The organism is Mycobacterium sp. WMMD1722, assembly GCF_049315205.1.
In the GTDB taxonomy this organism is placed as follows: Bacteria; Actinomycetota; Actinomycetes; order Mycobacteriales; family Mycobacteriaceae; genus Mycobacterium.
In genome coordinates this window covers 1-56,765 of sequence record NZ_CP186056.1, presented here as the reverse complement: position 1 = coordinate 56,765, position 56,765 = coordinate 1, and the positions used below count along the sequence as shown (strand labels likewise).

General features: G+C 68.7%; 55 protein-coding genes, 1 tRNA gene and 1 pseudogene (1 of these 57 running past the window's edge). 17 read left to right on the top strand and 40 right to left on the bottom strand.

Annotated elements, in window-relative coordinates:
• The 4 genes from ACN27E_RS00285 to ACN27E_RS00270 form a co-directional block, all read left to right on the top strand.
• On the top strand, positions 1-358 hold the 3' end of the coding sequence (locus ACN27E_RS00285) for a TetR/AcrR family transcriptional regulator (RefSeq protein WP_422745977.1). The gene continues 359 nt to the left of window position 1, outside the view; only the last 358 of its 717 coding nucleotides appear in the window; the start codon falls outside the window, past its left edge; the stop codon is at positions 356-358.
• A gap of 260 nt (positions 359-618) precedes the next feature.
• Positions 619-1,455 carry a mycofactocin-coupled SDR family oxidoreductase gene (locus tag ACN27E_RS00280; RefSeq protein ID WP_422745974.1) on the top strand — a complete coding sequence of 279 codons (837 nt, stop codon included), beginning with the start codon at positions 619-621 and terminating at the stop codon, positions 1,453-1,455.
• Between the two features lie 4 nt (positions 1,456-1,459).
• Positions 1,460-2,785 carry a hypothetical protein gene (locus ACN27E_RS00275; RefSeq protein ID WP_422745972.1) on the top strand — a complete coding sequence of 442 codons (1,326 nt, stop codon included), beginning with the start codon at positions 1,460-1,462 and terminating at the stop codon, positions 2,783-2,785.
• Between the two features lie 56 nt (positions 2,786-2,841).
• Positions 2,842-4,290 (top strand): WS/DGAT/MGAT family O-acyltransferase, encoded by a 1,449-nt coding sequence (locus ACN27E_RS00270; protein ID WP_422745970.1) that lies wholly within the window; start codon positions 2,842-2,844, stop codon positions 4,288-4,290.
• Here ACN27E_RS00270 and fadD12 read toward each other — a convergent pair.
• On the bottom strand, positions 4,287-5,885 hold the full coding sequence (gene fadD12 / locus ACN27E_RS00265; protein ID WP_422745968.1) for an acyl-CoA ligase FadD12: 1,599 nt from the start codon (positions 5,883-5,885) through the stop codon (positions 4,287-4,289). The genes ACN27E_RS00270 and fadD12 overlap by 4 nt on opposite strands.
• Before the next feature lie 4 nt (positions 5,886-5,889).
• Positions 5,890-6,717 carry a lysophospholipid acyltransferase family protein gene (locus ACN27E_RS00260; protein ID WP_422745967.1) on the bottom strand — a complete coding sequence of 276 codons (828 nt, stop codon included), beginning with the start codon at positions 6,715-6,717 and terminating at the stop codon, positions 5,890-5,892.
• A gap of 111 nt (positions 6,718-6,828) precedes the next feature.
• Here ACN27E_RS00260 and ACN27E_RS00255 point away from each other — a divergent pair, with 111 nt between their 5' ends.
• On the top strand, positions 6,829-7,893 hold the full coding sequence (locus ACN27E_RS00255) for an NAD-dependent epimerase/dehydratase family protein (protein WP_422745965.1): 1,065 nt from the start codon (positions 6,829-6,831) through the stop codon (positions 7,891-7,893).
• Between the two features lies 1 nt (position 7,894).
• Here the strand turns inward: ACN27E_RS00255 and ACN27E_RS00250 are convergent.
• From ACN27E_RS00250 to ACN27E_RS00160, 19 genes and pseudogenes are all read right to left on the bottom strand, one after another.
• Positions 7,895-8,700: pseudogene (locus tag ACN27E_RS00250) on the bottom strand (SDR family NAD(P)-dependent oxidoreductase).
• Positions 8,701-8,717: 17 nt separating this feature from the next.
• A complete protein-coding gene (locus ACN27E_RS00245) occupies positions 8,718-11,105 on the bottom strand; it encodes a CaiB/BaiF CoA transferase family protein (protein ID WP_422745964.1) in 2,388 nt (795 codons plus the stop codon).
• Positions 11,102-12,040 (bottom strand): enoyl-CoA hydratase/isomerase family protein, encoded by a 939-nt coding sequence (locus tag ACN27E_RS00240; RefSeq protein WP_422745962.1) that lies wholly within the window; start codon positions 12,038-12,040, stop codon positions 11,102-11,104. Before ACN27E_RS00240 ends, ACN27E_RS00245 begins: the two co-directional genes overlap by 4 nt.
• Position 12,041: 1 nt before the next feature.
• Positions 12,042-13,172, bottom strand: coding sequence for a M24 family metallopeptidase (locus ACN27E_RS00235; protein ID WP_422745961.1), 1,131 nt, complete (start codon positions 13,170-13,172; stop codon positions 12,042-12,044).
• A 1-nt stretch (position 13,173) separates the two neighbouring features.
• Positions 13,174-14,349, bottom strand: coding sequence for a M24 family metallopeptidase (locus ACN27E_RS00230; protein WP_422750143.1), 1,176 nt, complete (start codon positions 14,347-14,349; stop codon positions 13,174-13,176).
• 71 nt (positions 14,350-14,420) lie between these two features.
• Positions 14,421-15,596: an amidohydrolase family protein gene (locus ACN27E_RS00225; RefSeq protein ID WP_422745959.1), complete on the bottom strand. Its 1,176-nt coding sequence runs from the start codon at positions 15,594-15,596 to the stop codon at positions 14,421-14,423.
• Between the two features lie 35 nt (positions 15,597-15,631).
• Positions 15,632-16,879, bottom strand: a complete 1,248-nt coding sequence (locus ACN27E_RS00220; RefSeq protein ID WP_422745957.1) for a cytochrome P450 — start codon at positions 16,877-16,879, stop codon at positions 15,632-15,634.
• Positions 16,880-16,883: 4 nt separating this feature from the next.
• On the bottom strand, positions 16,884-17,078 hold the full coding sequence (locus tag ACN27E_RS00215) for a ferredoxin (RefSeq protein WP_422745955.1): 195 nt from the start codon (positions 17,076-17,078) through the stop codon (positions 16,884-16,886).
• Positions 17,078-17,731: a TetR/AcrR family transcriptional regulator gene (locus tag ACN27E_RS00210; RefSeq protein WP_422745954.1), complete on the bottom strand. Its 654-nt coding sequence runs from the start codon at positions 17,729-17,731 to the stop codon at positions 17,078-17,080. The genes ACN27E_RS00215 and ACN27E_RS00210 overlap by 1 nt, the downstream gene beginning before the upstream one ends.
• A gap of 56 nt (positions 17,732-17,787) precedes the next feature.
• Positions 17,788-18,603 (bottom strand): SDR family NAD(P)-dependent oxidoreductase, encoded by an 816-nt coding sequence (locus tag ACN27E_RS00205; protein WP_422750141.1) that lies wholly within the window; start codon positions 18,601-18,603, stop codon positions 17,788-17,790.
• The gene (locus tag ACN27E_RS00200; RefSeq protein ID WP_422745952.1) at positions 18,600-19,442 is read right to left on the bottom strand and encodes an alpha/beta fold hydrolase; all 843 of its coding nucleotides are present in this window, start codon (positions 19,440-19,442) and stop codon (positions 18,600-18,602) included. Before ACN27E_RS00200 ends, ACN27E_RS00205 begins: the two co-directional genes overlap by 4 nt.
• Positions 19,439-20,017 (bottom strand): NADPH-dependent FMN reductase, encoded by a 579-nt coding sequence (locus ACN27E_RS00195; protein ID WP_422745950.1) that lies wholly within the window; start codon positions 20,015-20,017, stop codon positions 19,439-19,441. The genes ACN27E_RS00200 and ACN27E_RS00195 overlap by 4 nt, the downstream gene beginning before the upstream one ends.
• An 11-nt stretch (positions 20,018-20,028) precedes the next feature.
• Positions 20,029-21,018: a cyclase family protein gene (locus ACN27E_RS00190; RefSeq protein ID WP_422745949.1), complete on the bottom strand. Its 990-nt coding sequence runs from the start codon at positions 21,016-21,018 to the stop codon at positions 20,029-20,031.
• A gap of 1 nt (position 21,019) precedes the next feature.
• Positions 21,020-21,832: a coniferyl-alcohol dehydrogenase gene (locus ACN27E_RS00185; RefSeq protein WP_422745947.1), complete on the bottom strand. Its 813-nt coding sequence runs from the start codon at positions 21,830-21,832 to the stop codon at positions 21,020-21,022.
• Positions 21,833-21,839: 7 nt separating this feature from the next.
• Positions 21,840-23,150, bottom strand: coding sequence for an LLM class flavin-dependent oxidoreductase (locus ACN27E_RS00180; RefSeq protein WP_422745945.1), 1,311 nt, complete (start codon positions 23,148-23,150; stop codon positions 21,840-21,842).
• A complete protein-coding gene (locus ACN27E_RS00175) occupies positions 23,147-24,898 on the bottom strand; it encodes an FAD-binding protein (RefSeq protein ID WP_422745942.1) in 1,752 nt (583 codons plus the stop codon). Before ACN27E_RS00175 ends, ACN27E_RS00180 begins: the two co-directional genes overlap by 4 nt.
• A complete protein-coding gene (locus tag ACN27E_RS00170) occupies positions 24,895-25,836 on the bottom strand; it encodes a 3-carboxyethylcatechol 2,3-dioxygenase (protein ID WP_422745939.1) in 942 nt (313 codons plus the stop codon). Before ACN27E_RS00170 ends, ACN27E_RS00175 begins: the two co-directional genes overlap by 4 nt.
• Entirely contained in the window at positions 25,760-27,439 is a 1,680-nt protein-coding gene (locus ACN27E_RS00165) for a bifunctional 3-(3-hydroxy-phenyl)propionate/3-hydroxycinnamic acid hydroxylase (RefSeq protein ID WP_422750139.1), read from the bottom strand. Before ACN27E_RS00165 ends, ACN27E_RS00170 begins: the two co-directional genes overlap by 77 nt.
• An 8-nt stretch (positions 27,440-27,447) precedes the next feature.
• Positions 27,448-28,311, bottom strand: coding sequence for an alpha/beta fold hydrolase (locus ACN27E_RS00160; protein ID WP_422745936.1), 864 nt, complete (start codon positions 28,309-28,311; stop codon positions 27,448-27,450).
• Between the two features lie 105 nt (positions 28,312-28,416).
• On the opposite strand from ACN27E_RS00160, the gene ACN27E_RS00155 reads away from it, so the two are divergent.
• From ACN27E_RS00155 to ACN27E_RS00145, 3 genes are read left to right on the top strand one after another with little or no spacing between them, the layout of a single operon-like run.
• Positions 28,417-29,124 carry an IclR family transcriptional regulator gene (locus ACN27E_RS00155; RefSeq protein WP_422745934.1) on the top strand — a complete coding sequence of 236 codons (708 nt, stop codon included), beginning with the start codon at positions 28,417-28,419 and terminating at the stop codon, positions 29,122-29,124.
• Between the two features lie 22 nt (positions 29,125-29,146).
• On the top strand, positions 29,147-30,772 hold the full coding sequence (locus ACN27E_RS00150; protein ID WP_422745932.1) for an FAD-dependent oxidoreductase: 1,626 nt from the start codon (positions 29,147-29,149) through the stop codon (positions 30,770-30,772).
• Positions 30,773-30,801: 29 nt separating this feature from the next.
• A complete protein-coding gene (locus ACN27E_RS00145; protein ID WP_422745929.1) occupies positions 30,802-31,386 on the top strand; it encodes a TetR/AcrR family transcriptional regulator in 585 nt (194 codons plus the stop codon).
• Between the two features lie 2 nt (positions 31,387-31,388).
• Here ACN27E_RS00145 and ACN27E_RS00140 read toward each other — a convergent pair whose 3' ends face one another.
• Together ACN27E_RS00140 and ACN27E_RS00135 are read right to left on the bottom strand one after the other, a co-directional pair.
• A complete protein-coding gene (locus tag ACN27E_RS00140; RefSeq protein WP_422750137.1) occupies positions 31,389-32,261 on the bottom strand; it encodes an ArgK/MeaB family GTPase in 873 nt (290 codons plus the stop codon).
• 25 nt (positions 32,262-32,286) lie between these two features.
• Positions 32,287-33,438, bottom strand: a complete 1,152-nt coding sequence (locus ACN27E_RS00135; protein WP_422745926.1) for a thiolase family protein — start codon at positions 33,436-33,438, stop codon at positions 32,287-32,289.
• Between the two features lie 78 nt (positions 33,439-33,516).
• Here ACN27E_RS00135 and ACN27E_RS00130 point away from each other — a divergent pair, with 78 nt between their 5' ends.
• Complete coding sequence (locus tag ACN27E_RS00130) at positions 33,517-34,281, top strand: SDR family NAD(P)-dependent oxidoreductase (RefSeq protein WP_422745924.1); 765 nt, start codon at positions 33,517-33,519, stop codon at positions 34,279-34,281.
• 15 nt (positions 34,282-34,296) lie between these two features.
• Here ACN27E_RS00130 and ACN27E_RS00125 read toward each other — a convergent pair whose 3' ends face one another.
• Entirely contained in the window at positions 34,297-34,965 is a 669-nt protein-coding gene (locus ACN27E_RS00125) for a TetR/AcrR family transcriptional regulator (protein ID WP_422745921.1), read from the bottom strand.
• Between the two features lie 83 nt (positions 34,966-35,048).
• On the opposite strand from ACN27E_RS00125, the gene ACN27E_RS00120 reads away from it, so the two are divergent.
• Complete coding sequence (locus ACN27E_RS00120) at positions 35,049-36,161, top strand: FAD-dependent oxidoreductase (protein WP_422745918.1); 1,113 nt, start codon at positions 35,049-35,051, stop codon at positions 36,159-36,161.
• 43 nt (positions 36,162-36,204) lie between these two features.
• Here the strand turns inward: ACN27E_RS00120 and ACN27E_RS00115 are convergent, their stop codons facing one another.
• The 4 genes from ACN27E_RS00115 to ACN27E_RS00100 are packed head-to-tail and all read right to left on the bottom strand — an operon-like array spanning position 36,205 to position 40,294.
• Positions 36,205-36,969 carry an enoyl-CoA hydratase/isomerase family protein gene (locus tag ACN27E_RS00115; RefSeq protein ID WP_422745915.1) on the bottom strand — a complete coding sequence of 255 codons (765 nt, stop codon included), beginning with the start codon at positions 36,967-36,969 and terminating at the stop codon, positions 36,205-36,207.
• Between the two features lie 32 nt (positions 36,970-37,001).
• Positions 37,002-38,093 carry an acyl-CoA dehydrogenase family protein gene (locus ACN27E_RS00110; protein WP_422745913.1) on the bottom strand — a complete coding sequence of 364 codons (1,092 nt, stop codon included), beginning with the start codon at positions 38,091-38,093 and terminating at the stop codon, positions 37,002-37,004.
• Positions 38,080-38,895, bottom strand: coding sequence for an acyl-CoA dehydrogenase family protein (locus tag ACN27E_RS00105; RefSeq protein WP_422745910.1), 816 nt, complete (start codon positions 38,893-38,895; stop codon positions 38,080-38,082). The genes ACN27E_RS00110 and ACN27E_RS00105 overlap by 14 nt, the downstream gene beginning before the upstream one ends.
• The gene (locus tag ACN27E_RS00100) at positions 38,873-40,294 is read right to left on the bottom strand and encodes a class I adenylate-forming enzyme family protein (RefSeq protein WP_422745908.1); all 1,422 of its coding nucleotides are present in this window, start codon (positions 40,292-40,294) and stop codon (positions 38,873-38,875) included. The genes ACN27E_RS00105 and ACN27E_RS00100 overlap by 23 nt, the downstream gene beginning before the upstream one ends.
• A gap of 104 nt (positions 40,295-40,398) precedes the next feature.
• Between ACN27E_RS00100 and ACN27E_RS00095 the strand changes: the two genes are divergently transcribed.
• Positions 40,399-40,701 (top strand): 2Fe-2S iron-sulfur cluster-binding protein, encoded by a 303-nt coding sequence (locus ACN27E_RS00095; RefSeq protein ID WP_422745905.1) that lies wholly within the window; start codon positions 40,399-40,401, stop codon positions 40,699-40,701.
• Here ACN27E_RS00095 and ACN27E_RS00090 read toward each other — a convergent pair.
• The 4 genes from ACN27E_RS00090 to ACN27E_RS00075 all read right to left on the bottom strand — a co-directional run bounded on the left by ACN27E_RS00090 (position 40,689) and on the right by ACN27E_RS00075 (position 44,731).
• Positions 40,689-41,732, bottom strand: coding sequence for a CaiB/BaiF CoA transferase family protein (locus ACN27E_RS00090; protein WP_422745902.1), 1,044 nt, complete (start codon positions 41,730-41,732; stop codon positions 40,689-40,691). The two genes, ACN27E_RS00095 and ACN27E_RS00090, sit on opposite strands and share 13 nt — an antisense overlap.
• Positions 41,729-42,685, bottom strand: coding sequence for an LLM class F420-dependent oxidoreductase (locus ACN27E_RS00085; protein WP_422745900.1), 957 nt, complete (start codon positions 42,683-42,685; stop codon positions 41,729-41,731). Before ACN27E_RS00085 ends, ACN27E_RS00090 begins: the two co-directional genes overlap by 4 nt.
• Complete coding sequence (locus ACN27E_RS00080; RefSeq protein WP_422745898.1) at positions 42,682-43,086, bottom strand: cobalamin B12-binding domain-containing protein; 405 nt, start codon at positions 43,084-43,086, stop codon at positions 42,682-42,684. Before ACN27E_RS00080 ends, ACN27E_RS00085 begins: the two co-directional genes overlap by 4 nt.
• Positions 43,087-43,153: 67 nt before the next feature.
• Complete coding sequence (locus tag ACN27E_RS00075; RefSeq protein WP_422745897.1) at positions 43,154-44,731, bottom strand: methylmalonyl-CoA mutase family protein; 1,578 nt, start codon at positions 44,729-44,731, stop codon at positions 43,154-43,156.
• A 214-nt stretch (positions 44,732-44,945) separates the two neighbouring features.
• Between ACN27E_RS00075 and ACN27E_RS00070 the strand changes: the two genes are divergently transcribed.
• The 4 genes from ACN27E_RS00070 to ACN27E_RS00055 all read left to right on the top strand — a co-directional run bounded on the left by ACN27E_RS00070 (position 44,946) and on the right by ACN27E_RS00055 (position 49,041).
• On the top strand, positions 44,946-45,845 hold the full coding sequence (locus tag ACN27E_RS00070; protein ID WP_422745891.1) for an SDR family oxidoreductase: 900 nt from the start codon (positions 44,946-44,948) through the stop codon (positions 45,843-45,845).
• The gene (locus ACN27E_RS00065) at positions 45,842-47,356 is read left to right on the top strand and encodes a class I adenylate-forming enzyme family protein (protein ID WP_422745890.1); all 1,515 of its coding nucleotides are present in this window, start codon (positions 45,842-45,844) and stop codon (positions 47,354-47,356) included. The genes ACN27E_RS00070 and ACN27E_RS00065 overlap by 4 nt, the downstream gene beginning before the upstream one ends.
• A complete protein-coding gene (locus ACN27E_RS00060) occupies positions 47,353-47,655 on the top strand; it encodes a hypothetical protein (RefSeq protein ID WP_422745888.1) in 303 nt (100 codons plus the stop codon). Before ACN27E_RS00065 ends, ACN27E_RS00060 begins: the two co-directional genes overlap by 4 nt.
• 75 nt (positions 47,656-47,730) lie before the next feature.
• On the top strand, positions 47,731-49,041 hold the full coding sequence (locus ACN27E_RS00055; protein ID WP_422745887.1) for an MFS transporter: 1,311 nt from the start codon (positions 47,731-47,733) through the stop codon (positions 49,039-49,041).
• A gap of 8 nt (positions 49,042-49,049) precedes the next feature.
• Here the strand turns inward: ACN27E_RS00055 and ACN27E_RS00050 are convergent, their stop codons facing one another.
• The 7 genes from ACN27E_RS00050 to ACN27E_RS00020 form a co-directional block, all read right to left on the bottom strand.
• Positions 49,050-50,063 (bottom strand): phosphotransferase, encoded by a 1,014-nt coding sequence (locus ACN27E_RS00050; RefSeq protein WP_422750135.1) that lies wholly within the window; start codon positions 50,061-50,063, stop codon positions 49,050-49,052.
• Between the two features lie 53 nt (positions 50,064-50,116).
• Entirely contained in the window at positions 50,117-51,319 is a 1,203-nt protein-coding gene (locus tag ACN27E_RS00045; RefSeq protein ID WP_422745885.1) for a cytochrome P450, read from the bottom strand.
• A 79-nt stretch (positions 51,320-51,398) separates the two neighbouring features.
• Complete coding sequence (locus ACN27E_RS00040; protein ID WP_422745884.1) at positions 51,399-52,388, bottom strand: LacI family DNA-binding transcriptional regulator; 990 nt, start codon at positions 52,386-52,388, stop codon at positions 51,399-51,401.
• Between the two features lie 4 nt (positions 52,389-52,392).
• Positions 52,393-53,703, bottom strand: coding sequence for an MFS transporter (locus ACN27E_RS00035; RefSeq protein ID WP_422745883.1), 1,311 nt, complete (start codon positions 53,701-53,703; stop codon positions 52,393-52,395).
• Between the two features lie 54 nt (positions 53,704-53,757).
• Positions 53,758-54,240 carry a DUF309 domain-containing protein gene (locus ACN27E_RS00030; protein WP_422745882.1) on the bottom strand — a complete coding sequence of 161 codons (483 nt, stop codon included), beginning with the start codon at positions 54,238-54,240 and terminating at the stop codon, positions 53,758-53,760.
• 7 nt (positions 54,241-54,247) lie between these two features.
• A complete protein-coding gene (locus ACN27E_RS00025) occupies positions 54,248-54,634 on the bottom strand; it encodes a DoxX family protein (protein WP_422745880.1) in 387 nt (128 codons plus the stop codon).
• A 22-nt stretch (positions 54,635-54,656) separates the two neighbouring features.
• Positions 54,657-54,740, bottom strand: a tRNA-Leu gene (locus ACN27E_RS00020).
• A gap of 71 nt (positions 54,741-54,811) precedes the next feature.
• On the opposite strand from ACN27E_RS00020, the gene ACN27E_RS00015 reads away from it, so the two are divergent.
• Both ACN27E_RS00015 and ACN27E_RS00010 read left to right on the top strand, forming a co-directional pair.
• Positions 54,812-55,195: a hypothetical protein gene (locus ACN27E_RS00015; protein ID WP_422745878.1), complete on the top strand. Its 384-nt coding sequence runs from the start codon at positions 54,812-54,814 to the stop codon at positions 55,193-55,195.
• On the top strand, positions 55,192-55,539 hold the full coding sequence (locus ACN27E_RS00010) for a DUF3817 domain-containing protein (protein WP_422745876.1): 348 nt from the start codon (positions 55,192-55,194) through the stop codon (positions 55,537-55,539). The genes ACN27E_RS00015 and ACN27E_RS00010 overlap by 4 nt, the downstream gene beginning before the upstream one ends.
• Here ACN27E_RS00010 and ACN27E_RS00005 read toward each other — a convergent pair.
• Positions 55,517-56,765 (bottom strand): MFS transporter (locus ACN27E_RS00005; RefSeq protein WP_422745895.1); only part of this gene is annotated, 1,249 nt, incomplete at its 5' end. The genes ACN27E_RS00010 and ACN27E_RS00005 overlap by 23 nt on opposite strands.

Genomic DNA, 56,765 nt, shown 5'->3' with positions numbered 1-56,765 from the left:
CTCCGACCCTCTCGAACGCCTCAAAGTCGCAATTGAACTGCTGTTCGAGTCCTCCCGCCCCGATCCGGCCGCCAAGCGGCCGCTGTTCACCGACTTCGCGCCACGACTGCTCGTATCGCATCCTTCCGAAGTCAAGATCGCGCACGCGCCGCTGCTCGCGCTGCTGACCGAACTGATGGAACAGGCCCACGACGCCAAACAGTTGCGCGACGGCATCAACCCCAAGCGGATGGCCGCGATGACCATGCAGACAGTGATGTTCGTCGCCCAGTCCAGTGGCGGTTCCGACGACGGCTCCATCCACCCGATCACCGCCGACGAGGTGTGGGACTTCTGCGCGCACGGCTTCGCTCGCTGATCTCTGCGACTGAGAACACCATTCTCCGTGAGCGTCCCGTACCGTTTCGCTGACGCGCCGACCTGATCTCGCCTCCGCGTCGGAGAATGTCGTTCTACTAAGCGAAGAGTTTAATTCGCTTCGAATGCATGCGCCATTGACACCGCCCGCGTGACGATGACAGAGTGCTGAGCAATTGCCAAAACAATCGACCGGGGACCGCTGCGCGGCTTACGAGCCGAGCGGGATCAGTGCTCCGCCTGACGAATTGAGGTGCCGATATGACCGGACGCGTCGAGGGCAAGGTCGCCTTCATCACCGGAGCTGCCCGCGGACAGGGTCGTGCGCACGCCGTACGCCTGGCCCAGGAGGGCGCCGACATCATCGCCGTCGACATCTGCAAACAGATCGACAGCGTCCGGATCCCGCTGTCCACCCCAGAGGACCTCGCAGAGACCGCTGACATGGTCAAGAACCTCGACCGCCGCATCTACACCGCCGAGGTCGACACCCGCGACTTCGGCGCACTCCAGGCCGCAGTGGGCGCGGGCGTCGAGCAGCTCGGCCGGCTCGACATCATCGTCGCCAACGCCGGTATCGGCAACGGCGGTGAGACTCTGGACAAGACCGGCCAGGACGACTGGGACGACATGATCGACGTCAACCTCGGCGGCGTCTGGAAGACCGTCAAAGCCGGTGTGCCGCATATCTTGGCCGGCGGCCGCGGCGGGTCGATCATTCTGACCAGCTCGGTGGGCGGCATCAAGGCCTACCCTCATTGCGGACACTACGTAGCCGCCAAGCACGGCGTCGTCGGCCTGATGAAGACCTTCGCCGTGGAGTTGGGCGCTCAGAACGTTCGCGTCAACTCCGTGCACCCGACCAACGTCAACACCCCGCTGTTCATGAACGACGGCACCATGAAGCTGTTCCGCCCCGACCTGGAGAATCCGGGTCCCGACGACGTCAAGGTCGTCGGACAGCTCATGCACACCCTGCCGATCGGCTGGGTGGAGCCCGAGGACATCGCCAACGCGGTGCTGTTCCTCGCCTCCGACGAGGCGCGCTACATCACCGGCGTCCAGCTGCCCGTCGACGGCGGCAGCTGCCTGAAGTAGCGGCGTGCCCGGTGCCGGTGACGCCGGCTGGGTCACCGGCGGCCTGACGGGCCTGCGGTTCCCCGCGCATCCGCGCGCTCTGATCGACGGCGGGGCGGCATTCCTCACCGACGCGATGCGCGCGTGGGGTGTGCTCTCCGACGGCGCCGAAGTGATCGCCATCGGCGCGCCCGAGGAATGGGCCGGCGGCAGCACCGGCCGCAAGCTGTCGCTGTCGGTGACCTACGCACCTGCCACCACCACGCTGCCCGATCAACTGTTCGTCAAGTTCTCGCGCGATTTCGACGATCCGGTCCGCGATCACGGCCGAACCCAGATGGCCGCCGAGGTCCAGTTCGCCGCGCTGGCCCGTGCGGTGCAACTGCCGGTCACCGTGCCCAGGACGCTGTTCGCCGATCATCACGAAGGCTCCGACACGGCCATCCTCATCACCGAGCGGATTCCGTTCGGCGACAACGGTATCGAACACCATCACCCCAAGTGCCTCGACGACGAACTGCCGGACGCCGTGGGGCACTACCGGGCATTGCTGGCCGCGGTCGCGCGGTTGGCCGGCGCTGACCAGGCGGGTCGCCTACCCGCTGGCCGCACTGCCCGGTTCCCGGTCGACCTGGCAACCGCGTCGGTGGGCGAACCTCCCCGGGTCACGCCCGAGCGCACACAGCGGCAGGTGCGGCGCTACGTGGACTTCGCCCGGGCCCGGCCCGCCCTGCTGCCGGAGAACATCCGTACGTCGCGCTTCGTGCGACGGCTGGCCGACGAGGCACCGCGGGTGGCCCGCCACGAAGCCGATATCTGGCGGTTCCTCTCGGCGCGGCCGCAGCTGATCGCGCTGTGCCATTGGAACGCCAACGTGGACAACGCCTGGTTCTGGCGCGGCGCCGACGGTGCGCTGGAGTGCGGGCTGCTCGATTGGGGCTGTGCGGGCCGGCTGAATCTGGCGATGGCTCTGTGGGGGGCGCTGTCGGGCGCACGGACCGAGCTGTGGGACAGGCACTTCGACGAACTGCTCACCGGGTTCGCCGACGAATACCACCGCGCCGGCGGGCCACGGGTGGACCCGCGCGAGCTCACCGACCACGTCGTCCTCTACGTCGCGGTCATGGGGGTCACCTGGCTCCTCGGGTCGCCCGCGTTCCTGGACGGTCGGCTGCCGGCGGTGGTCCAGGGGGCGCAGGCCCCGGCCGTGCGCGACGACGAACCGGTGCGCACCCAACTGCAGATGCTCACCAACGTCCTGAACATCTGGCAGACGCGCGACGTGGCCGGCACTCTGGACCGCTGCCTGCACCAGGCCACTCCGCCGGAAACGCCCATCACACCGGGCTGAGGTGGTTGCATGGATTCCCGGCGGGGACATGGGGCGCGCGGGAGTGAGGTGGGGGCGTGAAGCGGCTCAACGGCATGGACGCGATGCTGCTGTACAGCGAAACGGACAATCTGCACACCCACACGCTCAAAGTGGCGATCGTCAACGCCGCGGACTTCGCGGAGACCCACGGCCATTCGTATTCGTTCGACGACTTCCGGCGCACGATCGCCCGGCGCATGCACCTGCTCGAGCCCCTGCGCTATCGGCTTGTCGACATCCCGCTGCGGCTGCACCATCCGATGTGGCTGGAGAACTGCGACGTCGACCTCGATTACCACGTGCGCCGGGTGCGCGTGCCGAACCCCGGTGGGCGCCGAGAGCTCGACACCGTCATCGGCGACATCGCCGGCACCCCGCTGGACCGCCGGTTTCCGCTGTGGGAGTTCTACTTCGCCGAGGGGATGGCCGATGGCCGGTTCGCCCTGATCGGCAAGGTGCACCACACGCTGGCCGACGGCGTGGCGTCGGCCAACCTGCTGGCCCGTCTGATGGATCTGGTGGGATCCGACCAGGACGACCAGGACGACTATCCGACCTGCAGCGCCCCCACCGCGGCCGAACTGCTGCGCGAGGCCGGCCGCGACCACCTGCATCAGATCGCCGGGCTGCCGAACCTGGTGTCCGACGCGGTGCGCGGGGCGATCCGGTTGCGCCGCCGCGCCCGCGAGCGCGCGGACGACATCGATCTGGCCAAGATGTTCGGCACCCCGCCGACGTTCCTGAATCACCGGGTGTCCCCCGGCCGGACGTTCGCGACCGCGTCGCTGTCGCTGGCGCAGGTCAAGGAGACGGCCAAGCACCTCGGCGTGACCTTCAACGACATCGTGCTGGCCATGGCCGCGGGTGGGCTGCGGGAGCTGCTGCTGCGCTACGACGGACGGGCCGACCGACCGATCATGGCCTCGGTGCCGGTGAGCACCGACCGATCCCCGGACCGGGTGACCGGCAACGAGATCAGCGGGCTGGCGGTGTCGCTGCCGGTGCACATCGACGATCCGCTCGAGCGGGTGCGGTTGACGGCGCTGGCCTCCGCACGCGCCAAGGAGAGCAGCGAGCTGCTCGGCCCCAGCCTGCCCGGCCGGTTGATGTCGTATCTGCCGGGTGCGTTGGCGCCCAGCGCCTTCCGGTGGCAAGCCCGGCACGCCAAACACAATCCGTTGATGAACGTCGCGGTGTCCAGCGTGTTCGGCCCGCGCGAACGCGGCCATCTCGGCGGGCCGCCCGTCACCGAGATCTATTCGGTGGGAGTGCTTTCGGCGGGCAGCGCCTTCAACATGACGGTGTGGAGCTACGTCGACCAAGTCGACATCTCGGTGCTCTCGGACGACCAGACCTTCGACGACGTGCACGAGGCCACCGACGCCATGGTGCACGGACTGGCCGAGATCCGCAGGGTGGCAGGCCTGTCCGAAGAACTCGTCGAAGTCGACAGCGCGATGGGCCCGGCGCCGGCGACCGGCTAATCCAGATGGCTGCGCAACTCGTTGCGCAACACCTTGCCGGTTCCGCCGCGCGGCAGTTCGGAGAGCACGGCGATCTCGCGCGGCACCTTGTAGTTGGCGAGGTTGTCCCGGACGTGCTGCTTGAGCTCTTCCTCACCGAGCGTGGTGTCGCCCGCCGGAACGACGAAGGCGCAGAGTCGCTGACCGTACTGTTCGTCGTCGACGCCGATGACCGCGGCCTCCGCCACACCGGGGTGCGCGGTCAGCGTCTTCTCCACCTCGATCGGATACACGTTCTCCCCACCGGAGACGATCATCTCGTCGTCGCGGCCGACCACGAACAGCCGGCCGGCATCGTCGAGGTAGCCGAGGTCGCCCGACGCCATGAAACCGTCGTGGAAGTCCTTGGTGGCGCCCGAGGTGTAGCCGTCGAACAGGGTGCCGCTGCGCACGCAGATCAGACCCACCTCGCCGGCCGGGACCGGCTGCAGATCCTCGCCCAGGATGCGGATCTCGGTGCCCGGCGCGGGCGTTCCCGCGGTGTCCGGTGCGGCCCGAAGATCGGCGGGCGTCGCGGTGGCGATCATCCCGGCCTCGGTGGCGTTGTAGTTGTTGTAGATGACGTCCCCGAACTCGTCCATGAACCGGATGACCACGTCGGGCCGCATCCGCGATCCGGACGCGGCGGCGAAACGCAGGGTCTTCCCGCTGTAGCGCGCGCGGACCTCGTCGGACAGATCCATGATGCGGTCGAACATCACCGGCACGACGATCAGCCCCGTGGCGCGGTGGCGGTCGATGAGCTGGAGTGTCGCCTCCGGGTCGAACTTGCGGCGGGTGACGATCGTGCACGCCATCAGCGCCGAGAACAGCAGCTGCGAGAAGCCCCAGGCGTGGAACATCGGCGCGACGAGGACCGTGGTCTCCTCGGCCCGCCACGGGGTCCGGTCCAGGATGGCTTTCAGATCGCCCGCGCCGCCGCCACCTTCGGCGCGACGCGCCCCCTTCGGGGTGCCGGTGGTGCCCGAGGTCAGCAGGATCATGCGGCTCTTGGTCGTCGCGGGCTTCGGGCGCCGGCCCAGATTGGCGTCGACCAGCTTCTCGACGGTCTGATCGTCGGTCGGCTCATCGGTCCAGCCGAGGATGCGAGTGGCGCCGGGCGTACTCGACAGCGCGGTGTCGACGACAGCGGTGAACTCCTCGTCGTAGATCACCACATCGGCGCCTTCACGGTCGACCACCTCGGCCAGGGCCGGACCCGCGAACGAGGTGTTCAACAGCAGGATGTCGGCGCCGATCCGGTTGGTCGCCACCAGCGCCTCGACGAATCCGCGGTGGTTGCGGCACATGATCGCCACGCTGCCCGGCGCCAGCTCCTGCAGCGCGGCGGCCAGGGCGTCGCACCGGTCGTCGAGTTCGCGCCAGGTCAGCGTCCCGATCTCGTCCACCAGACCGGGCCGGTCCGGACATCGGGCGGCCGCGGCCGCGACTCCCATGGTGGCGGTCATCCCGACGCGTCGCCCGGCCAGACCCATCCGCAGATACCGATCGGGGCGCATCGGGGCGATCAACCGCGCGCGCCAGAGGGTGGTGAGCAGTCCAGGGATGTCGGCCATCTCGTCAGCCCAGCACAGGGAAGCGGCGTTCGCGGGCGAGTTGGTCGAGTGCGTCCTGCATGACGCGTCGGACGTAGGCGTCGACCTCGGCGACGTCGGCATCCTCGCCGAACTGTTCGGCGACGTCGATCGGTGCGAGGACCCGCGTGACGATCTTCGACGGCAGGGGCAGGTTCGGCGGGAAGATCACCGACAGTCCGAAGGGGAATCCGAAGGAGACGGGCAGGATCTCCATGCGCGCGCGTTTGAGGCCGAGTCGGCGGGCCAGCGAGTCACCGCGGGCGAGGAACAGCTGGGTCTCCTGCCCGCCGATCGACACCATCGGCACGATCGGTACGCCCGATTCCAGCGCCGCGCGCACGTATCCGGTGCGTCCGCCGAAGTCGATCCTGGTTTCGGTGGTCGGCCGGTAGGAGTCGTAGTCGCCGCCGGGGAAGACGAGGACGACGGCGCCCGAGCGCAGCGCCTTGCCCGCGTTCTCGCGGCTGGCCTCGATCACCCCGGCCCGGCGCAGCAGGCCGCCGAGTGGCCCGATGAAGACCCCGTAGTGGGCCAGCGTGTACACCGGACGGTCGTAGCCGAACCGGCCGTAGAACGCCGGCGCGAAGATCAGCACGTCCGGGGTGAGCATTCCACCGGAGTGGTTGGACACCACCAGCGCGCCGCCTGCCGGCGGGATCGCCTCGAGATTGCGGACCTCGGAACGGAACCACCGCCTGATCACCGGACCGACCGTCTTCGAGATCGCGGCCGTGAACCCCGGATCCCATCGGGCGACCTCGGGCTGGTCGGTCGGCCGATCGTCGGCCTGGTCGTCGGCACCGCCGGTCATGACTCCCCCTGATGGCTATTGATCTGCGGTTACGTTACTCTCCGGAAAAGAGAACGTCATAATCCCCGGTCGCCTCGACCGACCGTACGCCGTCGTCCGCCAAGGAGAAGAATGTCAGACACGGTGCTCGTCACCGGTGGTTTCGGTCTCGTCGGATCCCAGACGGTGCGGCGGCTCGCGGCGCTGGGCCGCCGGGTGATCGCCACGGATCTGCCCACCGATGCGAACCGCAAGGCCGCCGCGACGCTGCCCGGCGGGGTGCAGGCACGCTGGGCCGATCTCACCGATTCCGACGAGGTGTCCGCGCTGCTGGCCGAGGTGTCGCCGGCGGCGATCATCCACCTGGCCGCGGTCATCCCGCCGGCCATCTACCGCAGCCCCGGTGTCGCGAGGAAGGTGAACGTCGGCGCCACGGCGACGCTGGTGGCCGCGGCCGAGGCCATGGCGACGCCCCCGAGGTTCATCCAGGCCTCGAGCAACGCGGTGTACGGGGCCCGCAATCCGTACCGCACCTCAGCGCCGGTGACCGCCGACGATCCTCCGCACCCCACGGAGCTGTACGGCGGGCACAAGCTGGAGGCCGAGGAGATCGTCCGCGGCTCCCGCCTGCAGTGGGTGGTGCTCCGGCTGGGGGGCGTGCTGAGCGCCGACCCGGACGCGATGCCGTTCACCACCGACGCGTTGTTCTTCGAGAGCGCCCTGCCGTCGGACGGGCGCCTGCACTCGGTCGACGTGCGCGACGTCGCGTGGGCCTTCGCGGCCGCCACCACCGCCGACGTGGTCGGCGAGATCCTGTTGATCGCCGGCGACTCGTCGCACAAGATCCTGCAGGGTGAGGTCGGGCCGGCGCTGGCGGCCGCGCGGGGTATGGCCCGCGCGCTGCCGCCGGGGCGCCCCGGGAATCCCGACCGCGACGACGCATGGTTCATCACCGACTGGATGGACCCGACCCGCGCCCAGCAGGCACTCGGCTTCCAGCACCATTCGTTTCCCGACATGCTCGCCGAACTGCGTGACCGGATCGGCTGGAAGCGTTATCTCTTCGCGGTGCTCGCTCCGCTGGCCCGGTTCTACATCGCCCGCCAGGGCGCCTACCGCAACGCGCCCGGACGCTACGCCGATCCGTGGGCGGCCATCCGCACTCGGCTCGGTGAACCAAATCTCGATCGCAGCTGAGTCAGCCCGGCCCCAGGGTGGGCTCGCCGGTCTGCGGATGGTGGTACCAGCCGCCTGCAGCCTGCGTCCCGCCGTCGACGTGCAGGGTCTGGCCGGTCAGATAGCTCGCCAGATCTGAAGCGAGAAAGACTGCCGCCCCGGCGATCTCGTCGACGTTGCCGGGCCGGCCCAGCGGGATCGCGTCGCCGATCCCCGGCGGCAGCCCGACGGGTGAGAGCGCGAGCAGACCCTCGGTGACGACGACATCGGGGGCGATGGCGTTGACGCGGATGCCGTGCGGCGCCAGTTCGAAGGCCGCCGTCCTGGTGTAGTTGATCACCCGGCCTTGGCCGCGGCGTACGCGGCGTAGCGCGGCGCAGCGCGCACACCCTCGATGGAGGTGATGCTGATGACGCTGCCCCCGATACCCGCGGCGACCATGCGCCGAGCGACCTGCTGTGTGCATCCGAGGACGTGTTTGAGGTTGGCGCGATACAGCGCGTCCCAGGCGTTCTCGCTGGTCTCGAGCAGCGGTGAGGCGAAGGTGCCGCCGGCGTTGTTGACCAGAACGGTCGGGGTGCCGAGTTCGGCTTCGGTACGGTCGAGCGCCGCGGTCACCTGGTCGCCGTCGCGCACGTCGGTGACGATGCCCAGACCGCCGGTCGCCTGCGCGGCAGCGGCACAGCTGTCGGCATCGCGCTCCCAGATCGCCACCGTGGCACCGAACGCGGCAAGCCCGGCCGCGACGCCCAGACCGATGCCGGTGCCGCCGCCGGTGACGACGGCGACCCGTCCGGTGAGCATGATGTCCGACGGTGCGATGGCCATGCCGACCAGTCAACCAGTCAGCGCGGTGGCGCGTGACCGATGACCCCCTCGGCTTCGAGGGCGTCGATCTCCTCGCGGGACAGTCCCAGCCCGGCGAGCAGTTCCTCGTTGTGCTGGCCGAGCAGCGGGGCCGGCGCGCGGTGGTAGCGGTCCGGTCCTGCCGACATGCGGAACGGCAGCCCGCTGTGGGGCACGTCGTCGTTGACCGGATGACCGACCGATTCGAAGAATCCGCGGTGTGCCAGCTGCGGGAGTTCGGTCTGGCGGTGCGGTTGCATCACCTTGGCCACGGGAATGCCGGCGCCCCAGAGTGTTTCGACGATCTGGTCACCGGAACGCGTCTCGCACCAACGCTCGAGATGGTCGTCGATCATGTCGTGCCGGTCCCGCCGCCCGGCCGCGGTGTCCAGCGCCGGATCCGCGGCCCACTCGGGGTCATCGAGCGCCCTACGCAGCGAAGCCCACTGGGCGTCGGTGGCGACCGCGATCGCCACCCAGCAGTCCGCGCGGCCGAATTCGTCGGTTCCGGCGCTGCGGTAGAGATTCTGCGGCGCCGCGGTCGGCCCGCGGTTGCCGTCGCGGCTCAGCAGGGCGCCGTAGGCCGTGTACTCGATCACCTGCTCGGCGGCCACATTGAGCGCGGCATCGACCATGGCGGCCTCGACCAGGACGCCCTCGCCGGTGCGGCGGCGGTGCTCCAGCGCGAGCAGCAACCCGTGCAGAGCGTGGATCCCGGCGTTCGGGTCACCGACCGAATACGGCTCGTTGGGGTTGCGGTCGGGATAGCCGGTCAGCCAGCTGATGCCCGCGGCCGCCTCGATGACATAGGCGAACGCCGGGTTGTCCCGCCAGGGACCGTCGAGCCCGAAGCCCGGCATCCGCAGCAGGATCGCGTCGGACCGCAGCGCGATGACGGCGGCGAAGTCGAGCCCGATCTGATCCATCACGCGGGGGGTGAAGTTCTCCACGACGACGTCGGCGGTTGCGATGAACCGGTTGAGCAGGTCGCGGCCCCGACCGGTGCTCAGGTCGAGGGTGATGCCCTCCTTGTTGGTGTTGAGTCCGGAGAAGATCGGCGAGCGCTCCCACCACTTGTCCTCGCTCGCGGGGATGCCGGCGATCAGCCGGGTGCCGTCGGGTCTGCGGGTGGACTCCACGTGGATGACCTCCGCACCGAGGAGCGCCAGGATGTGGGTGCACGACGGTCCGGCCCAGAACGTCGTCAGGTCGAGGACCCGCAGCCCCTCGAACGGCAGCGCACACGGCGCCGCCGACCCGTTGCCATCGCGCTCGGGCGCGTTCTCCTGCCGGTAGTGCTCGGTGTGCTCGCCGAGACGCGGCGCCGGGGCTGGCGCGCGCAACACCGCGGGCATCAGCCGGTACGGCGGCCCCGGCTGGGTGAACCCGTGCCCGGGGTGGCCCACGAACGAACCCCGCTCGACGAAGTGGTCAAGCCGGGCGACGTTCTCGCCGTTGGCGACCGGCGCGTTGGGGATGCGGAACGCCGATGCCAGATCGCGGATCTCGTCGACGGTCTGCTCGGCGACCCACGCGTAGAGCTCGTCGGCTTTCTCCGTGGCCTGCTGGGTGATGGTCAGCGGCGAGTTCTCGTCGATCCACTCGTCGTGCCCGGTCATCGCGCACAGGTCGAACCACTGCTGGGCGGTGCCGCACCCGAGGTCGACGAGGCCGTCCTTGGCCCGGGCGATTCCGGGCACCGTGAGCCTACGGGCGTCGCGCCAGGGCCGGCCCAGCATCCGGTGGTAGGTCACCGGATAGTAGGTGAGCCCGAGGATCTGGGTCTCCAGCATCGACAGGTCGATGAGTTCCCCCACCCCGCGCCGCCGGCTGGCCAGCACGGCCACGCTGGTGTAGGCGCCGGCGAAGTATTCGCCGACCTGGCCGCCGACGAAAACCGGTGCCCGGTCGGCTGATCCGCGGCCCAGTCCGACGATGCCGCCCGACCACGCCTGCAGGGTGAACTCCGTGGCGGGCCGGTCGGCCCACGGCCCGTAGAGACCGAACGGCGTGAGAGCCGCGACGGTCAGCCCGGCGTGGCGGCGCCGGATGGCCGCCGGGGCGAAGTGCGGGTGCTCGGCCAGTTCCGAACCCGGCGACCAGATGACGGCGTCAGCGGTGTGAAGCAGATCGTCGACGAATTCCGAGTCCCCCGGCTCGGCGACGACACTGCGCTTGCCGCCGGACAGGAAACCGAACAGGGCGCCGTCGGTGCCGGTGTCCGCGCCGGACGCCGACCACGACCGCAGCGGATCCCCCTGCGGCGGTTCCACTTTGACAATCTCGGCGCCGCCGTCGGCGAGCAACTTCGTGCAGTAGGCGCCGGCGATCCCGGTCGTGAGGTCGATGACCCGCATCCCGGTCAGTGGCGCGCTGCGCCCCGTCATTCGGAGTGCCTCCGGGACTTGCTCAAGCGGAACTCCGGGGGGAACTTCGCGTCGTTGTCGTTCACGGCGTCGGCGAGGCCCGCGTCGAGGGCGTCGCCGAGGGTGAAGTCACCGGTGTCCGGGCGCACCGTGCCGCCGAGCGATTCGAACACCGCGGACAGCAGGCTGCCCAGATATTCACCCTGGAACTGCTTGACCACCTCGAAGAACATCTTCTGCTGGAACACGCTGTCCACCGGGCGGTTCCGTGCGCATGCCAGTGCGTACTTCTCGACCTCGGCTTCGAGCTGATCCCTGGCGACCACCTTGTTGACGAAGTTGCAGTCCTTCATCTCCTCGGCGGTGAACGGGCGGCCGGTGAACACCATCTCCTGGAATGGCCGCAGACCCATGGTGAGCACCCAGGTCCACATGCGCGGGCCCCAGCCGTAGTAGCGGAACGACGGGTGACCGAAGAGCGCGTCGTCGCTGGAGATCACCAGATCGGCGTCGGCGCACTGGTAGAAGTGCCAGCCGTAGCAGTAGCCCTTGGCCTCGACGATGCTGATCTTCTTGAGTTCCTGCAGCGCCCGGTTGCCCGCGGCGGCGTTGGCGTACCAGGCGCCCATGGTGGCGCCGTGCCGGAAGGAGTCCTTCGGCGGATACCTCACCGCCGGGTCGTCGACGCGCAGTTCGGCCAGGCGGTCCTCCTCGGTGCCGGCCATGAAGTCGGGCAGATCGGCTCCGCTGCCGAGGTTTTCGCCGACGCCGCGGATCACGACGACCTTGACGTCGTCGTCGACGGTGGCTCCGCGGAGCAGATCCGCATAGCGAAGCCGCGCCGCAGACGTCGGGGCGTTCAGATATTCGGGGCGGTTGAAGGTGATCGTCGCGACCTTGGTGGCCGGGTCCTTCTCGTAGAGAACGATGTCTTCCGGTGGCGGCGCCTGCACCATGTCAGGACGTGACGGCCTGCGCCCACGCCGGACTCGACGTCAGCACCTCGGGTCCGTCGTCGGCGATGAGTACGGCGTCTCGGTGGAACACCGCGCCGACGCCGGCTTCCCAGACGTACGACGTGACCGCGAGCACCGTGCCGGGGTCCAGGCGCTCCGACGCCGAGGTCTGCGGCAGGTCCGGCGATACGACGGGCGGATCGAAGCCGAGGCCGAGTCCGTGTGCGACGGGGATCGGCGGCAGTGCCTCACCCGCGGCGTCGTACGCGGCGAGCAGGTCGCCCGCCGGCGCACCAGGGCGGCACGCGGCGAGCAGCCGCCCCCACACCTCGTGTGCGCGCCGGAACAGAGCGTCCGCGCCCGGCACGTCACCCACCGGCCACGTCCGGCCGACCTCTCCGACGTATCCGTCGGCCAGCGCACCGGCGGCGAACGCCACCAGGTTGCCCTCGGCGATCCGCCGGTCTCGCCGCCCGACCCGCCAGGAGTGCTCGGGCGAAGTGATCCAGGCCCCGTCCTGGGTGGCGGACGTGCTGTAACCACCCGCGGTCATCGCCTCCATGAGTACGCCGTTGAGGGCCTGTTCCGTCGTGCCCACCGCGAGCTCGGACACCGCTGCCGCCAGGCCTCGTTCCGCGACCCCCAGTGCGCCGCGCAGCACCACGAGTTCGTCGGCGGTCTTGGTCCGTCGGGCGGCCTTCATCGCGACTTCGGCGTCGACGAGTTCGGCGTTCGGGAACGCGATCGGCAGGAGCTGCGCGAACGACGGGGAGATCGCGTCGGTCCCTACGCGTTTCGCGTCGGCAGCGCCGTCGATTCCCTTGAGCACGTCGATGAGGGTCATCGGGTTCCAGGCCAGTCCGTAGAGGTGATCGTGGCCGATCTCCTCGGGGATGCCCTCGTCCCAGGTGCTGTTCAGGTGGATCTCACCGGTCGATCGCACCAGGACGCAGATCGGCGCGAACGGCCGGGTGCCCGCGACCCACAGTTGCGGAGCGCCGGTCACGTACCGCACGTTGGCCTGGCGACCCAGCACCAGCACGTCGAGGTCGTGGGCCTCCATCTGGGCAATCGCGCGGGCCCGCCGCCCGGTGCGCAGGGTGAGGTCGTCCGGCAGGATTTTTTCAGCCATATCAGCTCAGTCCGTAGGGCGCGTAGGGGTAATCGGTGATCGACTGGTAGCCGTCCTCGGTGATGATCACGATCTCCTCGCCGCGGTAACCGCCGGTGCCGTCCTCCCACACGACGGGCTCGAGAACGAGCAGCATCCCCGCCGGGAACACGAAATTGTCGTCGAACTGCTCGCCGAGATCGGTTCCGATCATCGGCATCTCGGCGGCGTTGGTGCCGATGCCGTGGCCGAGGTAGAAGTGCGGCAACCACGGCTTGGTGCCGCCGTTGGCGGCGATCGCCGCGCGTGCGAGATCGCCGGCGGTGGCACCCGCGCGCGTGACCGCCAAGACGGCGTCGAGGATCGACCGCCACTTCGCGAAGTTCGCGTTCTGCTCGGGCGTGGCGTCCTGTCCCACCACCCAGGTTCGGCCCCAGTCCGAGCAATACCCCTCGAAGGTGATGCTGATGTCGGTCCACAGCACGTCGCCCTGGTCCAACGGCTTCTCCGTGGGTAGCAAAGGCAGTGCCAGATCACCGGTGGTGGTCCAGACAGCGCCGCTGCTGCGGGTCGTCGGCATCACCTGCCAGATGGCTTCGATCATGTTCGTCGTCGCACCGAGTTCGAACGCGCGCCGAACGAACCGCGCCGAGAGGTCCATCTGGCTCACCCCGGGGACCACCGCGGGCTGAACGTCGAGGAGTGCCTCTTCAGTGATGCGGCAGGCCCTTCGTACCGCAGCGATCTGGTCGACGGTCTTGACCAGTTTCGCCGGGCCCACCACCAGAGCGGCGTCGCTCGCTGGCCCCGCGGGAAACAGCTTCCCGGCGGCCCGCCGCATCGCACCGGTGAGTTCGTCGACGGCGACCGTGGCGGTCGGCGGTATCAGGCCCGCGAGTACCGTCGCGAAATGCTCCGCGCCCTCGTCGAATTCGAGATAGAGGGGGCCGTGGACGTGATCGTCGGGCACTTCGGTGTCGAAGGCGCTGCCCTCACGGAAGGGCATGTACAGGTGCGGGTGCTCGTCGTCGGCGACCACGACGGCCACCGGGCGTTCGACGTGCGACAGTCCGGCATCGAGCAGCGGCCAACTCGCCCCGGTCGCGTAGACCACGTTGCCGTTGCCGAGCAGCACGAGGGCATCGACGCCCCTCTCCCGCATCGACGCCCGCAATCGCGCACCGCACTCGCGGTACATCCGGGCGCGGTCCGGCCGTTCGGGAAGGTCGAACAGCGCAGTTCCCGACGCCAATCGGGAAGACACCGCCGTCACGAGACGCCCAGGAAGTTCTGCACGTTGGTGCTGACGATCTTCACCGCGGCCTCGGCACCCACCGCGTCGACGACGGTTGCCAGCGACTTCTCGGAGTAGCCGAACGTCGACTCGTTGTGCGGGTAGTCGCTGGACCACATCACGTTGTCGACCCCGATGCGATCGATCAGCTGCAGACCCAGCGGGTCGACCATGAACGAGGCGCTCATGTGGTTGTCCCAGTAGTGCCGGACGTCGTGCTGCAGTTCGTGGTTGAACATGTGTCGGTAGGAGGCGAGCATGTGCTCGGCATCCTGCAGCGCGGTGGGTACCCAGGCGATGCCGCCCTCGAACCAGCCCACCTTCAACGAGGGGTGCCGGTCGAGGATGCCCGAGAAGACGTACTTGGCGAACTGCTCACGAAACGAGTCGACGTTGACCATCATGCCCACGACGACGCTGTTGTTCTGGCAGGGCGTCTTGGGCGGAGTCTCCCCGATGTGGTGGCTGACCGGCAGCCCGGCGGCCTCGATCTCGTCCCACACCGCGTCCATCGACGTGCTGCCGTAGTCGTAGATGTTGCCCTCGTCGTCCTTGCCGGGGTTCAGCGGCAGCAGGAACGTCTTCAGGCCGAGCGACTTGAGTTCCTCGAGCGTGCTGCGGGTCCCTTTCGGGTCCCACCAGTTGATCAGCCCGACGCCGTAGAAGTGGCCGTTGCTCCGCTCCTGCAGATCGGCGATGTGCTCGTTGTAGATCCGGAACACCCGCTCGCGCAGCGATTTGTCCGGGTAATGGAACAGGGCCAGCACCGCATTCGGGAACGCGAGTTCCTTGTCGATGCCGTCCTCCTTGAGCTCCCGGATGCGGGCGTCGATGTTGTTCGACGCCGCGCCGGCGAGGTCGTCGTACTGCATCAGCACCCGGCCGAAGTCGCCGCCCGTCCAGGCTTTGCCTTTCATACCGACCATGTAGGCGCCGTCCTCGTACCAGATGCGCGGCGCGGCGCCCTTCAGCTCTTCGGGGAAGCGTTCGTAGAAGATGTCGTCGGCCACCGAGATGTGGTTGTCGGCGGAGAAGATCGTGGTGTCTTCCGGCAACCCGGTCAGTCCGTCCGGCGTGGTGTGACCCTTGCGGTGTTTGGGCGCGCCGAAGCCTTCGGGCGGATACAGGGCAGTCGTGGTGGGGGTGGACATGAGGGTCTCCAATCGGCCTATGGCAGAGAAGGCGGTTACCAGGTCACCGGTAGTTCGTAGACGCCGTAGGCGAGTCGGTCGTGTTTGAAGGGGATCTCCTCGACCGGGACAGCCACCCGTAGCGTCGGAATGCGCCGCAGCAGGGTGTGGAATACGATCTGCAGTTCCGCACGGGCCAGCTGCTGCCCGACACACTGATGGCGTCCGTAGCCGAAGCCGAGCTGCTGGCCGGCGTTGCGGCCGAAGTCCAGCCGCTCCGGATCCGGGTAGGCCGACGCATCCCAGTTGGCCGGGGCGAGGTCGATGATGATGCCCTCGCCGGCACGAATGGTCTCCCCCGCAATCTCGATGTCCTCGATCGCGACGCGCCGCTGGCCGTTCTGGATGATCGACAGATAGCGCATGAGCTCTTCGGCGGCGTTGGCGATGAATTTCGGATCGTCCGAATCACGCAGCGCCGCGGCCTGTTCGGGATTCTCAAGCAGCGCCAGCACACCGATCCCGATCATGTTCGCCGTGGTCTCGTGTCCGGCGATGAGCAGTCCGGTGCCCAGCTGCGCGGCCTCTTTGACGCTGATCTCACCGGCGGTGACGCGCTCGGCGAGATCGGACACCGCGTCCTCGGCCGGATTCGCCTGCTTCTCCTCCACGAGGTTGATCAGGTACTGGTGCAGGCTCATCGCGCCCTTCTGCATGGCGTCGGCCGCCGCGAAGCGCGCCAGCCCGGCGTTGGCGTGCTCCTGGAAGAACTCGTGGTCCTCGTACGGCACGCCCAGCATCTCGCTGATCACCTTGGTGGGCACCGGAAGCGCCAGAGCCGAGACGATGTCGGCGGGTTGCGGCCCGGCGAGGATCGCGTCGATGCACTCATCGGTGACCTGCTGGATTGTGGGCCGCAGATTTTCCACCCGACGGAACGTGAACGGTTTGGACAGCATCCGGCGGAAACGGGTGTGCTCCTCGGCATCCGAGGTGAACACCGACCGCGGCCGCTTCTCGACCGTGGAGAGCATGTGTTCGTTCCAGTGCGGGAAGCCCGGGCGGCGGTCGTCGACGCTGACGCGGAAGTCGGCGAACAGGGTCCGGGCGACCTCGTGTCCGGTGATGAGCCACGGCGTGCTGCCGTCCCAGATCCGGACCCGTGACAGCGGTGTGGCCGCGCCCATCTCGAGCATCTGCCGCGGCGGTGCGAAGGGGCAGCGCGCGTCGCGCTCCATCGGGTACTCCGGAATTGCGGGGATCTCCGGGGAGGCCTCCGTCGCTCCGGTCAAGGTGTCCGACACGTGATCACTCCTCGAGATGGATGGCCAGAGCCGGGCAGGCGGCTGCCGCGTCGCGGACCTCCGGCTCCTGTTCGGGGGCGGGTTGCTCGACCAGCAGCTCGACCACCCCGTCGTCGTCGCGTTGGTCGAAGACGTCGAAGGCGTTGAGCACACACTGTCCGGAGGACACACACTTGTCCTGGTTCACCACGATCTTCATCACGGCTCTTCGGTAACCGGGGCCTGCCAGAGGCCGACCATCGCGTCGATGAGCCCGGAAGCTGCTGCGCTCCAGGATGTTCGAGGCACTGGAGCACCTTGGGCCAGACCGCGCTCGCGATCGGCGCAGCTGTGCATCAGCAGGTTGCGGCCCATGATGTTCCGCTCGGCGCGCACGTCGGCGGGCAGGTCCGGCAGGCAGGTGCTGATCCCACTGATCACCTCGACCAGCGAGGGGGACGACAGCGCGTCGCGCACGATGATGCCGTGATAGGCCGGATCGGTCATGACCTGGGCCGCGAAGCGCGCGTACCAGGTCGGGTTGCCGAGTTGCTCGAGATGGTCGGTGAGTGGACGGACCAGGCAGGCCACCCAGTCCCGCATCCCGGGGCGGGGACCCAACTCCGAGACCATCTGCTCGCGCAGACGCTCGATCGGCCCGCGGTGCTTGTGCTCGATCGCCCGCACCAGATCGGTCTTGGAACCGAAGTGGTACCCGACTGCGGCGTTGTTGCCCTGACCCGCCGCTTCACTCACCTGACGGTTGGAGACGGCGAACACCCCGTGTTCGGCGTAGAGGCGTTCGGCGGCCCGCAGAATCGCCTCCTGCGTACCGGTGGCGCGTTCGGCCCGCGCGGACCTGGCTGTGGTCACAGTCACAGTCAACGCCGCCGGTGACTTTAAGTCAAGCGACTGATTTAACACCGGGCTCACGAGACCCCGTCGGGTTTACGGACGATGACCTTGCCGGCCACGGTGCCCCCGTCGACCGGCAGGACGATGCCGGTGACATAGCGGGACCGGTCGGTGGCCAGATACAGCGCCGCCTCGGCGACGTCGGCTGCGACGCCCTCCCGTTTCAGTGGGCGGTCATTGCGCATCTGCTCGCGGATCCGCGCCTCGAATCGTTCCAACCGGGCCCTGTCCTCCCCCGTGGCCGAGGAGGCGAGGATCGGGGTGGGGATGTTGCCGGGTGCGATGCAGTTGACCCGGATCTCGTAGTGCGCCAACTCGATCGCCGCGCACTTGGTGAAGTGCAGGATCGCCGCCTTCGAGGAACGGTAGACCGGTACGCCGCCGCCGGCCTGGATGCCGCCGATCGAGCCGAGGTTGATGATCGACCCGCCACCGTGCTCGGCCATGTACCGGCCGGCGTCGCGGGTTCCGACCATGAGACCGAGGAGATTCACCCGCATCACCCGATCGAACTCGGCGAAGTCCTCATCGAACAGCCCGCGCCGCAGCGGACTGGAGACGCCGGCGTTGTTGACCATCACGTCCAGCCCGCCGAACCAGTCGACCGCCGCGGCCACCATGGCGGCGACCTGTGTCTGATCACTCACGTCGGTGGGACAGAACAGCGCGTTGGGGCCGAGTTCGGCCGCCAGCGCCTCGCCGAGATCACGCTGGACGTCACCGATCACGACTCTGGCGCCCTCGGCGACGAAGCGTTCGACGATGCCCCGGCCGATGCCCGACGACCCGCCGGTCACGATCGCGACCTTGCCCTCCAGTTCAGCCATCAGGCGGACACCTCCTGTTGTGACACCTCGGCGAGGAACCCGGCGAGCAGCTGGACGACCCCGCCGGGCTGTTCGATCTGTGGGCAGTGACCGGCCTCGGCGACCACGGCCGACCCCGCGCCGGTGATCTGCGCGGCGATGCCGGCCGCCCATCCCGGTGCCAGCAGCTTGTCCCGGCCGCCCTCGACGATCAGGGTGGGCATTGTGATGCGCTCATAAGCGCGCTCCGACGACGGCGTCGGCGGCGGTTCGAGACCGGGACGCCGGAAGCGGGCCGCGGCCAGCGCCTCCCAGGCGCCCGGCGCGATGCTCGAGGCATACCGCCGCGCCACGTACGCGTCGTCGGCCGGATAGGACGGATCGGCGAACAGGGCGGTGACGATCCTGCGCATGCCCTCGAGCGTCGCGTCGTAGTCGTACAGTGCGGCGCTGTGTTCGTTGCGCTGGATCTCCCCGCCGCCGCAGATCGCCACCAGGCTGCGCATGGGTAGCACCGGGGCCGGCGACGTCGCGTCGACCAGCAGGTTGATCGCACCCATCGAATTGCCGACGAAGTGTGCGCGCTCCACGCCGAGCGTCGCGCAGAAGCGGCCGATGTGGCGGATGCGCATCCCGCGGCCGTCGTTGAAGTCGACGACCTTCGCCGATCCCCCGAATCCCAGCATGTCGGGCGCCAGCACGCGATGGCCTTCGGCGAGCGCGTCGATGACGCGTTCCCAGCCGAGTTCGGCGCAGGCGCCGAACTCACCGCCGTGCAGCAGGACGACCGGGTCGCCCTGTCCCGCTTCGAGATACGTTGTCCGCAGCCCGTCGACGTCGACGGTGCGGCGGGTCGCGTTCACGTGGCGCTCCGGTAGGCCTGCGCGAAGGTGAGCAGCTGACCGGCCAGCATGTCGAGTTGGTTGCGCACCGGCGCGTCGACGAGCTCGCCGGTGTCGTCCCAGACCCGCTCGGCCGAGTTGATGGCGACTCCGAGCGGAGTGGGCCACGCCCGCAACGCATGCCCGATGGAACGGAGCTGCCCCAGCGTGCCGACTGCAGCCTGCCAGCCGTAGGCGCAGCTGATACACCCCCACGGGGTGTTGTCGAGGTAGACGCGGGGATCTTCGCGCAGGTCCTCGATGTAGTCCAGCGCGTTCTTGACCAGCCCGGAGATCGCGCCGTGGTAGCCGGGCGAGCCGACCACCACCGCATCGGCGCCGCGCAGTGCCGCAACGAGTTCGAGCGCCCGTGGGGTGCGGTCGAGGGAATGAGGTGCGTACATCGGCAGGTCGAGGTCCGGTCCGGCGAACATGCGGATGCGCCCGCCTTGGCGGGCGACGGCGTCCAGGCAGTGGCGCACCGCCCGCTCGGTCGACGAGTTGGCCCGCAGTGTGCCGCCGAGGCCGACGACCAGCGGACCGCCATCGGTGGTCATCGTCTCCCCCGTCATTTGATCGCGATCGGATTCACCGGGGCCCCGACCGCCCCGGTGACCCGAAGCGGTGGAGCGATCAGCTGGAATTCGTACACGCCGTCGGTGGCACAGTCGGCGGCCAGGGCGCCGAGGTCCCAGTACTCGCCGAGCATCAGGCCCATGTCGCGCAGGCACAGCATGTGCATGGGCAGGATGGTGCCCTCGACGCCGGAGGCAGGATCCTCGACCATCAGGTTGTCGGCGGCCACCGCGGCCACCTCGTGCTCGTGCAGCCAACTCGCACAACGCCAGTCCAGACCGGAGTAGGGCTCGGTGCCGTCGCCGGCTTCCAGGAACCTGTCCCACCAGCCGGTGCGGACCAGCACCACATCGCCGCTGCCCACCGTGACGCCCTGGGTCCGGGCGACCTCGTCCAGTTCGTCCGGCGTGATCGGCTCGCCGTGGGCGAGAAAGGTGTCCGCGCCGCGATGGCGCACCAGGTCGAGGAGCACGCCGCGGGAGGTGATGCCCTTACCGTCGACCTTGTCGATGCCGCAGTGGAAGGCACCCTGGCTGGTCACCGAGCCCGCGGGGAACCCGTTGTAGAGCTCGTCGTCGTAGTAGACATGCGACAGCGCGTCCCATTGGGTCGCGGCCTGCAGCGGCATGATGATCATGTCGTCGTTGAAGCGGAACGGGTTGTCGACGAAGTAGCCCGAAAGTTGCTGCGCCACGGCGTTCTTCAGCCAGTCGGGGCCGTACTTGACCAGCGTGTGCGCGTCGCCGCCGTCGACGGTCATGACGTGCATCGGGTTGGGCCGGTACTGGAAGGCGCCCTGCGGCCCGGAGGACCCGAAATCCACGCCCAGCGGGAACACCTTGCCGTGCCGGACCAGGCCGGCGCCCTCGGCCACCTTCTCGGGGGTGATGAAGTTCAGCGTGCCGAGTTCGTCGGCCGCGCCCCAGCGCCCCCAGTTGCGGACGGCCTCGCCGGCCCGGCGGAATTCGTCCAACGTGGCCACCTCACGCTCCCTTCATGGTGGCGGCGACCCGGCCGGCGATGTTGCCGCCGTCGACCCAGACCACCTGCCCGGTGATGTAGCCGGCGGCGGGGCTGCCCAGGAACACCAGCACCGCGGCCTGTTCCTCCGGCGTCGAGACCCGGCCGAGTGGCTTGGGGATGCCGTCGAGGAAGGCCGGACCGTAGGCGGATCGCAGCTGATCGAGGATGGGTGTCTCGGTGACCCCGGGGCCGGTGCAATTGATCCTGATGCCCCTGGCTCCGAGTGGCCCGGCGTTGCACATGGTGTAGAGGATGACCGCCTCCTTGGCCAGCCGGTAGCCCCCGTCGGCGATCGCCTCGGGATGACCGGTGCACCAGGCGATGCCCTCGTCGACGGTGCGGGTGGCCAGCAGGCCCGCGACGGTGTCCCGGTGGTCGAGATAGTCGGCCGCTGCGAGGGACGACACGTTGACGATCGAAGCTCCGGCCCGCATCTGCGGGATGAGTGCCTCGGTGAGGTGGCGCAGTCCGAGGAAGTTGATCTGCACCACCCGCAGGGGGTCACCGATACCCGAGGACACTCCCGCGACGTTGAAGACGCCGTCGAGTTCACCGCCGATCGAGGCGGCCGCATACTCGATCGACGCAGCGTCGGTCAGATCGACCTCGAGGAACATCCCCAGATCGCCCGCCGGGCGGCGCATGTCGAGCCCCACCACGTGCGCCCCCAGCTCGGACAGCTGTCGCGCGACGTGCGCCCCGATACCCGAGGCACACCCCGTGACGACCACCCGCTTTCCGTCGTAGCGCCACAGCTCGTCGATCGTTCCCACGGATCGTTCAGCCCGCCTGCTCGCGAGCCTTCTTCTCCAGCTGTGCGGCCTTGACGCGACCCTCGTTGATCTCGGCCATGGCCTCCGGGATCTCGCCGGCGGTGAACTTGCCGCCGCGGCCGGTGGGCAGGCCGCCGAACGCGTAGGTCTCGTCGAACAGCGGAGCATCGGACGGCTGACGGCGCGCCTCGACCTTCTCGATCACCGGCTCGAGCCGCTTCGCCTTGTCGGCAACGGCTTTCGCGTCCCGTTCGATGAACTCGGGAAGGATCTCCCGGCCCATGATCTCGATCGATTCCATCGTGCCCTCGTGGCTGCGCGGGTTCAGCAGCAGGATGATCTCGTCGACGCCGCTGGCCTCGTAGCCGCGCAGGAACTCGCGCACGGTGTCCGGAGATCCGATGGCGCCGCGGCCGGGCCCGTAAGCCAGCGTCGGATCTTCGTTGACCGCCTGCTCGTAGAGCTCCCACACGCCGGTGCGGCCGGGGGTGTGCATGCCGTTGACGTAGTAGTGCATGATCCCGAACGAGAAGAAGCCGCCGCCGATACCGAGGCGCTCGAGTGCTTCCTCGTCGCTCTTGGCCACCATCATCGACAGGTCGCCACCGATGGCCAGCAGGTTCGGGTTGATCGCCGGAGTGACCGGCGTGCCCTGCTCCTCGAACTCCCGGTAGTAGCCGTCGACGCGGCTCTTCAGCGCCTCGGGCCCGGTATAGGCGAAACTCAGTGCACCGATGGCCTTCTGCGCCGCCATCTGCACCGAGGACGGCCGCGTACACGCCACCCACACCGGCGGATGCGGCTTCTGCAGCGGCTTCGGGACGACGTTACGCGCCGGCATCTCGATGTGCTCGCCCTTGAATCCGCTGAACGGCGCCTCGACCATCGAGCGGATGGTCACCTCGAGCGCCTCCTCCCACTGCGCGCGCTTGTCGGCCGGGTCGATGTTGAACCCGCCGAGCTCGGCGACCGACGAGCCCTCCCCGGTGCCGAATTCCACGCGACCGTTGGACAGGTGATCCAGGGTGGACACCCGTTCGGCGATCCGCGCCGGGTGGTTGATCGCCGGCGGCAGGTGCATCACGCCGAAGCCGAGCCGGATGTCCCTCGTACGCTGGCTCGCTGCGGCCAAGAACATCTCCGGCGCGGTGGAGTGGCAGTACTCCTCGAGGAAGTGGTGCTCGGTCAGCCACACCGTCGAGAAGCCCGCCTTGTCGGCGGCCTCGACCTCGTCCAGGCCATGCTGGAACAACTGGTGCTCGTCGTCCTCGGACCAGGGCCGCGGCAGCGGGAATTCGTAGAACAGCGAAATTTTCACGGACTACCTCCGAGGGAGTGGGCGTTGGACGGGGACTGGGGTTCGTGGGAACTCGCCGCGATATGTCGGGCGGCGACGTAGCCGAACGTCATGGCGGGACCGATCGTTGCGCCGGCCCCGGCATAGCTGCGGCCCATCACCGCCGCGGAGTTGTTGCCCACGGCGTAGAGCCCGGGCAGCGCGGAGCCGTCCTCGCGCAGCACCCGGGCGTGCTCGTCGGTGCGCAGACCACCCGACGTGCCGAGGTCGCCGAGAATGACCTGGAATGCGTAGTACGGCGGCTTGCCGAGCGGATGCAGGTTGGGATTGGGCAGCGTCGGATCGCCGTAGTAGTTGTCGTAGGCGCTGTCTCCCCGACCGAAGTCGTCGTCATGACCGTTGCGGGCCAGTTCGTTGAACCGGTCGGCGGTGCGGCACAGATTCTCCGGCGGAACGCCGATCTTGCCGGCCATCTCCGCCCAGCTGTGCGCTTCCTTGACCACCCCGGATTCCAGCCACGCCGTGGGCACGTTGCGCCCGGTGGGCACGGGTGCGAACGGCACCTTGGGGATCGGGAGATGACCGCCGACGACGTACCGGCGGAACGAGCGGATGTCGGTGATCAGCCAGCACGGGATGTGGGTGACCCCGCTGTTGTGGCCGGCGATCATCGCGTGCGCGAAGTCCATGTAGGGCGCGGCCTCGTTGATGAACCGGCGACCCTCGCCGTTGACGACGAACTGGGCCGGCATCATGCGTTCGTTGAGCATGAACTGCAGTCGGCCGTCCGGCCAGCACATCGCGGGGAACCACCAGGCTTCGTCGAGCAGCTCGGTCGCGCCGCCGGCCTTCTCGCCGGCCCGGATGCCGTCGCCCACGTTCGCGGGATTGCCGAAACTCCAGTCCTTCTCGAGGAGGGGAAGGTGTTCCCTGCGCCAGGCCATGTCGTGATCGAAGCCGCCGGCGGCCAGCACCACACCGCGCCGCGCGCCGATGCGGACCACGCGTCCGTCCCTCTCGACGACCGCACCGATCACCGCACCGCCGGCGTCGGTGATCACCTCGGTCATCGGCGCGTTCAGCCACAGCGGGATGTCCTGTTGTTTCAGCGCCAGTCGCATGCGCGCCGCCAGCGACTGTCCGATCGCAGCCATCCGGTCGCCGAACACCCGGGCCCGCACCATCCGCCAGATCAGCTTGACCAGGACCGCCTTGCCGCGCCAGTTCTGCCGCACCTGGTAGAACAGCCGGAGATCCTTCGGTGCGAACCAGATTCCCTTCGGCGCCAGCGCCAGGGGCTGCAGCAGGTGCTGCTCCTCCTCGCCGAGCGCCCGCAGGTCGATCGCCGGGACGTTGATAGTGCTGCCGAGTCCGGATCCGCCCGGGACTTCCGGATAGTAGTCGGCATAGCCGGGCTTCCAGACGAATTCGAACCAGGGACTGAGCTTCTCGAGGAATTCCATCATCTGCGGCGCCACCTCGACGTAGGTCCGCAGCCGTGCGTCGCTGACCAGGCCGCCGGTGATCTGCCGTAGGTAACCGAACACCGCGTCGGGATCCGGTGTGTACCCCGCGGCCCGCTGCGAGGGCGCGCCGGGCACCCAGATACCGCCGCCGGAGAGCGCCGTGGAACCGCCGAAGTGCGAACCCTTCTCCACGACAAGGGTGTCCAGACCTTCGGACCCCGCGGTCAGTGCCGCCGTCATCCCACCACCGCCCGACCCGACGACCAGGACGTCGACCTCGGTGTCGAACTCCGGGTGTGTCATGCGGGCACCGCCGTGCGGATCGCGAAGCCGGCGATGAGTTCTGGTGCGGCGCGGTAGAACCGGTGCCGGGTCCGGTACGGGCCGCCGGCCGCCAGTGCGGCGAACGCCGCCACCCAGGTACGGATCTCGTGGCCGGAGTTGCCGCCCTCTCGGGTGATGAACACGTTCGACCAACCGTCGAGGTCGGTCAACCACCCCTCGTCGACGATCTCCAGGAACGACTGGTCCCACGCCGGGTTCAGCGGCTGCAGCGAGCTGTTGCCGTGCGCGAACGCCTGCGCGGCGTCGATGACGGCACGGGCGCGGGCCGTCCGCGCTTCGGCGATCATGGGCGCGCCGTGCACGATGCGGTCGAGCGCCGCCGGCGGGGCGGTGGCCAGCGTCGGCACGGGCGGATCGTGGGAGAGGCCGCCAGAGCCGACGATAAGTACCCGCTGGTTCAGCGTCGACAGGTATTCCCCGATGGCCGCGCCCAGGGCCCGGGTGCGCCGTAGCGGTCCCAATGGGGTGGCGACCGAGTTGCAGAAGACGGGGATCACCGGACGGGCGGTGGCGTCGCCGAAGAGTTTCTCCAGGGGCTGTACGGTGCCGTGGTCGACGTCCATACTGGCCGAGATCGCCACGTCCACACCGGCTTCGAGCACCGCGGCGGCCAGCTCGCCGGCCAGCCGCTGGGGCACGTCGAGCGGTCCGGCGTGGGTGCCGTAGTCCCCGACGCCCTGGGCAGAGGTGCCGACGCAGAACGGCGGCATCAGCTTGTAGAAGAAGCCGTTGTAGTGGTCCGGAGAGAACGTGACGACCAGCTCGGGGTCGAATTCGGTGACGAAGTCGCGGACCGCAGCCAGTTGCGCGGCGATGTCGTCAAGGAGTTCCCGCGACGGTCCCGGAAGATTCAACAGCGGGCTGTGCGACATGCAGCACAGGGCGAGTTCCGCCATGGTGACCATCACCTCCCCCCTGGGTCAGATGCAGGACGTCGAAGAGCGCGGCGCTGATCTCCGGGGCGCACTGGGCGATACATGCGCCGGCAATGCAGCGATCGGGACGAAGGAACAGCACCGATTCGCTGTGCCCGTCGAACCACCTCTTCAGCGCCCCGGTGGCGTCGCCGACCACGACGACGTCGGGGTCGTCGTGTCCGGTCCAGTGCAGCTGCGTGATCGGCCGCGCGGCGACGAACCGGGCGCCCAGTGCCCGCCATCGCTCGAACGCCGGTGCACCGAGCAGTGCGCGGGGGTTGTTGTTCCAGCACAGCACCGCGAACCCGTCACCGAGCACCTCGTCGAGCAACACGTTGCGCTCGTCGCGGGTGTCCACCCGCGGCTGCAGGAACAGGGTGCCCGCGGGCGAGATCGCGGTCGGCGCATCGGCGTGGTACACCGCACCCTGCTCGTAGCGCGGCATCGGCTTGAACCGCATCTCCAGCACATAGCGTTTCAGTGTGGGGACGATCGACGCGCCGCGTATCACCCTGTCGCGCAACCCCGCAACATGGCGATTGGTGGGTGAGATGACACGGCCCACGAGCGTGGACAGGTCGATCATGGCGCGGGCGTGCTTGCGGCGTTCGACGTCGTAGGTGTCGAGCAGCGCGTCGCCGGCCTGTCCGTTGACGACCGCGGCGAGCTTCCACCCGAGATTGGCCGCGTCCCGGATGCCACTGTTGTAGCCCTGGCCCTGCCACACCGGCATCAGGTGTGCGGCGTCGCCGGCCAGGAACATGCGCCCCTGGCGGAACGTGCCGGCGATGCGGGAGTGGTGGGTGTAGAGCCGGTGGCGGATGATGTCGACGCGGTCCGGATGGGGAATCAGGCGTCCCAGCATGGATCGGATGAAGGCCGGGTCCTCGGCCTGTTCGTCGGTCTCGTCGGCGTGGATCATGAATTCGAATCGCCGGATCCCGTGCGCGATCGAGATGGACGCGTACGGGCGGGCCGGGTCGGCTCCGACCTCGCTGTTGGGGTGGCCCAGCGGATCGTTGGCGAGGTCGACGACGAGCCAGCGAGTCGGCGAGGTGGTGCCGTCGAACGACACCCCCATCAGGCGGCGGGTGGCGCTGCGTCCGCCATCGCAGCCGACCAGGTAGCGGGCCCGTACCGTCTCGCCGGGGAGATCCACCGTGACGCCGACGGGGGTCTCGTGGCAGGACAGCATCCGCCGGCTCCAGCGCACCTCTACGTGCGCGAAGCGCTGCAGACCGGCGAGCAGCTCGGCGTCGACCATGGGCTGGACGAACCCGTTGCGCTTGGGCCACCCGAAACGCGCGTCGGGCGGGGCCATCTCGGCCAGCAGCCGACGGTTGCCGTCGAAGAACCGAAGGATCTGGTTGGGCACGGTGTGCGGCAGCACGGCCTCGACCAGGCCGATCGCCTGAAACGTCCGCAGCGCCTCGTCGTCGAGACCCACCCCGCGCGGATAGTCGATGAGCGTGTCGCGTTCCTCGACGACGACGGTGCGCACCCCCTGTCCGCCGAGGATGTTGGCCAGGGTCAGGCCGACCGGGCCTGCGCCGATGATGACGACGTCGGCTTCGGTGTCGATGCTCACGGTCAGCGCCCCCTCAGGAAGTCGAGGTGCAGCCGGTTGAACGTCTTGGGGTCCTCGTACTGCGGCCAGTGGCCGCAGCCGGGCATCACCTCGAAGCGGGCGCCGGGGATCATGGACGCCATCCGGCGGCCCTCCTCGACGTCGGCGGTCGGATCGTCACTGGTCCACACCACCAGGGTGGGCGCGCTGATCGCCCCGTACTCTTTGGGGCCGAGCAGGTTTCGCGCCCGGATACCGGTGTCCTGCAGCGCCATGATGTCGCGCATCGCGGCGACGAAGCCCGGTTGGCGGTACACCCGCTGCCGGCTCGCCACGATGTCGGCGTAATCCTTGCTCTTGTCGGCCATCAACCACTTGATGCGGGCGGTGACGGTCTCCCAACTCGGGTCTTCGGCCGCAGCCATCGACAGGGTGATGATGCGCTGCATCACCTCCGGGTCGGCCTGAGAACCGCCCGCGGTGTTGAGGACCAGCCTCTCCACCCGGTCGCCGTGGTCGGCGGCCACCCGGGCCGCCACCCATCCGCCGAGCGACTCGCCGCTGATGTGGGCACGTTCGGCGCCGATGGCGTCGAGGAACGCGAGCAGATGGTCGACATAGTGCGGGATCTCGAGTGGATGGCCCGGCTTGTCGGTATAGCCGTGCCCGAGCATGTCGATCGACCACGTCGAGAAGTGCTCGGCGTGCGCCTCCAGGTTGCGGACATAGGCCTCGGCGTGACCGCCAGATCCGTGCAGCAGAACCAGGGCCGGCCTGGTGACGTCCCCGGCGTGCAGGAAGCGGGTGCGCACCCCACCGGCGTCGAGGTAGCCCTGCGAGAAGGCGACGCCCTGGAGATCGCTCCACACGCTTTCGTGCTCCGCCACCGACCCGACTCCCCCTTGCGCGAAAACAACATTCTCAATTCGAGATAATGGTGTGTGCTACTATCGCTCATTAATGTGCACTATCTTTAGAGCATTGCTCTCACGATGACGTCTGTCAAGGGACCGGACGGCGCCATGCCCGAGAAGTTGGCAGCCGGATCCCAGACCCTGGCCAGGGGCCTGTCCGCGCTGCAGGCGGTCGCCACCGCGCCGGCCGGACTGACGGTGCAGCAGGTCGCCGAACATGTCGGTGTCCATCGAACGATCGCCTACCGGTTGCTCGGCACGCTGACCCAGTTTCGCTACGTGGCCAAGGGCGAGGACGGCCGCTATCGGCCCGCCGCGGGACTGGCGCTGCTGGGTTCGTCGTTCGACAACAACGTGCGGGCCCTGAGCGTCCCGATTCTGCGTGGCCTGGCCGACGAACTCGCCACGACGGTGTCGTTGCTGGTGGCCGAGGGTGATCAACAAGTGGCGGTAGCCGTGATCGTGCCGACCAACGTCTTCTACCAGTTGTCGTTCCACGAGGGCAGCCGCTATCCCCTCGACCGGGGCGCCGCCGGCATCGCACTGCTGGCGAGCATGCCGCCGCGCCCCGGTGAACGTGAGCTGGTACCGCAGACACGTTCCCAGGGCTGGGTTATCACCCACGGCGAGATCGAGCCCAATACCTACGGCCTGGCCGTACCCGTCCGCCGCCGGCCGCCGTCCCCACCGACCTGTATCAACCTCATCTCCCACCGCGAAGACGTCGTACTCGACGGCAGGGACGCGGTGATCAGGGCGGCCAGGCACCTCGCCGCCGTCATCTGACGAGCCGACAGGAGGGACAGCCATGGGCATGTGGAACCACGAGACCGACGTCGTCGTCCTGGGCACCGGAGGTGCGGGACTGGCCGCAGCACTCAGCGCGGCCGTCGGGGGAGCCGACGTCGAGGTGTACGAGAAGGCCGCGACGGTCGGCGGTACCACCGCCGTGTCGGGCGGCATCGTCTGGATACCGGCGCACGATCGGTCGCCGGACGGGCCGCTGTCCGTCGAGGATGCGCTGGCCTACCTGCACGCCCAGTCACTGGGCGTCATGGACGACGAGCTGGTCGAGACCTTCGTGCGCACCGGGCCGGCGATGCTCGACTTCATCGAGGGGAACAGCGATCTGAGATTCGCGGTGGCCGAGGGCTTTCCGGACTACAAGCCCGAGCTGCCGGGCGGGCGCCCCGGTGGTGGCCGCTCGCTGGCCGCCGCGCCGTTCGACCTCAAGCGACTCGGCCCGTGGCACGACCGCATCACCGCTTTCCCCGCGGATTTCAGCAACGTCGGCATCGACGCCGAGACCCGGGCCCGGATCTTCGCATCCGCCCCGGATGACATCGACCCCGACGCCGAACTGTGTGTCGCCGGAACGGCGCTGGTCGCCGGTCTACTCAAAGGACTGCTCGACGTCGGCGTCACACCGCGAACCGGCGCCAGGGCCCTCGAGTTGATCGTCGAGGACGGTCGCATCGTCGGCGTGCGAATCGATCTCGACGGCAACCAGATTCGTGTGCATGCCCGGCGTGCGGTGGTGCTCGGGACCGGTGGCTTCGAATGGGACACCGGCCTGGTGGAGGCCTTCCTGCGCGGCCCGATGCGGGGCGCAGTGTCACCGCCGAACAACACCGGAGACGGTCTGCGGATGGTCATGGCTCACGGCGCCGACCTGGCGAACATGGGTGAGGCCTGGTGGGTGCCGATCGTCCAGATCCCCGGCGACACCATCGACGGCCACCCGCGCAGCCGCAGCGTCCGGCTCGAACGCACCAGGCCCCGCAGCATCATCGTCAACCGGGCGGGCAGGCGATTCCTCAACGAGGCCGGCGAGTACAACTCGATGGCCGGCGCGTTCCAGTACCTGGATCCCCGGCACGGCTACGTCAACGACCCCGCCTGGATCGTCTTCGACTCCCTGCATCTCAAGCACTACGGATTTCTCGGCGTGGACCCCGACGGCCCGGTGCCCGACTGGTTCTGCGCATCGGCGACGCTCGACGAGCTCAGTGAGAAGACCGGCATCGACGCCACCGGGCTGGCCCGCACGCTCGATACGTGGAACGCCGCTGTCGCCCAGGAACGGGACCCGGACTTCGGCCGGGGCGCGAGCGCCTACGACGGCTACTGGGGCGATCCGAAAGCACCCACACCCGCCCTGCAGACCCTCGGCCCCGTCGACACCGCGCCCTACTATGCCGTCCCGGTGTCGATCGGGGCGATGGGCACCAAGGGCGGGCCGCGCACCGACCGCGACGGCCGGGTGCTGCATGTCAGCGGGTGCCCGATCCCCGGCCTCTTCGCCGCCGGCAATGCGATGGCGGGCGCCACCGGCAAGGCCTACGGCGGCGCGGGCGGGACGCTGGGTCCGGCGATGGTGTTCGGCGTGCGCGCCGGCCACGCCGCAGCCACGGGCGAATCGTTGCCGTGCTGAACCGCTAGCCGCGCGGCTACTGTGTGGGCGTGATCTCGGCAGCGCCCCACCAGCGATTCTCGGATACCCGGCGTAGTGCCGCGCAGCTGCGCGTCCTGGACGCGGCGCTGGACTTGATCGCCGAACACGGGGTGAGCGGAACGTCGCTGCAGATGATCGCCGACCGCATCGGCGTCACCAAAGCCGCTGTTTACCACCAGTTCAAGACCAAGGACGCGATCGTCATCGCGCTGACCGAACGCGAACTCGGCTGGCTGGAGGAGGCCCTCGAGGCGGCCGAGTCCGAGCCCAACCGCACCGCCGCTCGCGAACTGCTGCTGACCCGCGTGGTGGAACTGGCCGTCGAGCGCAGGCGGATGGTCAGCGTGTTGCAGTTCGACCCGGTGATCATTCGCGTGCTGGCCGAACACGAACCGTTCCAGCAGTTCATCGACCGTCTCTACACCGCCATGCTCGGCGAGGAGACCGGCGCGCGGGCCCGGGTGCACGCGGCGATGCTGTCGGGTGTCATCAGCGTGGCGGTGATGCACCCGCTGGTGGCCGACGTCGACGACGACAGCCTGCGCCACGAGCTGCTGCGCACCATGCGACGCATCGTCGCGCTGCCGGGCTGAGTTCAGGATTCGGCGGGCAGCGCGAACAACTGCTCGGCGGCGCTGTAGGGGTCGCCGCCCCGTTCGGCGACGAGACCGGCCAACCGGTCCAGATCCGGGTGGGTGCGCAACAGAGTGTGCGCCAGGGACAGGATCTGGGTGCGCGCCCGCGCGACGCGCCGCTCGGGGGTGTCGGTGCGGTGGTGGGCGTCGATCGCGGCGACCAATTCGGGCACCCCGTCACCCTGGGCCGCAATCAGTTTCAGGATCGGGACGGCGACCTCGGCCCGCAGGTCACGCACCGTCTGATCGGCGCCTTCGCGGTCGGCCTTGTTGACCACCACCACGTCGGCCACCTCGAGCAGCCCGGCCTTGGCGGCCTGGACCGCGTCTCCCGCACCGGGATTGAGCACCACCACCGTCGGATCGGCGATCGCGGCGATCTCGATCTCCGACTGCCCCACCCCGACCGTCTCGAGCACGACCACGTCGTAGGACAGCGCCGCGAGCAGCCGGATCGCGGCCGGCACGGCGGCGGCCAGCCCGCCCAGGTGACCGCGGGTGGCCACCGATCGGATCAGCACGTCGGGATCGTTGATGTGGGCGGCCATCCGGATGCGATCGCCCAGTAACGCACCACCGCTGTAGGGCGACGTCGGGTCGACAGCCAGGACCGCCACCCGCCATCGTCGTTCCCGATAGGCGGTGACGAGCGCGGCGACGGTGGTCGACTTGCCCGCGCCAGGGGGCCCGGTGACACCGACGACGCGGGCGTGATGCGCGCCGAGCGACGCGAGGACCTCATCCCGGCGGGCGCCCTCCACCAGGCTCAGCAGCCGGCCCGCGGCGCGGGTCGAGCCGTTGCGCGCGGCGGTGATCAGTTCGTCGATCTGCATCGAGCTGTCCATGTGGCCATCGAGCCTAGGACGCGGACACCTCGATGACCGTCGCCGAGCCCATGCCACCGCCCGCGCACATGGCGGCGACGCCGATCCCACCGCCGCGGCGCCGCAGTTCGTGAACCAGCGTCACCAGCATCCGGGCGCCGGTCGCCGCCACCGGATGGCCGAGCGAGCACCCGCTGCCACTGACGTTCACCCGGTCCGGATCGATGTCGAGCATCTTCACCGTCGCCACGCACATCGCGGCGAACGCCTCGTTGATCTCGAAGAGATCGACGTCGGAGATGGACAGGCCGGCGCGCTTGAGCGCCTTCGGAATGGCCTCGACCGGCGCCAGTCCGGTGAACGCCGGGTCGACGCCGACCGACGCCCACGACTTCACCGTCGCCAGACCCGGCAACCCGAGCCGGTCGCTGGCCAGGGTGAGCACCGCGGCGCCGTCATTGGCCCCGCAGGCGTTGCCGGCCGTGATCGAGAACCCCTCGATCTCGGGGTGCAACGGCCGCAGCGCCGCGAGCCTCTCCATGCTGGTGTCCCGACGCGGGTGTTCGTCGGTGTCGAAGAGACCGTGTGGCGTCTCGATCGGCACGATCTCGTCGGTGAAGCGACCCTCGTCGATGGCCGCGACGGCCTTGCGGTGCGACCCGAGCGCCCACTGGTCCATCTCCTCGCGGCTCACCCCCGCCCGCACGGCGGCGTTCCAGCCGACCGTGATCGACATGTCCATGTTCGGTGCGTCGGCCCGGTCGGGATGCGTCGGGGGAAACCAGTCGAGCATCGCGGCGTCTTTCGCACTGCTCGCGCGCCGGGTGAAGCGCGGTGTGGTGGACGCGGAGTTCACCCCGCCCGCGATCACCAGCTGGTCCATCCCGGCGCGGATACTCGCCGCGGCACTCTGCACTGCGGCCTGGCCCGCCGCGCAGTGCCGGTTGTTCGACAGGCCGGGCACGGTGGTCAGCCCGGCGGTGATGGCGGCGTGCCGGGCAATCACACCTCCGCCGTACAGCCCTTCGCCGAGTACCACGTCGTCGACCTGAGCCGCGTCGAGACCCTCGGCTGCCGCACCGACGACGTGTTCGGCGAGTTGGTAGGCGTCGGTGTCCCGCAGCGTCCCCTTCATGGCGGTGCCGATGGGGGTGCGCAGCGCCGAGACGATGACGGCTTCGGGCATGGATGGACTCCGTTCCGGATACGGGCGAGAATGCTATTCTCGCAAAGAGAGAGTTACCGTTGCAAGAAGGGGACCCACGTGCAGATCGCCGGCAGCTCCGCCCTCGTCGTCGGCGGCGCCGGTGGACTCGGTGAGGCGACGGTGCGCCGCCTGCACGACGCCGGCGCCAAGGTGGTGGTCGCCGATCTGGCCGACGAGAAGGGTGCCGACCTCGAGAAGGAGCTCGGCGTGCGGTACGTCCGCACGGACGCCACCTCCGAGGACTCGGTGAACGCCGCGATCGCCGAGGCGCAGTCGCTGGCCCCACTGCGGATCTCGGTCGACACCCATGGTGGCCCGGCCAGCGGCGGGCGCCTGGTCGACAAGGACGGATCTCCGCTGGACCTCGACGGATTCAAGAAGACGATCGAGTTCTATCTGACCGCGGTCTTCAACGTCATGCGGCTGTCGGCGGCTGCCATCGCGACGACCGATCCGCGCGAAGAGGGCGCGCGCGGCGTCATCGTCAACACCGCGTCGATCGCCGGCTACGAAGGCCAGATCGGGCAGCTCCCCTACGCCGCGGCCAAGGGTGGCGTGCTGGGCATGACACTGGTCGCCGCACGCGATCTGTCGCCGCTGGGCATTCGCGTGGTCACCATCGCGCCCGGCACCATCAACACTCCCGCCTACGGCAAGGCCGCCGACCAGCTCGAGCAGTACTGGGGGCCGCAGGTACCGTTTCCCAGACGGATGGGCCGTTCAGTCGAGTACGCGAAACTGGCACAGAGCATCATCGAGAACGACTACCTCAACGGCGAGATCATCCGCCTGGACGGGGCGCTGCGCTTTCCGCCGAGATGACCCGCAGGTCCGACGTCATCCGAGTGCGTCGATGCCGGCCAGAATGAGATCGACACCGGCGAGGAACTGCTCGCGGTCGTCGTGGTCGCGCAACCGTGCCGCGAACCGCTGGACGAAGGGATGTGTCGCGCAGTCCTTCTCGGTCCACTCGGCGGCTATCGCTTCGAGGAGCGCCGATCGATCGGTACCCGGTGGCCGCAGACGCGCGTTCGCCGCGTTCTGCGTGGCGGCGCCGAGGATGTAGCTCACCAGCGCCGATCCGCAGTCGAACTGCGCCTGTTCGGGAATGTCCATGGCTTCGAACTGAATTCCGATGCCGGTGAAGATGTGCAGCATGGCGGGTTGCCAGGGCGCTCTGGCCAGCTGTGTGCCGACCCAGGGACGGGCGTCGATCGCATCGAACAACCCCGACGCGATGGCCCTGATCGCGGCCCGCGGATCGGTGTTGCGGTCACCCGCGGCCATCACGGGGGCGACGATCGCCTCGGTGGACTCCGCCAGCAGAGCATCTTTGTCGGACACGTGCCAGTAGATGGCCCCGCTGCCGGTGGCCAACCTGGCCGCCAGCGCGCGAAAGGTCAGCGCCGTCTCCCCTTCGGCATCGAGGATGTCGATTGCCGCGCCGACGATTCGCTCCCTCGACAACGGTTCGGAGCGCCGCGCCACCCGCCGCTTGGCTGTCACCGGACCATCTTGACATATCTGGAACGTTGTTCCAACCTATGAATTGGAACAACGTTCCATCGAACCGAAGCGGAGGACTCAGGATGACTGCTCCCGTCACCATCGTCGGCGCCGGCTTGGGCGGCCTCACGCTCGCGCGGGTCCTGGACATTCGCGGCATCCGGGCGACGGTGTTCGAGGCCGACGAATCGGCCGATGCGCGAATCCAGGGCGGCCAGCTCGACATTCACGAGAACGACGGACAGGTCGCTCTCGAGGCAGCGGGGCTGACCGAACAGTTCCGCGCCATCATCCACGTCGGCGGCGAGGCGTCGCGCGTCGTCGACCGGCACGGCACACGGCTGCTCGACCAACCCGACGACGGCACCGGCGGACGTCCCGAGGTGCTGCGCGGCGATCTGCGGCGGATCCTGCTCGAGTCGCTGCCCGAAGACACCGTCCGGTGGGGACACAAGGTCGCCGGTGTCCGCCCGCTCGGCGGCGGTCACCACGAGCTGCGGTTCGGGGACGGCTCGACGCACATCAGCACACTGCTGGTGGGCGCAGACGGCGCCTGGTCGCGGATCCGGCCACTGCTGTCCCCGGCCAGACCCGAGTTCATCGACACGGTCTTCGTCGAGAGCTACCTCTACGACATCGACACGCGCCACCCCGCGGCGGCCGCCCTGGTGGGCGATGGAGCGCTCTACGCGCTCTCGCCGGAGCAGGGCCTGGTCGTGCACCGGGAGGTGCCCGACGTCCTGCACACCTATGCGCTGTTGCGCCGGCCCGCCGAGTGGGTGGCCGACGCGTTTGCCGACCCCGCGGCTGCAACCGCGCGCACCGCCGCCGAATTCCAGGGCTGGGCAGGCGAACTGACCGACCTCATCACCCGCAGCGACACCGTGCCCGTTCCGCGGATGATTCACACCCTGCCGAACGCCCATCGCTGGAACCGGGTGCCGGGGGTGACGCTACTCGGCGATGCCGCCCACCTCATGCCGCCATCCGGGGACGGTGCAAACCTGGCGATGCTCGACGGAGCCGAACTGGGCATCGCGATCGCCGCGCACCCGGCCGACAGCGAGGCGGCGCTGCGCACCTATGAGCAGACGATGTTCGCCCGCAGCGCCGCCGTCGCGGTGGCCGCACACGAGACCCTGGAGCTGTGTCTCGGCGCCCGGGCACCGTTCGGCCTCCTCGACCTCTTGTCCTGATCCCGGCGTGGTCAGGCGCTCCGTGCGCCGACCCACACCGAAATCACTTCTTGGCGTTGAGTTTGGCGACGATCGCCCGGAAGTCGTCGGTCAGGAACGACTGTTCCTCCGCGGTGTTCGCATAGTCCAGACTGGCGAGCACAGCCCGTTCAAGGTGAATGTTCAGCAGCCGCTTGGTCGACTCCAGCGCCTGCCGCGGCAACTCCATCATTTTCTTCGCGCAGGCGATCGCCTCGCCCACCGGATCCTCGACGACGTGATTGGCCAGGCCCAGTTCGAGCGCCCGCTCCGACGAGATGCGGGCGCCCGTCATCGCGAACTCCTTGGCCAGCAGCAGGCTGATGTGCAGCGGCCAGGTCAGCGGACCACCGTCGGCGGCCACCAGACCCACCTGCACGTGCGGATCGGCGAAGTAGGCCGTCGGCGCCATATAGACGATGTCGCTCAGCGCAACCAGGCTGCACCCCAACCCGACGGCCGGGCCGTTCACCGCCGCCACGACGGGGATGCGGGTGCGGCACATGCCCAGCACGATCTCGCGCCCATGCAGAATGGTCTTGCGCCGCAGCTTCGCGTCACCGGCCAACTCCTGCAGGTAGGCGAAGTCGCCACCGGCCGAAAAGGCCCGCCCCGCACCGGTGATCACCGCAGCGCGGGCGTCGAGGTCCTCGTTGAGCTGTGGCCACAACCGGGCCAGACCGCAGTGCAGTGCATCGTTGACCGAGTTGAGCGAGTCCGGCCGGTTGAGCGTGATGATCCGCAGTGGGCCGTCCGCGGTGACCTGGATCTCCTCCGGCATGTCGTACATGTCACTCAACCCTTCTTTCTTCGCGCGAGCGCTCATCGCAATCCCAAATCCAAAATCCGGCCGGCGATGATGTTCTTCTGGATCTGCGAGGTCCCACCCATGACGCTCTGGGCCCGGCTGTACATGTAGGCGCCGAACAGCTCCTCGTCCGAGGTGCCGACGGCCTTGAGCGCGGCGTGGCCGACCGACTGCTCGACCCAGGTCATCAGCAATTTGTCCAACGACCCCTGTGGGCCGTGGGTCAGACCGCCGAGCTGCTCGGAGAGCCGCCTACGCACGTGCAGCCGCAGCATCTCGGTCTGCACCCAGGCCCACAGCAGCTCTTCGGGCGGCGTGCCGTCGAGGCGGGACGCCATCTGACGGACGGTCTTTCCGTAGCGTGCCGAGAAGCCGAGCGTCGAGGGTTCTCGCTCGTGGCTGACGACGGTCATCGCGAGCTTCCAGCCCTCCCCCGGTGCGCCGACCATGTTCCCGGTGGGCACCCTCGCGCCGTCGAAAAGCACCTGGCCGAATTCCTTGGTGACACCACTGATCATCTTCAGCGGTCGCTGCTCGATCCCAGGCTGGTGCATGTCGACGATGAACGCCGAGATGCCCTTGTGCTTGGGCACGGCCCGGTCGGTGCGCGCCAGCACCAGGCACCAGTCGGCGACGTCGGAGTAACTGGTCCACACCTTGTGTCCGGTGATGACGTACTCGTCACCGTCCTTGACCGCGGTCGTCGTCAGCGACGCCAGGTCGGAGCCCGCGCCGGGTTCGGAGAAGCCCTGACACCAGCGCTCGGTGCCGTTGATCATGCCGGGCAGAAAGCGTTGGCGCAGTTCCTCATTGCCGTGATGGCTGAGTCCGACGACCAGATAGCCCAGGCTGGGCCGTGCCGGGGCGCCCGCCTTGGCGATCTCCTCGTCGACGATGACGTCGTAGACCGGCGGCAGCTCCTGCCCGCCGTACGCCTTCGGCCACGAGGTGCCGAAGAATCCGGCCCCGAACAGCGCCTGATGCCATTCGCCCGCCTTCTCCCAGTAGGCGTCACCGGAGGTCGGGAACTTGCCCTGCTGCGCGACGAGCCAGTCGCGCAGGCGCTCCCGGAAGGCGGCTTCGTCGGGTGAGTCACGAAAGTCCAATGGTCAGCTCCTCCAGCTTCGCGGGCCAGGTCTCGGTGGCGGCCAGCACCCGCCGCAGATAGACGTGGGCCAGACACTCCCAGGTGTTGCCGATGCCGCCGTGCACCTGGATCGACGTCTCGCACACCGTCATCGCGGCGCGCGCACAGTAGATCTTGGCGATCCGCGCGGCCTCCACCGCCTCGCGGACCGGCAGTTCGTCGACCGCCCAGGCAGCATGCCTCGAGATACTGATCGACCCCTCGATCAGTGCCAGGCTCTCCGCGAGCAGATGCGCCACCGCCTGATACGACCCGATCGCGGCCCCGTACTGTTCGCGCACCTTGGCGTAATCGGTGGCCAGCGTGTGGGTTCCGCGCGCGGCCCCGACGATGTCGGCCGTCGTCGACGCCAGCGCGAGCGCATACCAGCGCCCGGACTCCTCCTCGGAGAGCTCGCCGAGCCCGGCGGGTGCGGCGTCCACTCCGGCAAGGGAGCCGGTCAGATCGACCGATGGCGGTCCGTCCGCGGCGGCAGCCACCTCGCGCCCCAGGCGACGCCGCAGGTCGTCGACGAGCACCGGCCCGAGGAACGGGACGTCGATCAGGCCGCGGCCGAATTCCTCGGCCACGATCGCCACCTCCACGGCCGACGCACCGTCCGACCGCAGGGTCCGGAAACCGGTGGCGTCGACCGCCTTCTCGAGGCGCGCGATGCGGGTGGCGTCGTCGAGATCGGCCACCGACCCCGGGCCGAGATCGCCTGCCACCTCCGCGGCCGCGTCGCGCAACTGCTGTTGCTCAGCCGTCAGACGGACGTCCATGCTGCTCCTTCACCACTCGGCGCAAGACCTTCCCCGAAGGCAGGCGCGGGATGTCGGGGACGAACACCACCCGACGCGGTCGCTTGTAGGACGCCAGCTGCTCGCCCACCAGTTGGATCAGTTCCTCGGCGCCGACCGGACTTCCGGTCGCCACGGCGGCCACCACCGCCTCGCCGTCGGCGGAGTCCGGCTCGCCGAACACCGCGCAGTCGGCCACCGCCGGATGCCCGTGCAACACGGCCTCGATCTCGGCTGGAGCCACCTGAAAGCCCCGCACCTTGATCATCTCCTTGCACCGGTCGGTGATCCGCAGGAAGCCGTCTTCGTCGAGGCAGCCCACGTCGCCGGTGCGGTACCAGCCGTCCTCGAACGCCCCCGGCGTCGCGGACTCGGGCAGATAACCGGCCATCGCTGAGTCCGACCGCACCTGGATCTCGCCGTCGGCGCCCGGCCCCAGCGGCGCACTGCCGTCGAGGGCGACGATGCGGACCTGCACACCGGGTACTGGGCGACCGACGGTGTCCAGCCGCGCACCGTCAACGGGATTCGCGGCGATCACCGGGACCTCGGTGGTCCCGTAGGCGGTGACCCAACGCAGACCGGCGCGGTCGGAGACGCGCTGCGCCACGGTCTCGGTGACCGGCGTCGCACACCACATGACGTACCGCAGTGACGATAGGTCGTAGCTCTCCAACTTCGAATGTGCCGCCAGCGCAAGGGCGATCGGCGCGACCGCCATCTCGATGGTGATGCCGTCGGCCTCGATGTGGTGGAGCATGGTCTCGATGTCGAAGCGCGGGTGCAGCCGGATCCAGGCGCCGGTCTCCAGTGCCATCACGATGTTGAGCAGACCGAGGATGTGCGACGGCGGCGTCATGATCTGCATCCGGTCGGCAGACGACAGTTCCAGCGCGGCCCGCCAGTGCCGCACTGCCGCCGCGAAGGCGCGGTGGGTGTGCCGGACCGCCTTGGGCATGCCGGTCGTTCCCGAGCTGAACACGAACAATGCGTCGGTGTCCGGTGCGGGGGGATCGAAGACCCGGCATCCCGGTGTCACCGGTTCGTCGAGGGGGCGCATCGGCATCAGCCCGGCCAGCACCGGGTGGTCGCCGACTGCGTGCCGCGGGCGGGTCAGTTCCAGCGCGTGGGCGACCTCGGCGCGCTTCCAGGCCGGGCTGATCAACACGGCCGCCGCGCCGAGCGCCCAGATGGCACGCAGCGCGACGACGAACTCGGGCCGATTGGACGACGCCACCGCGACGCGGTCACCCGCGCGGACCCCGCCGTGTTCGAGGGCGGTGGCCATTCCACTGGTGAGCGCGTCGATCTGGGCGAGCGAATAACCGCGATCGCCGTACGCCAGCGCGACGGGCTGCGTCACGTGTCGGCCATCGCTCACGCCGCCGGACCCTCCTGCACCCGTAAACTACTGTTGAGAACACCCTATCATTTCTGGAGAATAGTATTCTCCTATAGTCAGAACAGCCCTGTTAAAGGAGTCCCATGACGGCCGAACCGATGCCCGCGCCCGGCGGCGAGGTCACCATCGTGCTCGATCGGAAGACGGCCAGCGTGCGGCGCATGCCCGGCGAGACTCTGCTCGAGAGCGCACGGCGCGCCGGGATGGCTCCCCCGTTCTCCTGCGAGGCGGGCAACTGTGGCACCTGCATGGCGAAGCTGACCGAGGGCACCGCACCCATGCGGGTCAACGACGCGCTCGACGAGGACGAGGTCGAAGAGGGATATGTGCTGACCTGCCAGGCCGTGCCCGACACCGAGCGGACCACGGTCACCTACGACGAGTGATCGCTCACCGGCGCGGGCGGTGGCGGCCGGTACTCGGGCCGGAAACCGGCGATCCGGATCGGGCTGCCCACCAACCGGAAGTCGCCCGCCTGGACCACGACCTCGGGGGTCGCCTCCAGCGCCTCGGGCAGGCTGCGCACGGCCGCCGCCGGGATGCCCAGCGGCCGTAAGCGTTTCTCCCACCCCACGGCGGAGTCGCCCGCCAGCGCGGCCTCGACGAGCGCCAGTACCTCGTTCCGGCGCGCGGACCGCTCGGCCATGGTCGGGAAGCCCTCGATACCGGCCTCGTCGGCGAACAGCCGCCAGAACCCGTCGTGGGTGATGAACAGCGCGAGATACCCGTCGGCTGTCGAGAACAGTTGAGCGGGAACATAATACGAATGCGCCCCGTTGGGGTGCCGGAGCGGGTGGACACCGTCGTTGAGGTAGGCCGCCGCCCGGTAGTTGAGTTGGGAGAGCATGACGTCGCGCAGCGAGACATCGACCTGACCACCGCGGCCCGCGACGATCATCGCCAACAGACCCAGCGCCGCGGTCAGCCCGGTCGAGTTGTCCGCCGAGGAATAGCCGGGCAGCGTGGGTGCACCGTCGGGGTCGCCGGTCATCGCCGCGACGCCGGTCGCCGCCTGGATGACATAGTCGAAGGCCGGATCGTCACCGCCGTCGAGGCCGAACCCCGTCATCGCGACGCAGACGATCTTCGGATTGACACGCGACAGATTCTCGTAGGTGAGGCCGAGCCTGCGGATCACCGACGGTTTCATGTTCACCAGCAGCGCATGCGATTCCGCGACCAGCTCCACCAGCCGCTGCCGCCCCTCGTCGGAACGCAGGTCCAGACACACGTTGGTCTTGTTGCGGTTCAGGCTGGCGAAATAGCTGTCACTCACCTGGCGGGAGATCTCCCCGCCCGGGGGTTCGATCTTGGTCACCTCGGCGCCGAGATCGGCGAGCATCATCGTCGCGTAGGGCCCGGCGAGCATCACGCCCACCTCGAGGATCTTGATGCCGGCGAGCGGACCAGAGCTCACTGCACCTGCTTGGCGAGCTCGGCGATCACTTCCCTGGTCCGGTACTTGGACGCGATCAGCTCGTCGCGGTTGTCCCCGATCGGCAGCAGGCGCACCGACAGATCGGTCACCCCGGCGTCGGCGAACTGCTTGAACCGCGCCAGGATCGCCTCTTCGTCACCGGCGGCGCAGAGATCGCCGACGTCGCGGGCGTCGCCGCGGTCGAGCAGCTTCTGATAGTTCGGCGACGTCTCGGCTTCGGCGAGGATCCGGTTCGCCCGCTCCTTGGCCGCGTCGATCTCGGAGTTCGCGCACAGACACACCGGGATGCCGGCGACGATCCGCGGCGCCGGGCGGCCCGCGTTCTCGGCGGCCTTGGTGATGCGCGGCGCGATGTGGTCACCGATCGCCTTCTCGTCGGCCATCCACAGCACGGTGCCGTCGGCGAGTTCGCCGGCGATCTGCAACATCACCGGCCCGAGCGCAGCGACGAGCACCGGCATCGGTGAATCCGCTTGCAGCACGGTCGGGTTGTGCACGGTGAACGAGTCGTTCTCGACGTCGACGTCCCCGGGACCCGCCACCGCGGCGTTGAGCACCTCGAGATAGTCACGGGTGTAGGCGGCCGGCTTCTCGTACGGGATGCCGAGCATGTCGCGCACTATCCAGTGGTGCGACGGCCCGACGCCGAGCGCTAGCCTGCCACCGGTGGCGGCGTGCACCGAGAGCGCCTGACGCGCCAGCGCGATCGGATGCTGGGCCTGCAAGGGGACGACGGCGGTGCCCAACTCGATGCGGGTGGTCCGGCCGCCCATCAGCGCGACCATCGTCAGACAGTCGAAGTCGTTGGGCACCTGCGGCATCCACGCGGTGTCCAGGCCCGCCGACTCGGCCCACTCGATGTCCGAGACCAGCTTGGTGACCTTGCGCATCATGTCGCCGCGCTCGGCCCCGATCATCACGCCGAGTCTCAATGTTCCACCTTCTCCGTCAGCTTGCGCACCTCGGTCACCAGCACGTCGAGCGCGGTTCCGGTCGGGAACACCGCGGCCGCACCGGCTTCCAGCAACTTGGGCACATCGGCCTGGGGAATCGTGCCGCCGACGACGACGGCGATGTCACCGGCGTCGGCCGCGCGCAGCGCGTCCACCACGCGCGTGGTGAGCCCCAGGTGCGCACCCGACAGGATGGACAATCCGACCAGGGCGACGTCCTCCTGCAGCGCGATCGACACGATGTCCTCGATGCGCTGCCGGATACCGGTGTAGATGACCTCGAACCCCGCGTCGCGCAGCGTGCGGGCGACGATCTTTGCGCCGCGGTCGTGGCCGTCCAGACCGGGCTTGGCGACCAGCACGCGGGCGGGAGCGCTCATCAGCTGTGCCCTCGCTTCTTCGCGCAAGCGCTCATCAGTCGCCCCCGCTTCTTCGCGCAAGCGCTCATCAGAAAACCACCGGTTGCTGGAACTCGCCCCACACCGCTTTGAGCGCCGACACCATCTCCCCGACGGTGCAGTACGCGTTCGCGCAGTCGATCAGCTTGTGCATCAGGTTGTCATCCCCCTCGGCCGCCCGGGACAGCGCGGCCAGGCTGGCTGCGACCGCATCGGAGTCCCGCTCGTCCTTGACCTTCGCCAGCCGCTTGAGCTGGAGGTCCCGGCCTTCGGCGTCGAGCTCGTAGGTGTCGATGTCGGCCGGCGGTTCGTCGGTAACGAACTTGTTGACGCCGACCACCGGGCGGCTGCCGTCCTCGATCTCCTTGTGCATCGTGTACGCCTCGTCGGCGATCAGGCCCTGCAGATAGCCGTCTTCGATGCAGCGCACCATGCCGCCGTGCTGTTCGAGATCGTGCATGATCTCGATGATCTTCTCCTCGGTGGCGTCGGTGAGCGCCTCGACGAAGTAGGAGCCGCCGAGTGGATCGGCCACCCGGGTGACCCCGGTCTCGTAGGCGAGGATCTGCTGAGTGCGCAGGGCCAGCGTCGCGGACTCCTCACTGGGCAGCGCGAACGGTTCGTCCCACGCCGCGGTGAACATCGACTGCACGCCGCCCAGCACCGAGGCCATCGCCTCATAGGCGATGCGCACGACATTGTTCTGCGCCTGCGGCGCATACAGCGACGCACCGCCAGACACGCACCCGAAGCGGAACATCGACGCCTTGTCGCTCGTCGAGCCGTACCGTTCGCGAACGATGGTCGCCCAGCGCCTGCGTCCGGCGCGGTACTTGGCGATCTCCTCGAAGAAGTCGCCATGGGTGTAGAAGAAGAACGAGATCTGCGGGGCGAACTTGTCGATCGACATGCGCCCGCGCTCGACCACCGTGTCGCAGTAGGTGACCCCGTCGGCGAGCGTGAACGCCATCTCCTGCACCGCGTTGGCGCCGGCATCGCGGAAGTGCGCACCGGCGACCGAGATGGCATTGAAGCGCGGCACCTCGGCGGCACAGAACTCGATCGTGTCGGCGATCAGGCGCAGCGACGGCTCCGGCGGCCAGATCCAGGTGCCGCGCGAGGCGTACTCCTTGAGGATGTCGTTCTGGATGGTGCCGGTCAGTTTCTCCCGCGGCACCCCGGCCTTTTCGGCCGCGGCGACGTAGAACGCCAGCAGGATCGCGGCCGTGCCGTTGATGGTGAAACTGGTGCTGATCTTGTCCAGCGGTATGCCGTCGAACAGGATCTCGGCGTCCGCGAGGGTGTCGACCGCGACGCCGACGCGGCCCACCTCTTCGCCGTACTCCGGATCGTCGGAGTCGTAGCCGCACTGGGTCGGCAGATCCAGTGCCACCGAAAGCCCGGTGCCACCCTGATCCAGCAGGTAGCGGTATCGGCGATTCGACTCTTCGGCAGTGCCGAACCCGGAATACTGCCGGAACGTCCACAGCTTGCCGCGGTACCCGGACGCGAAGTTGCCCCGGGTGAACGGATAGGCGCCGGGCGCCGGCGGTTCGTGTTCGCGATCGCCCGGCCCGTACACGGGTTCGAGCGGTATGCCCGAGGAGGTCTGCACGAGGTCGCTCATCGATGGATAACGTACTTGCAAAAAATGAGAATGCCAATACCGCTTACAGGGAAACGCCCGCTAGGAGCCGGTGCCGGATGGGACCGCGGCGACCGGGGCACGGTGCGGTCGACCCCGCGTTTCACCTCGACGAGCGGTGCGACACAATCGGTGATTACGCCACTTGCAGATAATGAGAATGGCAATACCATCGAGGGCGAGTCGAGGAGGTCCATTGCCCAGCGAAAACGGGGCGTCCGGCCAGCGAGCGCTGTCCGACCGCACCCTGGTGGTGTCCGGGGGCAGCCGCGGCATCGGACTGGCCATCGCGCTCGGCGCCGCCAAGGCCGGTGCCGAAATCGTTCTGCTGGCCAAGACGGCCGAACCCCATCCCAAGCTGCCGGGCACCGTGCATACCGCGGTCGCCGAGATCGAGGCCGTAGGCGGCCGGGCCGTCGCCGTGGTGGGCGACGTCCGCGAGGAAGACGATGTGCAGCGCGCCGTCGACACGGCCGTCGAACACTTCGGCGGGGTGGACATCGTGGTGAACAACGCCAGCGCCATCGCCACGGAGACGACCGAACACCTCAGGGTCAAGAAGTTCGACCTGATGATGGACATCAATGTGCGCGGGACCTTTCTGCTGACCCAGGCGGCGCTGCCCCACCTTCGCGCGTCCTCGAATCCGCATGTGCTGACCCTGGCGCCGCCGCTGAACACCAGCCCGCACTGGCTCGGCGCGCATCCGGCCTACACCCTGTCCAAATACGGCATGACGCTGCTGACGCTGGGCTGGGCCGAGGAGTACCGCGACGCCGGTATCGCCTGCAACTGCCTGTGGCCCGAGACCTACATCGCCACCTCCGCCGTGGCGAACATGGCCGACGGGCAGCAGGCGCTCGAGTCGGCGAGGAGCCCTGAGATCATGGCCGACGCCGCAGTCGAGGTGCTGTCGCGCCCCGCCCGGGAAGCGACCGGACGGTGCTACATCGACTCCGCGGTGCTGACCGAGGCCGGCGTGACGGACCTCGCCCGCTACGGCGGCGGCGACCGTCCGACCCTCGACATCTTCGTCGACGAATACGTGGACAAGGGCGTGGAAGTGAACGTGGACAAGGCAGCGGCCGGGGTATGAGTATCTCGCTGCTGCTGGAGATGGCGGTGTCGGCCGGGCCCGACCGCACGGCCGTGGTTTGCGACGATCTACGGCTGAGCACAGACGAGCTGAGCACGCTGGCCGACGGCGGAGCCGGTGCCATCGCCGGCTCCGGAGCGGCGCATGTCGTCTACGTCGGCACCGGCGGTGCGCTGCTGCCACTGCTCATCTTCGCCTCCGCGCGCGCGGCGGTCCCCTTCACTCCGCTGAACTACCGCCTGAGCGCCGAGGGCCTGAGTGAGCTGATCGGGCGGCTGCCGGATCCGCTGGTGATCGCCGACACCGAGTACCGCGACATGGTCGCCGGGTCCGGACGGCCCGTCATCGACTCCGCTGACTTCCTCACCGCCGCACGGCAGGCCGAGCCGGCCGCCGAATTCGCCGACCCCGACGCTGTCGCGGTGGTGTTGTTCACCTCCGGCACCACATCGCGACCCAAAGCCGTCGAGCTGACGCACAACAACCTCACCAGCTACGTCACCGGAACCGTCGAATTCGCCTCCGCCGACCCCGCCGACGCCGCGCTGATCTGTGTACCGCCGTACCACATCGCGGGCGTCGGGGCGGCGATGTCGAATCTGTACGCCGGTCGGAAGATGGTGTACCTGCGCCACTTCGACGCCCGCGAGTGGATCCGGCTGGTCCGCAGCGAGGGGGTCACCACCGCGACCGTGGTGCCCACCATGCTCGACCGGATCGTGACCGCGCTGGCCCACGAGCCGGTCGCGCTGCCCACGCTGCGCAACCTGGCCTACGGCGGGTCGAAGGTGGCGCTGCCGCTGGTACGCAGGGCTCTGGAACTGCTGCCGGGGGTGGGCTTCGTCAATGCCTACGGGCTCACCGAGACCAGCTCCACGATCGCGGTGCTCGGCCCGGAGGATCACCGTGCCGCACTGGACTCCGACGAGGATGCGGTGATCCGACGGCTCGGATCGGTGGGCCAGGTGGTACCGGGCGTCGAGGTGCAGATCCGCGCCGAGGACGGGACGGTCCTGGGGCCGGGGCAGACCGGTGAGCTGTTCGTGCGCGGCGATCAGGTCTCCGGGCGCTACACCGAGATCGGCTCAGTGCTCGACGCCGAGGGCTGGTTTCCGACCAAGGATGTCGCCGCCCTGGATGCGGACGGCTACCTGTTCATCGGCGGCCGGTTCGACGACACGATCATCCGGGGCGGAGAGAACATCGCACCGGCCGAGATCGAGGACGTCCTCGTGGAGCATCCGGACGTCCGCGACGTCGCGGTGGTCGGACCCGAGGACCCCGAATGGGGACAGATCATCGTCGCCGTCGTGGTGCCCCGCCCCGGCGCGTCGCCCGACGCCGACGATCTGCGTCGTCACGTACGCAGGCACCTGCGTGGCTCGCGGACCCCCGACCGGGTGGTCTTCCGCGAAGAACTGCCCACCAATGCCACCGGTAAAGTCTTGCGCCGCGAGCTGATCCGAGAATTGCACGCCGCCGCCGACGAACCCACGAAGGAGCCCGCATGATCAAGAACGGCACGCGCCTGCAGAGTCAGGTGTGCGACACCCAGGTGATCGTCGTGCGCAGCGCCGACAGCCTCGACGACCTACGGGCCGGCGGGGTGCCGATGGTCGCGCTGGACGCACCGAAGTCCGACGATGTCGCGCTGGACCCGGCCTTCGGCGGCGGATCCGTGATGGGTAAGCGCTACGTCGACGAAAGCGGCGCGGAGGTCCTGGTCACCAAGGCCGGTCAGGGCACGCTGTCGGTCGGCGGGACTGCGCTGAGCCTCAAGGAGGCCAAGCCACTGCCAGCCAGCGACTGAGCAGCTGACGCGCCGGGATGTTGATTTCCCGGCGCGATCGGGAATGCACAGCTTCACACCATCCGGGGAGCTGCCATGACCATCGCCGAAGGAAGTAAGCGCCGCGACGCCCCACCAGCCGAACTGCGCCGAGCGATCCGTGGCGCGTCGGTCGGTAACACCGTGGAATGGTTCGACTTCGCCATCTACGGCTTTCTCGCCTCCTACATCGCCGACAAGTTCTTCCCTTCCGGCGATGACACCGCGGCGCTGCTCAACACCTTCGCCATCTTCGCCGCCGCCTTCTTCATGCGGCCGCTCGGCGGTTTCTTCTTCGGCCCGCTCGGCGACCGCATCGGCCGCCAGCGGGTGCTCGCCCTGGTGATCCTGCTGATGTCGGGTTCGACGCTGGCCATCGGTCTGGTGCCCAGCTACGACACCATCGGGGTGTTCGCGCCGATCCTGCTGCTTCTGCTGCGCTGTCTGCAGGGGTTTTCCGCCGGCGGCGAATACGGCAGCGGCGCCTGCTTTCTCGCCGAATACGCGCCCGACCGCCACCGCGGCTTCGTGGTGTCCTTCCTGGTGTGGTCGGTCGTCATCGGATTCCTGCTCGGCTCGATCACCGTCACGGCGCTCGAGGCGATGCTCAGCGAATCGGCGATGGACGCCTACGGCTGGCGAATCCCGTTCCTGCTCGCCGGGGCGCTCGGCGGCGTCGGCCTCTACATCAGGCTGCGTCTGGGTGACACGCCGGAATTCGAACAGTTGCGGGAATCAGGTGAGGTGTCGACGTCACCGTTGCGCGACGCGGTCACCACGTCGTGGAGACCGATCCTGCAGATCGCCGGTCTGGTGGTCATCCACAACGTCGGCTTCTACACGGTGTACACCTTCCTGCCCAGCTATTTCACCGAGACCCTGGGATTTTCGAAGACCGACGCGTTCATCTCGATCACCGTGGCCAGTGTGGTCGGTCTGGTACTGATCCTCCCGCTGGGCGCGCTGTCGGACCGCATCGGGCGCAAGCCCGTGCTCATCTGCGGTGCAACAGCTTTCGCGGTGTTCGCCTACCCACTGTTCCTGCTGCTGACCTCCGGGTCGCTGCCGGCAGCGGTGGCCGGGCACGCGGGGCTGGCCGCGCTGGAGGCGCTGTTCGTCTCGACCTCGCTCGCGGCGGGCGCCGAACTGTTCGCCACCAAGGTGCGCTCCAGCGGCTATTCGATCGGCTACAACGCCTCGGTCGCGCTGTTCGGTGGAACCGCACCCTACGTCGCGACGTGGCTGACCGACCGCACCGGCAACCCGCTCGCGCCCGCCTACTACGTGATCGTCGCCGCGGTGATCTCGTTGGCGACGATCCTGACCATGCGGGAGACCTCGCGACGGCCGTTGCGCAGGCAAGTCTGAATGCTGCGCTAACCGGTGATGTCGGTGATCGCCTCGGCGGTGTGCAGATCGGCGTAAGCGGCTGAATACCGTTGCGCCAGTGCGACGGCGATATCCGGCCGCTGCCATAGTTCGCCCGCGCTGGCGGTGCACAGCCACAACGTCAGTCCGTGTGCGACCGACGCCCGGTAGCGCAGCCAGATGTCGTCGAGGGAGGGGATCTCGGCGGCGGGCAGGTCCAGCGCGTCGCGGTACTCCTCGATCAGCTGCCGTTCGGCCGAGCGGCGGTCCGCGATGGTCAATGCGCCCTGGAGGAAATAACCCAGATCCAGCGACCAGTTGCCCCGCCGGGCGACCTGCCAGTCCAGGAACCCCACCTCATCCGACGGCAGCAGGTACGTGTTGCCGATGTGTGGATCCCCGTGCAGCAGCGTCTGTGTGGTGCTGGTCAGCGTGGTGATGTAGGGCTTCCAGATCCCGTCGATCAGCCGCTCGATGGTCAGTGACATGACCTCGTCGGGGGCGACGTCACCGAGGCGGTTGAGCGCCTCCTGCAGCGGCGCGGCTCCCATACCGTCCCACGGGACGAAGGGTTCCAGCCAGCCGAGCGCCGGGTCATCGGTGACCCGCCCCCAGAATCGGCCGTGCATCCGTGCCAGACCACGCACCCCGGTGGCGGCCTGTTCGACGGTCAGCGGTCGGGTGGCGTCGCGCGGATCAGCGCCGCGGGCGGTCAGATCTTCCATGACCAGGATGAAGTCCTCGGCCTGTTCATCGATCAGCGCGGCGTAGACCGTCGGATGTTCCAGCGGCAGTTCGACACCTGAGGTGAACAGTCGCGGTTCATGGAACAGCCCACTGGTCAGGCGCACCAGATCCCGATGCGCCGGATCGACCGCCTTGACGAAAACCGTCGCGGGACCGTCGCCCGTCGCATAGGTCAGCCCCAGCCGGGCCCGCCGGTTGGTCCCGTCGTCACGCAATTCGACGGTGACCGCGTCGACGACCACATCGGGGTGTCGCTTCGACAGCGCCGCGGTCATCCATTGCGGGGTGATCTCCTCCCAGTCCCGCGGGACGGCGAGCTCGACGCTGGTCACCGCAACACCGCAGGCATCGAATCCCAGCCTCGCACAGTCGATGTCGGTGAGATTCTGGCGTTGGCGAGGTCGACGTCCCACTCGGGGAACCGCTTGAGGATCTCCTCCAGCGCGATGCGGCCCTCCAGCCGCGCCAGCGCCGAACCGAGGCAGTAGTGCGTGCCGACGCTGAACGCGAGATGCTGACGCGGTTCGCGGTGGATGTCGAAGACGTCGCCGTCCGGCGGGAACTGCCGATGATCGCGGACGGCCGCGCCGATGAGCATCATCATCACACTGCCCGCCGGCACCGTCTGTCCGTGGACGTCGACGTCGCGGGTGACGTAACGGGCCACGTGCGGAGCGGGCGGCTCGAAGCGCAGCAACTCCTCGACCGCCAAGGGGATCAACGCCGGATTGTCGACCAGTTCGCGGCGCTGCTCGGGATGTTCGGCGAGCACCTTGGCCGCCCAGCCGATCAGCCGGGTGGTCGTCTCGTTGCCGGCGCCGGCGACGACGTTGAGGTAGACGAGGAGCTCGTCGCGACGCAGCCGGCGTTCGACGCCGTTCTCGTCGGTGAAGACCACGTTGAGCAGGTCGGTCATGATGTCGTCGGACGGGTGGTCAGTACGCCAGTCGATGTATGCCTCGAACACCTCACCGGCCACCATGCCCCGTTCGGCGGCGGCCATCGGCTTGCCCGCCTGGGTGCGCAGCTGGGCGTTGCCATAGTCGCGGATCATCTCCTGGTCGTCCTCCGGGATGCCCAGCAGTGAACTGATCACCTTCATCGGCATCTGCGCGCCGAAGTCGGCGATGAAGTCGAAGCCGCCGGACCCGACCAGCGGATCGAGGCTCTGCGCGCAGAACTCTCGGATTCTCGGTTCCAGCGCGTTGACCTTGCGCGGGGTGAACATTCGCGCCAGCAGCTTGCGGTGCACGTCGTGGATCGGCGGGTCCTCGAAGATCACCGTGCCAGGCGGAATGTCGATGTTGGCTTTGATCAGTTCGACGATCGCACCGCGCGCCGAACTGTAGGTCTCGTGATCGACCAGCGCTTCGCATACGTCGGCGTAGCGACTGACGGCGAAGAAGTCGTGCTGGGTGTTGTAGTACAGCGGCGCCTCTTCCCGCAGCCGCTTGAACATCGGGTACGGATCGGCGTTCAGTTCCACATCGTAGGGATCGAAGTAGATGTCGGGGCTGGCGCTCACGGTCACGGCTATCACCTCTCTCCGCGCAGAGATTACACGCGTAAGTGCACGATAATAGTGACATCAGCGGGCTCGAATGTAATCCTCAGGTGGAGGCGCGCTGAATCAGCCTCGCGACGTCACCCGGGCTGGATTCCGGCTCGGCCGGTAGCCCCAGGGCCGTCATCATCGCCGCAACCGCGACGTCGACGATCACCTCCGCGTCGAAGGCGACCGAACTCAGCGGTGGGCCGGCGACCGCGCCCAGCGGCCGGGCGTCCACACCGAGGACGGCGAGATCGGCCGGGCACCGCAGTCCCGCCTCGCGCACACCGTGCAGGGCCACGAACGCCGTCTCGTCGCTCTGGGCGCAGACGGCGGTCACGTCATCGGCCACCCACCGGGACACCACGACTGCGGCGTTGGCGCCGTCACTGATGAGGGTGTCGACCGCCAGTTCGGGCAGCCCGCGCCGCCGCGCGGCGATGCGCAGCCCCTCGAGCCAGTAGTCGCCCAGCGCCCGCAGTTGCGGGACATCCGAATAGGCGAACGCGATGCGCCGGTGACCGCGGGAGACGAGATGCTTGATCCGAAGTTCGCCGATCGACAGGTGGAGTTCGCCGAGTGCACGCAGCTGGGCACTGCCGAGGTGGATCTGCGGGATCCCGGCCGCGTCGGCGGCGGCCCGTGCCGGCCCGGTCAGGGGGAAGACGCCGGCGACCGCCAGTGGGTTGAGATCGTTGATGGCGTCGACGACGTTGCGGTCGTCGTCAGTCTCGAACTGCAGCGACAACACGATGCCGTGCCGAGCCAGGGCGGTGGTCAGCCGGCTGCCCACCTCCATGAGGAGCTCACCGAGGGACAGCCGTGGCACGATGTAGAGCACGACGCCGCTGCCGCCCACCGCCAGATTTCGCGCCGCGAGGTTTGGACGGTATCCCAGCGTTCTCGCGGCATCGCGGACCGCGTCGCGGGTCCGAGTGGAAATACGTTGCGAGGCAACGTTGTTGAGCACATAACTGACGGTGGCTGTCGACACCCCGGCCAGTCGGGCCACGTCGGCCTTGGTCGGCCGGGCCGATCCCCTGGCGCTCACCGAATCATCGTCGCACGTCCACCCCGCCCGTCGTGGCCAGCGGCCGGCCGGCGGTCTCGGCCACGGTGAGCAGCGCGCCCAGCGATACGACGGCCGCGACGCTCAGATACAGCGCCGGCGCGAGTCGGTTGCCGGACGTCGAGGTCAGCCAGGTCACCACGTACGGGGTGGTGCCGCCGAACGCGGCCACCGAGATGTTGTAGCCGATCGAGAACCCGCTGTAGCGGACCCGCGTCGCGAACAGCTCCACGCCCGCGGTCACCGCCGCCGACACGTACACCGACTCGATCGCGGCGAGGAGGCAGTGCGCGGCGACCGCGGCGACCACCGACCCCGAGTTCAGCAAGACGAACAGCGGATAGGCCAGGACGATGTAGGCCGCCGCCCCGCCGAGGAGCAGCGGCCGTCGGCCCACCCGGTCCGACAGCGTCGCCAGCGGGAGGATCAGCACCAGCGCGACCAGACTCGCCAGCGTGATCGACACGAACGACACCGTCTTGCTGAACTGCAGCGTCCTGATGAAGTACGTGGGCAGGAAGGTGAACACCACGTAGTAGCCGACGTTGAACACGATGAACAGCCCGATCACCTGCAGGATCGGCCGCCAGGCCGTGGTCGTGGCCTCACGTAGCGGCGAGGTGGCGACGTGGTCGGCCCGGCTGAGTGCCTCGAACTGCGGCGTGTCATCCAAGCGCAGACGGATGTAGAGACCGACCAGCCCCAGCGGTGCGGCGATGAGGAAAGGGATGCGCCAGCCGTAGCTCTCCATCGCCTCGGCGGGCAGCAGCGCCTGTAGCAGGGTGACGGTCACCGATCCGAGCAGGAACCCGAGCACCCCGGACCAGGCGATGAACGTCACGGTCAACCCGCGCCTGCCGTCGCGGGCGTATTCAGCGAGATAGACTGCACCACCGCCGTATTCGCCGCCTGCGGAGAAGCCCTGCACACAGCGCAGTAGCAACAGCAGCAGCGGCGCCGCGACACCGATGGTCGCGTAGGTGGGCAGCAGGCCGATGCCGAGTGTGGCGGCCGACATCAGCAGGATGACCACGGCGAGCACCTTCTGGCGACCGATGCGGTCACCGAGCGGTCCGAAGACGAATCCACCCAGCGGGCGGACCAGAAACGCCGCGGCGAAGATCGCGAAAGTGTTGAGCAGGGCGGCGGTGTCGTCACCGGACGGGAAGAAGTTCGCGGCGATGAAGGTGGCCAGGAAGCCATAGATGGCGAAGTCGAACCACTCGACGGCGTTGCCGATGGACGCGCCGGTGATGGCTTTGCGCACCGCGGCGCCACGGGCCGTGTTGTCCTCCATGACGGTGAGACGCTACCCGGACTTACCCGCATAAGCGGCCGTTGAGCAGGGCGCTTAGCAGTTGGTGTCGACCAGCCGGGGCCGTAGCCGCGCGGCGTCGATGTCGGCGCCTGCGTCGAGGGCGGCGACGAGCGCCGTCGCGTGGTCGATCAGCCCGGAGACGTCGATGCGATACGGGCCCGCCGACCGGTACGGTGCGATCCGCTCGGCTCCACGGCTCAGCAGGGTGCGCGCGCCGCGACGGTTGCCCCGCTGGATGTGGGTGATGCCGACCATCAACTGGGCCAGCCCCTGCCACAGCGGCTTCTCCCCCGCCGGACCGTCCTTCCAGGCCGCCTCGAGCACTTCATGGGCGTGGAAAGCCCGGCCGCCGTCGAGGAGTTCCTGGGCGTAGGTCAGCGATTCGGCGGGCGCGAGGTGGAGGTCGTCGGGAATACGGTCGACGCCGGTGCTGCCCGGCGGCAGCGGACGGCCCAACGCGTCGCGGGGGCGGGTGTTGCGCGGCCGGCCCTCGTCGTCGCGATCCCGATCGGCCATCGGTCCATCATGCGCTTCCGGTGTCAGGGCGCCGCCACGCCGCCCATGCCCCGGTCGCCCACAGGGCCCAGATCACCAACAGCGGTTGGAACAGCAACCGGATCGCCCGCGCTCGATCGGAGTCCAGACCGAACGCGTCGGTGTGCGTGACGAACTGCGAGATGTTGCCGGGGAAGACCGCCACGAAGAACGCCGCGGCGAGCCACCCGAGCGCAACCCGCCAGCGGCCGAGCAGGACCAGCGCCGCACCGAGGACGATCTCCACCACACCCGAGGCGAGGACGACGAAATCGGCGTCGAGCGGGAGCCATCCGGGCACCTGCGCCTGGAACTCGGTGCGGGCGAAGCTCAGATGCGCGACACCGGCGTAGCCGAGCATGACGCCCAGCAGCATGCGGAACAACGATCGGATCAAGTGCGGGCGGAGGGACTCGAACCCTCACGCTCTTTCGAACACGGGCACCTAAAGCCCGGGTGTCTGCCAATTCCACCACGCCCGCGAGGCGAGCCCACCTTACCGCCCGCGCGGTGGTGGGCGCTGCGGCCGCGGACCAGGCGGTACCGTGGGAGCGTGTCCACTACACGGCGTAGGAGGCCTGCGCTCATCATGCTGGTCGTGGTCGCCGCGGCCGGCTGCCTGGCGCTGGCCTGGTGGCAGTGGACCCGTTGGGAGTCGACCTCGGGTAGCTTCCAGAACCTGGGCTACGCACTGCAGTGGCCGGCGTTCGCGGTCTTCTGCTTCTACGCGTATTTCAAGTTCGTCCGCTACGAGGAATCGCCGCCCGAACCGCGCCGGGCCGATGAGGTGACCGAACTGCCGGCCGGCCTGCTGCCCGAGCGGCCGACCATCACCCGGACTCCCGACGACGGGGCCGACGACCCGGCACTGCGCGAGTACAACGCATATCTGGCGAACCTCGCCGAAGCCGACAACGAAGGCAGAACCCCCTCATGACCGCATCGCCGACGCCCGCGGGCGTGTCGATCGAGACGATCCGCAAGGCCGTCCGCAACTACCGGGTGCTCGCCTGGGCCACCGGCATCTGGCTCATCGTGCTGTGCGCCGAGATGGTGCTCAAATACATCGTCAAGGTCGACTGGCCCTTCCTGTGGCTGGTCGCGCCCATCCACGGCTGGGTGTATTTCGCCTATCTGCTCGTGACCGCGAATCTGGCGGTGAAGGTCCGCTGGCCGATCGCCAAGACGGTCGGCATCCTGCTGGCCGGCACCATCCCACTGCTCGGCATCATCGTCGAGCAGCGGCAGAGCCGCGTGTTCAAGGAGCGGTACGGGATCTGACGAGTTCTCCGACCGAGTCGGCGACGCCCGGCGCGGAATCGGAGCTCGGCTGCGGGATCATCAGCGCGATCACCCCGGCCAGGGCGGCCGCACAGGCGGCGATCATCAGCGCCGCGTGGAAGCCGGCCAGCGACGGCACGAGCTGGCCGGCGAACGACGTCGTCATCCCGGCGAGCACCGCACCCATCACCGCACTGGAGATCGACGTGCCCAGTGAGCGAGCCAACGCGTTGATCCCGTTGGCCGCCGCCGTCTCGGTCACCGGCACCGCCGCGTTGATCAGCGCGGGCAGCGATGCGAAGGCGAACCCGACCCCGACGCTGACCAGGACATTGAGCATCAGCACCTCGATGGGACTGTCCAGCAACCACAGCCCGCCGACGTAGGACGCGGCGATGATCGCGCATCCGGCGACCAGCGTCGAGCGGGGTCCGCGCCGCGCCGCGATCCGGGCCGCGAGCGGGGCGGACACCATCATGGCCAACCCGCCGGGCGCCATCCACAGGCCGGTGTGCAGCATCGACTGGCCGAGCCCGTAGCCGGTCTGCTCCGGCAACTCCAGCACCTGCGGGGCAACCAGGGAGAGCGCGAAGAGCCCGAAGCCGACGCCGACCGAGGCCAGGTTCGTCGTCAGCACGGGCCGGCGCGCCGTGGTACGCAGATCGACGATCGGCGAGCGGGCGCGCAACTGCCACCAACCGAACAGCACGAAGATCACCGGCGAGGCGACGAACATGCTCAGCGTTGCGGCACTGGACCATCCCCACGTCTGGCCCTTCGAGATGCCCAGCAACAGGGTCACCAGACCACCGGCCAGTCCGAGCGCCCCGACCACGTCCACGCGGTCGGGGCTGCGCGCGTCCACGGCCGGGATGAGCGCCGCGAAGGCCACCAACGCGGCCGCGCCCAGGCCGGCGGCGAACCAGAACAGGACGTGCCAGCTGAAGTTCTCGGCGATCACCGCCGACAGCGGCAGGCCGAGCGCACCCCCGACCCCGAGCGACGCGCTCATCAGACCCATCGCCGTGCCGACCTGCTGCGGCGGGACCGCCGCGCGCAACACGCTGATACCCAGGGGGATGATCGGCATGCCGAAGCCCTGCAGGCCGCGCCCGACGATCACCGGGAGTAGCGAGTCGCTCACCGCGGCGACCACCGAACCGGCGGTCAGCAGCGCCGCACACAGCATCAGGATCGGCTTGGGCCCGTAGATGTCGCCGAGCCGG

Excerpts from the sequence above, each read along its gene's own strand:
- ACN27E_RS00280 (WP_422745974.1), top strand. The coding sequence starts at position 619 with ATGACCGGACGCGTCGAGGGCAAGGTCGCCTTCATCACCGGAGCTGCC.
- fadD12 (WP_422745968.1), bottom strand. The coding sequence starts at position 5,885 with ATGGCCGACATCCCTGGACTGCTCACCACCCTCTGGCGCGCGCGGTTG.
- ACN27E_RS00260 (WP_422745967.1), bottom strand. The coding sequence starts at position 6,717 with ATGACCGGCGGTGCCGACGACCAGGCCGACGATCGGCCGACCGACCAG.
- ACN27E_RS00255 (WP_422745965.1), top strand. The coding sequence starts at position 6,829 with ATGTCAGACACGGTGCTCGTCACCGGTGGTTTCGGTCTCGTCGGATCC.
- ACN27E_RS00245 (WP_422745964.1), bottom strand. The coding sequence starts at position 11,105 with ATGACGGGGCGCAGCGCGCCACTGACCGGGATGCGGGTCATCGACCTC.
- ACN27E_RS00240 (WP_422745962.1), bottom strand. The coding sequence starts at position 12,040 with ATGGTGCAGGCGCCGCCACCGGAAGACATCGTTCTCTACGAGAAGGAC.
- ACN27E_RS00235 (WP_422745961.1), bottom strand. The coding sequence starts at position 13,172 with ATGGCTGAAAAAATCCTGCCGGACGACCTCACCCTGCGCACCGGGCGG.
- ACN27E_RS00230 (WP_422750143.1), bottom strand. The coding sequence starts at position 14,349 with ATGTACCGCGAGTGCGGTGCGCGATTGCGGGCGTCGATGCGGGAGAGG.
- ACN27E_RS00225 (WP_422745959.1), bottom strand. The coding sequence starts at position 15,596 with ATGTCCACCCCCACCACGACTGCCCTGTATCCGCCCGAAGGCTTCGGC.
- ACN27E_RS00215 (WP_422745955.1), bottom strand. The coding sequence starts at position 17,078 with ATGAAGATCGTGGTGAACCAGGACAAGTGTGTGTCCTCCGGACAGTGT.
- ACN27E_RS00195 (WP_422745950.1), bottom strand. The coding sequence starts at position 20,017 with ATGACCACCGATGGCGGTCCGCTGGTCGTCGGCCTCGGCGGCACACTG.
- ACN27E_RS00175 (WP_422745942.1), bottom strand. The coding sequence starts at position 24,898 with ATGACACACCCGGAGTTCGACACCGAGGTCGACGTCCTGGTCGTCGGG.
- ACN27E_RS00170 (WP_422745939.1), bottom strand. The coding sequence starts at position 25,836 with ATGGCGGAACTCGCCCTGTGCTGCATGTCGCACAGCCCGCTGTTGAAT.
- ACN27E_RS00155 (WP_422745934.1), top strand. The coding sequence starts at position 28,417 with ATGACGTCTGTCAAGGGACCGGACGGCGCCATGCCCGAGAAGTTGGCA.
- ACN27E_RS00150 (WP_422745932.1), top strand. The coding sequence starts at position 29,147 with ATGGGCATGTGGAACCACGAGACCGACGTCGTCGTCCTGGGCACCGGA.
- ACN27E_RS00140 (WP_422750137.1), bottom strand. The coding sequence starts at position 32,261 with ATGCAGATCGACGAACTGATCACCGCCGCGCGCAACGGCTCGACCCGC.
- ACN27E_RS00135 (WP_422745926.1), bottom strand. The coding sequence starts at position 33,438 with ATGCCCGAAGCCGTCATCGTCTCGGCGCTGCGCACCCCCATCGGCACC.
- ACN27E_RS00120 (WP_422745918.1), top strand. The coding sequence starts at position 35,049 with ATGACTGCTCCCGTCACCATCGTCGGCGCCGGCTTGGGCGGCCTCACG.
- ACN27E_RS00115 (WP_422745915.1), bottom strand. The coding sequence starts at position 36,969 with ATGTACGACATGCCGGAGGAGATCCAGGTCACCGCGGACGGCCCACTG.
- ACN27E_RS00105 (WP_422745910.1), bottom strand. The coding sequence starts at position 38,895 with ATGGACGTCCGTCTGACGGCTGAGCAACAGCAGTTGCGCGACGCGGCC.
- ACN27E_RS00095 (WP_422745905.1), top strand. The coding sequence starts at position 40,399 with ATGACGGCCGAACCGATGCCCGCGCCCGGCGGCGAGGTCACCATCGTG.
- ACN27E_RS00080 (WP_422745898.1), bottom strand. The coding sequence starts at position 43,086 with ATGAGCGCTCCCGCCCGCGTGCTGGTCGCCAAGCCCGGTCTGGACGGC.
- ACN27E_RS00075 (WP_422745897.1), bottom strand. The coding sequence starts at position 44,731 with ATGAGCGACCTCGTGCAGACCTCCTCGGGCATACCGCTCGAACCCGTG.
- ACN27E_RS00065 (WP_422745890.1), top strand. The coding sequence starts at position 45,842 with ATGAGTATCTCGCTGCTGCTGGAGATGGCGGTGTCGGCCGGGCCCGAC.
- ACN27E_RS00060 (WP_422745888.1), top strand. The coding sequence starts at position 47,353 with ATGATCAAGAACGGCACGCGCCTGCAGAGTCAGGTGTGCGACACCCAG.
- ACN27E_RS00055 (WP_422745887.1), top strand. The coding sequence starts at position 47,731 with ATGACCATCGCCGAAGGAAGTAAGCGCCGCGACGCCCCACCAGCCGAA.
- ACN27E_RS00050 (WP_422750135.1), bottom strand. The coding sequence starts at position 50,063 with ATGACCGCGGCGCTGTCGAAGCGACACCCCGATGTGGTCGTCGACGCG.
- ACN27E_RS00035 (WP_422745883.1), bottom strand. The coding sequence starts at position 53,703 with ATGGAGGACAACACGGCCCGTGGCGCCGCGGTGCGCAAAGCCATCACC.
- ACN27E_RS00030 (WP_422745882.1), bottom strand. The coding sequence starts at position 54,240 with ATGGCCGATCGGGATCGCGACGACGAGGGCCGGCCGCGCAACACCCGC.
- ACN27E_RS00025 (WP_422745880.1), bottom strand. The coding sequence starts at position 54,634 with ATGCTGCTGGGCGTCATGCTCGGCTACGCCGGTGTCGCGCATCTGAGC.
- ACN27E_RS00010 (WP_422745876.1), top strand. The coding sequence starts at position 55,192 with ATGACCGCATCGCCGACGCCCGCGGGCGTGTCGATCGAGACGATCCGC.